Annotated in this window: 45 protein-coding genes (2 of these 45 cut by a window edge); 14 read left to right on the top strand and 31 right to left on the bottom strand. The window is 70.2% G+C overall.

All coding sequences use genetic code 11. From position 1 onward, the window contains the following. The 4 genes from ACIBEI_RS37330 to ACIBEI_RS37315 all read left to right on the top strand — a co-directional run. Positions 1-452: the 3' portion of a citrate synthase gene (locus tag ACIBEI_RS37330; RefSeq protein ID WP_398894952.1), read on the top strand. The gene continues 808 nt to the left of window position 1, outside the view; only the last 452 of its 1,260 coding nucleotides appear in the window; its start codon lies off the left edge, out of view; it ends in the stop codon at positions 450-452. A 52-nt stretch (positions 453-504) separates the two neighbouring features. Beyond that, positions 505-1,455, top strand: coding sequence for a sucrase ferredoxin (locus tag ACIBEI_RS37325; protein WP_398894950.1), 951 nt, complete (start codon positions 505-507; stop codon positions 1,453-1,455). Between the two features lie 72 nt (positions 1,456-1,527). Beyond that, entirely contained in the window at positions 1,528-3,210 is a 1,683-nt protein-coding gene (locus tag ACIBEI_RS37320; RefSeq protein WP_398894949.1) for an ATP-binding protein, read from the top strand. After that, positions 3,207-3,887, top strand: coding sequence for a response regulator (locus ACIBEI_RS37315; RefSeq protein WP_398894948.1), 681 nt, complete (start codon positions 3,207-3,209; stop codon positions 3,885-3,887). The genes ACIBEI_RS37320 and ACIBEI_RS37315 overlap by 4 nt, the downstream gene beginning before the upstream one ends. Before the next feature lie 115 nt (positions 3,888-4,002). Here the strand turns inward: ACIBEI_RS37315 and ACIBEI_RS37310 are convergent, their stop codons facing one another. Together ACIBEI_RS37310 and ACIBEI_RS37305 are read right to left on the bottom strand one after the other, a co-directional pair. Next, on the bottom strand, positions 4,003-5,055 hold the full coding sequence (locus ACIBEI_RS37310; RefSeq protein WP_398894947.1) for an ABC transporter substrate-binding protein: 1,053 nt from the start codon (positions 5,053-5,055) through the stop codon (positions 4,003-4,005). A 228-nt stretch (positions 5,056-5,283) separates the two neighbouring features. After that, positions 5,284-5,826, bottom strand: coding sequence for a hypothetical protein (locus ACIBEI_RS37305; RefSeq protein WP_398894946.1), 543 nt, complete (start codon positions 5,824-5,826; stop codon positions 5,284-5,286). Positions 5,827-5,986: 160 nt separating this feature from the next. Here ACIBEI_RS37305 and ACIBEI_RS37300 point away from each other — a divergent pair, with 160 nt between their 5' ends. Beyond that, complete coding sequence (locus ACIBEI_RS37300; RefSeq protein WP_398894945.1) at positions 5,987-6,679, top strand: response regulator; 693 nt, start codon at positions 5,987-5,989, stop codon at positions 6,677-6,679. Between the two features lie 104 nt (positions 6,680-6,783). On the opposite strand, the gene ACIBEI_RS37295 is transcribed toward ACIBEI_RS37300, so the two are convergent. From ACIBEI_RS37295 to ACIBEI_RS37270, 6 genes are all read right to left on the bottom strand, one after another. Continuing rightward, entirely contained in the window at positions 6,784-8,376 is a 1,593-nt protein-coding gene (locus ACIBEI_RS37295; protein WP_307520947.1) for a cation acetate symporter, read from the bottom strand. Further along, positions 8,373-8,861, bottom strand: a complete 489-nt coding sequence (locus tag ACIBEI_RS37290) for a DUF485 domain-containing protein (RefSeq protein ID WP_398894944.1) — start codon at positions 8,859-8,861, stop codon at positions 8,373-8,375. Before ACIBEI_RS37290 ends, ACIBEI_RS37295 begins: the two co-directional genes overlap by 4 nt. A 104-nt stretch (positions 8,862-8,965) precedes the next feature. Beyond that, a complete protein-coding gene (locus ACIBEI_RS37285) occupies positions 8,966-9,652 on the bottom strand; it encodes a response regulator (protein WP_398894943.1) in 687 nt (228 codons plus the stop codon). Then, entirely contained in the window at positions 9,649-10,800 is a 1,152-nt protein-coding gene (locus ACIBEI_RS37280) for a sensor histidine kinase (protein ID WP_398894941.1), read from the bottom strand. The genes ACIBEI_RS37285 and ACIBEI_RS37280 overlap by 4 nt, the downstream gene beginning before the upstream one ends. Further along, a complete protein-coding gene (locus ACIBEI_RS37275) occupies positions 10,797-11,321 on the bottom strand; it encodes a DUF1453 domain-containing protein (protein WP_398894940.1) in 525 nt (174 codons plus the stop codon). The genes ACIBEI_RS37280 and ACIBEI_RS37275 overlap by 4 nt, the downstream gene beginning before the upstream one ends. Positions 11,322-11,555: 234 nt before the next feature. Further along, entirely contained in the window at positions 11,556-13,679 is a 2,124-nt protein-coding gene (locus tag ACIBEI_RS37270) for a type IIA DNA topoisomerase subunit B (RefSeq protein WP_398894939.1), read from the bottom strand. A gap of 440 nt (positions 13,680-14,119) precedes the next feature. Here ACIBEI_RS37270 and ACIBEI_RS37265 point away from each other — a divergent pair, with 440 nt between their 5' ends. Beyond that, complete coding sequence (locus tag ACIBEI_RS37265) at positions 14,120-14,350, top strand: hypothetical protein (RefSeq protein ID WP_055513118.1); 231 nt, start codon at positions 14,120-14,122, stop codon at positions 14,348-14,350. Positions 14,351-14,487: 137 nt separating this feature from the next. Here ACIBEI_RS37265 and ACIBEI_RS37260 read toward each other — a convergent pair whose 3' ends face one another. From ACIBEI_RS37260 to ACIBEI_RS37230, 7 genes are all read right to left on the bottom strand, one after another. Beyond that, the gene (locus ACIBEI_RS37260; protein WP_398894937.1) at positions 14,488-15,303 is read right to left on the bottom strand and encodes a S1 family serine peptidase; all 816 of its coding nucleotides are present in this window, start codon (positions 15,301-15,303) and stop codon (positions 14,488-14,490) included. A gap of 132 nt (positions 15,304-15,435) precedes the next feature. Continuing rightward, positions 15,436-16,974, bottom strand: a complete 1,539-nt coding sequence (locus ACIBEI_RS37255) for an RNA polymerase sigma factor (protein ID WP_398894936.1) — start codon at positions 16,972-16,974, stop codon at positions 15,436-15,438. Positions 16,975-17,380: 406 nt separating this feature from the next. After that, complete coding sequence (locus ACIBEI_RS37250; protein ID WP_398894934.1) at positions 17,381-18,268, bottom strand: FadR/GntR family transcriptional regulator; 888 nt, start codon at positions 18,266-18,268, stop codon at positions 17,381-17,383. 162 nt (positions 18,269-18,430) lie between these two features. Next, the gene (locus ACIBEI_RS37245) at positions 18,431-20,194 is read right to left on the bottom strand and encodes an ATP-binding cassette domain-containing protein (protein ID WP_398894933.1); all 1,764 of its coding nucleotides are present in this window, start codon (positions 20,192-20,194) and stop codon (positions 18,431-18,433) included. 247 nt (positions 20,195-20,441) lie between these two features. After that, a complete protein-coding gene (locus ACIBEI_RS37240; RefSeq protein WP_269648662.1) occupies positions 20,442-21,200 on the bottom strand; it encodes an NUDIX hydrolase in 759 nt (252 codons plus the stop codon). Between the two features lie 130 nt (positions 21,201-21,330). Then, positions 21,331-23,406, bottom strand: coding sequence for a glycogen debranching N-terminal domain-containing protein (locus ACIBEI_RS37235; protein WP_398894931.1), 2,076 nt, complete (start codon positions 23,404-23,406; stop codon positions 21,331-21,333). A 378-nt stretch (positions 23,407-23,784) separates the two neighbouring features. Then, positions 23,785-25,161: a DUF4192 family protein gene (locus ACIBEI_RS37230; RefSeq protein WP_398894929.1), complete on the bottom strand. Its 1,377-nt coding sequence runs from the start codon at positions 25,159-25,161 to the stop codon at positions 23,785-23,787. Between the two features lie 78 nt (positions 25,162-25,239). On the opposite strand from ACIBEI_RS37230, the gene ACIBEI_RS37225 reads away from it, so the two are divergent. The 3 genes from ACIBEI_RS37225 (at position 25,240) to ACIBEI_RS37215 (ending at position 28,885) form a co-directional block, all read left to right on the top strand. Next, positions 25,240-25,827, top strand: coding sequence for a hypothetical protein (locus tag ACIBEI_RS37225; protein ID WP_398894928.1), 588 nt, complete (start codon positions 25,240-25,242; stop codon positions 25,825-25,827). Between the two features lie 45 nt (positions 25,828-25,872). Then, positions 25,873-28,035, top strand: coding sequence for a RecQ family ATP-dependent DNA helicase (locus ACIBEI_RS37220; RefSeq protein WP_398894926.1), 2,163 nt, complete (start codon positions 25,873-25,875; stop codon positions 28,033-28,035). 223 nt (positions 28,036-28,258) lie between these two features. Next, positions 28,259-28,885, top strand: coding sequence for a hypothetical protein (locus ACIBEI_RS37215; RefSeq protein ID WP_055617258.1), 627 nt, complete (start codon positions 28,259-28,261; stop codon positions 28,883-28,885). A gap of 571 nt (positions 28,886-29,456) precedes the next feature. Here the strand turns inward: ACIBEI_RS37215 and ACIBEI_RS37210 are convergent. The 3 genes from ACIBEI_RS37210 to ACIBEI_RS37200 form a co-directional block, all read right to left on the bottom strand. Continuing rightward, complete coding sequence (locus ACIBEI_RS37210) at positions 29,457-30,086, bottom strand: hypothetical protein (protein ID WP_398894925.1); 630 nt, start codon at positions 30,084-30,086, stop codon at positions 29,457-29,459. Between the two features lie 68 nt (positions 30,087-30,154). Beyond that, positions 30,155-30,856 (bottom strand): ribonuclease HII, encoded by a 702-nt coding sequence (locus ACIBEI_RS37205; RefSeq protein WP_398894924.1) that lies wholly within the window; start codon positions 30,854-30,856, stop codon positions 30,155-30,157. A gap of 93 nt (positions 30,857-30,949) precedes the next feature. Then, a complete protein-coding gene (locus ACIBEI_RS37200) occupies positions 30,950-31,573 on the bottom strand; it encodes a TetR/AcrR family transcriptional regulator (protein ID WP_398894923.1) in 624 nt (207 codons plus the stop codon). A 201-nt stretch (positions 31,574-31,774) separates the two neighbouring features. On the opposite strand from ACIBEI_RS37200, the gene ACIBEI_RS37195 reads away from it, so the two are divergent. Continuing rightward, on the top strand, positions 31,775-33,322 hold the full coding sequence (locus ACIBEI_RS37195; RefSeq protein WP_398894921.1) for an MFS transporter: 1,548 nt from the start codon (positions 31,775-31,777) through the stop codon (positions 33,320-33,322). Between the two features lie 115 nt (positions 33,323-33,437). Here ACIBEI_RS37195 and ACIBEI_RS37190 read toward each other — a convergent pair whose 3' ends face one another. From ACIBEI_RS37190 to ACIBEI_RS37175, 4 genes are all read right to left on the bottom strand, one after another. Beyond that, positions 33,438-34,979, bottom strand: a complete 1,542-nt coding sequence (locus ACIBEI_RS37190) for a DUF4153 domain-containing protein (RefSeq protein WP_398894919.1) — start codon at positions 34,977-34,979, stop codon at positions 33,438-33,440. A 598-nt stretch (positions 34,980-35,577) separates the two neighbouring features. After that, on the bottom strand, positions 35,578-36,489 hold the full coding sequence (locus tag ACIBEI_RS37185) for an ADP-ribosylglycohydrolase family protein (RefSeq protein WP_398894918.1): 912 nt from the start codon (positions 36,487-36,489) through the stop codon (positions 35,578-35,580). A gap of 12 nt (positions 36,490-36,501) precedes the next feature. Further along, positions 36,502-37,161, bottom strand: coding sequence for a histidine phosphatase family protein (locus ACIBEI_RS37180; RefSeq protein ID WP_398894917.1), 660 nt, complete (start codon positions 37,159-37,161; stop codon positions 36,502-36,504). Positions 37,162-37,243: 82 nt separating this feature from the next. Further along, positions 37,244-37,849, bottom strand: coding sequence for a YdbC family protein (locus ACIBEI_RS37175; protein ID WP_055617265.1), 606 nt, complete (start codon positions 37,847-37,849; stop codon positions 37,244-37,246). Positions 37,850-38,003: 154 nt separating this feature from the next. Here ACIBEI_RS37175 and ACIBEI_RS37170 point away from each other — a divergent pair, with 154 nt between their 5' ends. After that, positions 38,004-38,537, top strand: a complete 534-nt coding sequence (locus ACIBEI_RS37170; protein ID WP_398894915.1) for a TerD family protein — start codon at positions 38,004-38,006, stop codon at positions 38,535-38,537. A gap of 73 nt (positions 38,538-38,610) precedes the next feature. On the opposite strand, the gene ACIBEI_RS37165 is transcribed toward ACIBEI_RS37170, so the two are convergent. Further along, the gene (locus ACIBEI_RS37165; protein ID WP_398894914.1) at positions 38,611-41,505 is read right to left on the bottom strand and encodes a vitamin B12-dependent ribonucleotide reductase; all 2,895 of its coding nucleotides are present in this window, start codon (positions 41,503-41,505) and stop codon (positions 38,611-38,613) included. A gap of 148 nt (positions 41,506-41,653) precedes the next feature. After that, positions 41,654-42,205, bottom strand: coding sequence for a transcriptional regulator NrdR (nrdR, locus tag ACIBEI_RS37160; RefSeq protein WP_189841084.1), 552 nt, complete (start codon positions 42,203-42,205; stop codon positions 41,654-41,656). Between the two features lie 520 nt (positions 42,206-42,725). Between nrdR and lexA the strand changes: the two genes are divergently transcribed. After that, positions 42,726-43,505, top strand: a complete 780-nt coding sequence (gene lexA / locus ACIBEI_RS37155) for a transcriptional repressor LexA (RefSeq protein ID WP_055617269.1) — start codon at positions 42,726-42,728, stop codon at positions 43,503-43,505. Positions 43,506-43,619: 114 nt separating this feature from the next. Here lexA and ACIBEI_RS37150 read toward each other — a convergent pair whose 3' ends face one another. From ACIBEI_RS37150 to ACIBEI_RS37130, 5 genes are all read right to left on the bottom strand, one after another. Then, entirely contained in the window at positions 43,620-45,638 is a 2,019-nt protein-coding gene (locus ACIBEI_RS37150; RefSeq protein WP_398894912.1) for an ATP-dependent DNA helicase, read from the bottom strand. Positions 45,639-45,702: 64 nt separating this feature from the next. Beyond that, positions 45,703-47,661 (bottom strand): IucA/IucC family protein, encoded by a 1,959-nt coding sequence (locus ACIBEI_RS37145; RefSeq protein WP_398894911.1) that lies wholly within the window; start codon positions 47,659-47,661, stop codon positions 45,703-45,705. Positions 47,662-47,718: 57 nt separating this feature from the next. Further along, complete coding sequence (locus tag ACIBEI_RS37140; RefSeq protein WP_398894910.1) at positions 47,719-48,591, bottom strand: GNAT family N-acetyltransferase; 873 nt, start codon at positions 48,589-48,591, stop codon at positions 47,719-47,721. A gap of 39 nt (positions 48,592-48,630) precedes the next feature. Continuing rightward, on the bottom strand, positions 48,631-50,781 hold the full coding sequence (locus tag ACIBEI_RS37135; RefSeq protein WP_398894908.1) for an IucA/IucC family protein: 2,151 nt from the start codon (positions 50,779-50,781) through the stop codon (positions 48,631-48,633). A gap of 242 nt (positions 50,782-51,023) precedes the next feature. Continuing rightward, a complete protein-coding gene (locus tag ACIBEI_RS37130; protein ID WP_398894906.1) occupies positions 51,024-52,532 on the bottom strand; it encodes a diaminobutyrate--2-oxoglutarate transaminase family protein in 1,509 nt (502 codons plus the stop codon). A 332-nt stretch (positions 52,533-52,864) separates the two neighbouring features. Between ACIBEI_RS37130 and ACIBEI_RS37125 the strand changes: the two genes are divergently transcribed. Both ACIBEI_RS37125 and ACIBEI_RS37120 read left to right on the top strand, forming a co-directional pair. Beyond that, entirely contained in the window at positions 52,865-54,094 is a 1,230-nt protein-coding gene (locus ACIBEI_RS37125) for a trypsin-like serine peptidase (RefSeq protein WP_398894905.1), read from the top strand. 277 nt (positions 54,095-54,371) lie between these two features. Further along, positions 54,372-55,571, top strand: a complete 1,200-nt coding sequence (locus tag ACIBEI_RS37120; RefSeq protein WP_398894904.1) for a trypsin-like serine peptidase — start codon at positions 54,372-54,374, stop codon at positions 55,569-55,571. 150 nt (positions 55,572-55,721) lie between these two features. On the opposite strand, the gene hflX is transcribed toward ACIBEI_RS37120, so the two are convergent. Together hflX and ACIBEI_RS37110 are read right to left on the bottom strand one after the other, a co-directional pair. Beyond that, entirely contained in the window at positions 55,722-57,215 is a 1,494-nt protein-coding gene (gene hflX, locus ACIBEI_RS37115; protein WP_398894903.1) for a GTPase HflX, read from the bottom strand. A 185-nt stretch (positions 57,216-57,400) separates the two neighbouring features. Beyond that, positions 57,401-57,671 carry the 3' portion of a M1 family metallopeptidase gene (locus tag ACIBEI_RS37110; RefSeq protein WP_398894902.1) on the bottom strand. It continues 1,247 nt past the right edge of the window, so 271 of the gene's 1,518 nt are visible here — the last part of the coding sequence; its start codon lies off the right edge, out of view; it ends in the stop codon at positions 57,401-57,403.

Raw genomic sequence — 57,671 nt, 5'->3', positions numbered from 1 at the left:
ACGGAGCGGCCAGCGGCCTGGCGCACCGGATGCTGCTCGACGTGCTGGACCGGGGCACGGCGGCACCGGTGGTCTCGGACGAACTGCGCGCCGGGCGCCGCGTCCCGGGGCTGGGTCACCGCGTCTACCCCGGCGAGGACCCACGCGCGCGCGTGCTGTTCGGCCTCCTGGAGGAAGTTCCCCGCGCCGCCCCCGCCCTGGCCGCGGCCCGCGACATCGTGGACACCACGGCCCGCCACGTGCCCCTGCACGCCAACGTCGACCTGGCCCTCGCCGTCCTCACGGCCACGTCCGGCATGCACGCCTCGGCGGGCGAGACGATCTTCGCCGTGGCCCGTACGGCCGGCTGGATCGCCCATGTTCTGGAGGAGTACGACGAGGCCCCGCTGCGCATGCGCCCGAGCGGACACTACGTAGGCCCACGGCCCCCTCAGCCACTTCCGGAGCAGTGACACCACCCGCCCCGGAAGTCACTCCCGGTCAAGTCAGGTTAGGCTCACCTCTGTGAGTACGTGCGCGAAGGTCTCACGGGACCTGGAGGAGCCCCTCGCGGGGACCGCCGCCACCGCGAGGACGTGGCTGCTGGTCGAACAGCCCGGCCCCTGGGGCGCCAAAGCGCTGACATCGAGCCACCTGGACCCGGCACTCGGCCGAGCGCTGGAGCAGGCCACGGAGGGCACCGGCGTACGCGTCGCGCTGATCCGTCGCCCGGGCCGCCACGCCGACTGCCACACGGTCGCCGAGCGGCAGGTGTACGTAGCCCACACCACCCCGGGAAACGTATGGCTGCACAAAGCCACCACGTCTGCCCCGGAGCGACTACTCGAACTTGACTTCACCGCGCTGGGCGAGGGCCTGCCCGGGACCTTCGACACGACTCTCGACGGCGCCCCGCACACCGGCGACCCGCTCGCGCTCGTGTGCACGAACGGCAAGCGCGACCGCTGCTGCGCCCTTCTGGGCCGCCCCCTCGCCGCCGAACTCGCCGCCTCGGGAGTGGACGGCATATGGGAGGTCACACACCTGGGGGGCCACCGTTTCTCCCCCACCCTCCTCGTACTGCCGTTCGGATACGCGTACGGGCGAGCCGAGGCCCATGCCGTCAAGGAGATCCTCCAGGGCGTACGGGAGGGCCGTGTCGTCACCGAAGGGTGCCGCGGGAGCTCTGCCTGGGAGCGTCCCGGCCAGGCCGCGGAACTGGCCGTACGCACGGCGGCCCACGAGGACGCCGCGGGCGCGCTGAGCGTCGTCCGTACGGAGGGTTCGGCACCGCGCTGGGAGGTGACGGTCGCCCACACCGACGGACGCCACTGGCTGGTCACGGTCGCCCAGGGCGCGGCCCTGCCGCCACGCCCCGAGAGCTGCGGCTCGGCTCTCGGCTCTCCGGCCCGCATGGACGTGATGGCGGTGCGTGAGCTGTCCCCTACGGCTGTCGCGCACCCCGCGGCCCACTGACCGCCCGCTCCCGAACGAGATCCACACCACACCCCTACGGCACCGCGCGCCCCTCCCCGTACCGTCGTAGGCATGAGCCCCACTCCCCCTCGACGACTCCGCCTGGGCATGCCGAAGCGGATGTTCTCGCAGGTGCTGCTGATGCAGGTGGCGATCGCCGCCGGAGTCGCCGTCCTCGCGACCGGGCTGTTCCTCGCTCCGCTGAGCGAACAGCTGGACGACCAGGCGATGCGCCGCGCTCTCGCGATCGCGCAGACCACGGCGGCGCAGCCGAGCCTCGCCGAGGAGCTGAAGTCCACGCCGGCCTCGGCCGACGGGCCCGTGCAGGCCGAGGCGGAGCGGATCCGCAAGGCCAGCGGTGCCGAGTACGTCGTCGTGATGAACGTCGACGGCACCCGCTGGTCGCACACGAACCCCGCCGAGATCGGCGGGCACGTCTCGACCGATCCCAGGTCCGCCCTGTCCGGCCGGGAGGTCATGGAGATCGACAGCGGCACCCTGGGCCGCTCGGCGCGCGGCAAGGTGCCGTTGCGCGACACCGACGGCCGCATCGTCGGCGCGGTCTCGGTCGGCATCGAGTACGACAGCGTGCGCGCCCGCCTCATCCACGCGATCCCCGGGCTCTTCGCGTACGCCGGAGGAGCCCTGGCCGTCGGCGCGCTGGCCGCCTATCTGATCTCACGGCGGGTGCAACGACAGACCCGTGACCTGGCCTTCTCGGACATCGCCGGACTCCTGGCGGAGCGCGAGGCGATGCTGCACGGCATCAGGGAGGGCGTCGTCGCGCTGGATCGCGAGGGCAGGATCCGCCTCCTCAACGACGAGGCCCGGCGCCTGCTCGGGCTCGGCGACGAGGCCGTCGGACGACCTCTCGACGCAGCGCTCGGAGAGGGCCGTACGACCGATGTGCTGGCCGGGACCGTCACCGGAACCGATCTGCTCACCGTCCGCGGCCAGCGTGTCCTGGTCGCCAACCGCATGCCCACCGACGACGGCGGTGCCGTGGCCACCCTGCGCGACCGCACCGAACTGGAGCAGCTGGGCCGCGAACTCGACTCCACCCGCGGCCTGATCGACGCCCTGCGCGCCCAGGACCACGAGCACGCCAACCGCATGCACACGCTGCTCGGACTGCTGGAACTGGAGATGTACGACGACGCCGTGGAGTTCGTCGGCGAGGTGGTCGGTGACCACAGGGCGACCGCTGAACAGGTCACGGAGAAGATCCATGATCCGTTGCTCGCCGCCCTCCTGGTGGGCAAGGCCACTGTCGCGGCGGAGCGCGGAGTGGCCCTGTGGATCTCGGACACGACGCTGTTCCCCGACCGGTTGATCGACCCGAGGGGACTGGTCACGATCGTCGGGAACCTCGTCGACAACGCACTCGACGCCGCCGCGGGCACCCTCCACGCGCGCGTGGAGGTCGAATTGCGCGCGGAAGGGCGAACGGCCGTCCTGAGGGTGCGGGACACGGGTCCTGGAATTCCTGCCGAACAGCGGGAGTTGATCTTCACGGACGGGTGGTCCACGAAGAAGCCCCCGGCGCACCGAAAGCGCGGGATCGGCCTCTCCCTGGTGCGCAGGCTCGCCGAGCGGCAAGGTGGCAGCGCCCGGGTCTCGGAGGCGGACGGCGGAGGCGCCGAGTTCACCATCGTGCTGCCGGAGGCACTGGCGGAGCCCGGACTCGCACCTGAGCCTGCGCCCGGCCTCATGCTGGAGAGCGCCGCCACGACCGTCAACGAGGAGTCCCGATGATCGAGGTACTGGTCGTGGACGACGACATCCGGGTCGCCCGGGTCAACGCCGCCTACGTGGAGAAGGTCGCGGGCTTCCATGTCGCGGGCGAGGCGCACTCCGCGGCGGAGGCGCTGCGGCAGCTGGAGGCTCTGCCCCGGCTGGACCTCGTACTTCTCGACCACTATCTGCCGGACGAGACGGGTCTCGCGGTCGTCCAGGAGATGCGCAGACGCGGCCACCAGGCCGACGTGATCATGGTGACCGCGGCCCGTGACGTCTCCACGGTCCAGGCGGCGATGCGACAGGGCGCGCTCCAGTACCTGGTGAAACCGTTCGCCTTCGCCGGACTGCGCGCCAAGCTGGAGGCGTACGCGGACCTGCGCCGCACCCTCGACGGTGGCGGCGAGGCCGAACAGGCCGAGGTCGACCGGATCTTCGGCGCCCTGTCCGCCGGCTCGGAGCCCGGCTTGCCCAAAGGGCACTCCCCCACCACCGCGGAGGCCGTACGCCGGGCTCTGATGACCGCGGAAGGCCCTCTGTCGGCCCAGGAGATCGCCGACCGGACCGGACTGAGCCGCCAGACCGCCCAGCGCTATCTGAAGCTCCTGGAGCGCACGGGACGGGCCACGCTGACCCTGAAATACGGAGACGCGGGCCGCCCGGAGCACCGTTACGTCTGGGCGACCCGCGCCTGAGGACACGGCCGCGGTACGGGGGAAGCGACCGTACCCGCCTGCGTACGGCTGTCAGGGGAGTTCAGCCGTGCACAGGAGTTCGGCCCGCGGTCGGGGAGACCGCGGCGCTGGAGGTTCAGTCCACGACCTTGTCCACGAATTCCGTGGTGTACGTCTTGCTCAGATCCACGTCGGCGTTCTTGATGTCGGGATTGAACGCCTTGAGGACCTTCTCGACGGTCTTGGGACCGTCCTCGGGCATCACACCGTCCTGGGTGAACATCGGCATGGTGCTCTGGATCGCGCTGGCGTAGAGCGTCCCGTTGCCCTTCGAGTAGTCGTCCGGCATCTCGTCGGCGATCTCGCTGGCACTGTGCCCGGCCATCCACTTGAGGGTCTTCACGAAGGCGTTGGCCAGCTTCTGGACCGTCTCCTTGTTGTCGTTCACCCAATCCGTCTGCATGTAGAGGCTGGACGACGGATACGCGCCGCCGAGCGCCTCGTCGGAACCCTCCGGGGTGCGCATGTCGAGGAGCACCTTGCCGCTGTTCTCCGCCAGGATCGTGGCGACGGTCGGATCCGTCGTCATGCCGCCGTCGATGGAACCCTTCTCCAGCGCGGAGATGAAGCTCTCTCCCGCGCCGACCGCGACGGTCTTGAACTCGCTGACGGGCACACCGTTCTTGACGGCGAGATACTTGGTGAGGAAGTCGGTCGAGGAGCCGATGCCGGTGACGCCGAGCCTCTTGCCCTTGAAGTCCTCGGGCGAACTGATCTCGGTCGCCGCCTTGTCGGAGACGACCTGGACCTCACCGGGCGCGTGCGAGAACTGCACCACCGACTGGACTTCCTCGCCCTTGACCTGCAGATCGAGGGTGTGGTCGTAGAAGCCGACGGCCCCTTGTACCTCCCCGGAGACGAGCGCGGTCTCGGCCTCCACACCGGCGTGCTCGCCCAGCAGCTCCACGTCGAGGCCCTCGTCATCGAAGTAGCCGAGCCGCTGGGTGAGCATCGCGGGCAGGTAGATGACCTTGTCCAGGCCGCCCACCATGATCTTGACTTTCTCCCCCTTGCCGCCCGCCTCGTCGGCGGCCGCCGATCCGGCCACGTCATTGGCGCAGGCGGTGAGCGAGGAGAGGACAAGCAGGCCGGCGGCTGCCAGCGACCCATGTCTGAGGGTCTTGGGCATGTTCGTTCACGTCCTTGTGAAGAAGGCGGTGCGGGAAATCAGGTGCCTCGGAGCGTCCGGTGACGGGGAACCGGCCACTCCGCCGAGAGACCGTTGCCGAAGGAAGACCGGTGTCCCGTAGAGGGCTGTCTGCGAAATGCGCCCCCAGGGGAGGCGATCGACAAAGCAGGGTCCTAGGAGGGGCATTTGGGCCTGCGCCTGCCCCGAGAAGGGAGTTCGGCTCTCGGTCTACAACGGCGTCCACGGGGAGGTACGGCGATCGGCGAACGTGGGCAGCCCCTCCTGGAGCCTCACCCGGCGGCCGCCCGCGCCCCGGGACCGCGCGCCGACTGCCAGGGGCAGCAGGCGGGGGACGGCGACAACGGCCCTGCTTCCGCGTGCGGCCCGCGCATAGGAGACCGTACGGGCCGTCTTGGCGCCCTCGGTCTCCCCGGTGGCGGGGCCTGCCGTCAACGCGACGCCTTCGTCCGCGTGGGCGATGGACTCCTTGCGCGCGCGGGCACCGAGGACGACCGAGTCGCGCGTGCCCTCCCACAGTTCGAGCGGTTCGTCCGGCACCACGGGTTCGCACTCCATAAGTTCTTCGAGACCGCTGACGAGGGTCGATGTGGTTGACCCGCCTCGGCCCGTGAGGGCCACGACGGCCGTGAACTCGCAGCGTCCCACGGTCGGACCGACTCCGCCGCCAGCCGTGTGCAGTTCCCCCGGCGGGGTTGTGAAGACCTTGCGCACGCCTCGCGGTGCGATGGCGGGGCCGGTGTCTGCGCTCATGCCCCGCGACCGTAGTGGTGGCCCGCGCCACGGCATCAGTCTTGTGTGCGCAAGGCGTTCTTCTGATTACAGAAGGGTGTTGTGCTCTTTCTGCTCACTCCACAACACTGGAGCCGACAGCACGGGCTCACCGCTCGCCCGGCTCGGGGAGAGAGGCCCGATGATTGACGTCCTGGTCGTGGACGACGACTTCCGTGTCGCCGAAATCAACGCCAAGTTCGTGGGGAAGGTTCCCGGCTTCCGGGTGGCCGCCCGTGCGCACAGCGCCGCCCAGGCCCTGGACGCGGCGGACCGGGAGCCCGTCGACCTGATCCTGCTCGACCACTATCTACCCGACCGAACGGGTCTCGAACTGGTCCAGCAGATGCGGGAACTGGGCATGGGCGCGGATGTCATCATGATCACCGCAGCCGGCGACGTGGAGACCGTGCGGGCCGCGATGCGTCTGGGAGCCCTGCACTACCTGGTCAAGCCGTTCACGTTCGCAGCGCTGCGAACGCGGCTCGAGTCGTACGCCGCGATGCGCCGCACCGTCGACAGGGTCAGCGACCAGGGCATGGCAGGGCAGGAACAGGTCGACCGTATGTTCGGCGCCCTGCGCACGACGCCCGTCCCGTCCGCGCCGGGTCTGCCCACCGGTCACTCGGAGCCGACCACGGATCTGATCTGCACCGTCCTCCACCAGGCCGACCACCCCCTCTCGGCCCACGAGGTCGCCGCCGAAACAGGCCTCAGCCGCTCCACCGCCCAGCGCTACCTCCGCCACCTGGAACAGGCGGGCCGCCTCCGGCTCTCACTCAAGTACGGGGACACGGGGCGCCCGGAACACCGCTATGCATGGGTCGCGCCTTGAGCCGGTGAGCCCTGGGAGCCGGGCCGCCGCCGTGGACCTCGCGGACCTCACGGGCCTCACGGGAGGCTGTCCCGCCGGACCGGACCGCCTCTCCCGCCTGCCGGTCAGACCGCTCCCGCCCCCGTAAGCGCCCGTACCTCGGTTTCGGCGTGCTTGGCCTCGTCCGGCGGCTCCGCCGAGGTGACCGTGCCGAGCCAGCCCGCCAGGAAGCCGAGCGGGATCGACACCAGGCCGGGGTTCTCCAGCGGGAAGTACTGGAGGTCGACTCCCGGGAACAGTGACGCGGGGCTGCCCGTCACCACCGGAGACAGCACGACGAGCACCAGGGCGGGCACCAGACCCCCGTACACGGACCACACCGCGCCGCGCGTCGTGAAGTTCCGCCAGAACAGCGAGTACAGCAGCACCGGCAGGTTCGCCGACGCGGCGACGGCGAAGGCCAGCCCCACCAGGAAGGCCACATTGAGGTCACGCGCGAGCAGGCCCAGCGCGATGGCGACGACACCGATACCGACCGCGGCGGTCCGCGCCACGGCCACCTCGCTGCGCGGCTTCGCCCGCCGCCGTCGCAGCGACGCGTACAGGTCGTGGGCCACGGACGCCGAGGAGGCGAGCGTGATTCCGGCGACCACCGCGAGGATCGTGGCGAAGGCGATCGCGGCGACGATCGCGAACAGAACCGTTCCTCCGGTGGAACCGGCCCCGCCGCCCAGATCGAGCGCCAGCAACGGGACCGCCGTGTTCCCGGCCGCGTTCGACCCGCGTACGGCGTCGGGACCGACGATCGCCGCCGCCCCGAACCCCAGCACGATCGTCATCAGGTAGAACCCGCCGATCAGACCGATCGCCCAGACCACCGATCGCCGCGCGGCACGCGCGGTCGGCACGGTGTAGAAGCGCGACAGGATGTGCGGCAGCCCCGCCGTGCCCAGCACGAGCGCGAGTCCCAGGCTGATGAAGTCCAGGCGCGCGGTCCAGTCCCCGCCGTACCTCAGCCCCGGCGCGAGGAACGACTTCCCGTGCCCACTCCGATCCGCCGCCGTACGCAGCAACTGGTCGAAGTCCCCGTGGAACCGCACCAGGACGAGCACGGTCAGCGCGATCGCCCCGCCCATCAGCAGGACCGCCTTGACGATCTGGATCCACGTGGTGGCCCGCATCCCTCCCATCGACACATAGATGACCATCAGTGCCCCGACGCCGATGACCGTCCAGGCCTGCGCCGCCTCGCTCGTGCCGCCCAGCAGCAGCGCGACCAGGCTGCCCGCGCCCACCATCTGCGCCACCAGGTACAGAACGGACACGGTCACCGAGGAGGTGCCCGCCGCGATCCTCACCGGTCGCTCGCTCATACGGGCCGCGACGACGTCCGCGAGCGTGAACCGCCCGCAGTTGCGCACCAGTTCGGCGACGAGGAACAGCACGACGAGCCAGGCGACGAGAAAGCCGACCGAGTACAGAAGCCCGTCATAGCCGAAGAGCGCGATCAGCCCCGAGATACCGAGGAAGGAGGCGGCGGACATGTAGTCGCCCGCGATGGCAAAACCATTCTCCATGGGCGAGAACAGCCGCCCGCCCGCGTAGAACTCCTCCGCCGAACCATGCCGGTGACGGCTCACCCAGGTCGTGATCCCCAGGGTGACCGCGACGAACACGCTGAACAGCAGCAGCGCCAGCGTCTGATGGTTCCCGGTCACCGGTCACCACCCGCGACGCTTCGCGTCAGCTCCTGTGTGTCCCAGCGCAGATCGAGCGCGGCCCGGTCTCTGCGCAGCCGGGCGTGCCGTGCGTACGCCCAGGTGAACAGGAACGTCGTGAGGAACTGCCCCAGCCCCGCGAGCATCGCCACGTTCACCGCTCCGGCGACGGGCTGCGCCATGAGATCCGGAGCCGTCGTCGCCGTCACCACGTAGCCCACGTACCAGGTGAAGAAGACGGCGACGGCCGGGACCACGAACCTCCGGTACCGGCTGCGCACCTCCTGGAAGGCCGCGCTGCGCTGCACCTCCAGATAGACGTCGGCCGCACGGGCGATCCGGTCCTCCTGCTCCCCGCGCGCGGGAGGCACGGCGGGAGCGGGCGCACCCGTACTGTCCAACTCGCCCCAGCCTGAGGCGAGCGCGTCGTACCAGGGGTCGTCGAACCGGACCTTTCCGGAGTCGGGACCGTCGTGCTTCTCCACCGAACTCTCCTTGTCCGCTGCCCGTTTCGGCCGCGTGCCCAAGGATGGACAGATCGGGAAGATCCCAGACTCTTCTCTCCGCGCTCTTCACCCCATCAGGTGACTCACCCCCCTGGTGGCCGCACAAGTCCCTTCCCGAAGGCGTAACGGACCGCCTGCGCACGGTCCTTGAGCCCCGTCTTGGCGAACAGGTTGTTGATGTGGGTCTTCACGGTGGCCGTCGAGACATGGAGCTTGCGGGCGATCTCCTGGTTGGTCAGACCGTCGGCGATCAGCACGAGCACCTCCGTCTCCCGCGCGGTGAGCCCGTCCGGTGTCTCGGCGCCCTCCGCGGGAACGGCCGACTCCGGCTCGGACAGCCGCTCCAGCAGGCGCCGTTGAATGCTCGGCGAAAGTCCGGCGTCCCCGGACAGCACGCTCCGCACGGCCCGGACGATCTCGTCACCACCCGCGTCCTTGGTGAGATAGCCCCTGGCCCCGGCCCTGAGCGCGGGAAACAGCGAGGCGTCGTCCGCGTACGTGGTGAGCACGACGACCTGCGTCCTGGGGTGTTCGGCCCGGATGCGTCTGGTCGCCTCCACCCCGTCGCAGCGGGGCATGCGCAGGTCCATCAGCACGACGTCCGGGTCGAGCTCGGCCACCAGGCGCACGGCCTCGTGCCCGTCGGCGGCGGCCCCGACGACCTCGATCCCCGACAGCAGCCCGAGCAGCATGACGATGCCCTCGCGCACCACGGTCTGATCGTCCGCCACGACGACACGGGCCGGTGCCATGCCCCCTTCCTCCGTCATACAGGCACCTTCAGCGTCACCATGAATCCCTCCTCGTACGGCCCGGCCTCCAGCGAGCCACCCAGCAGCTCGGCCCGCTCCCGCATTCCGAGCAGACCGTATCCGGCACCCGAGTGCGTGAATTCACCCGGCGGTGCTCCCGAATCCCTTACGTTCAACATCACTTCGCGCTCGCCGTAGTCCAGGCGTATGAGGACCTTGGCGCCTGGCGCGTGCTTCCGGACGTTCGTCAGTGCTTCCTGGGCGACCCTGCGCACCGCCTGCGACGCCTCGGCCGGCAACAGCCGCCGTTCACCCGTGACGGTGACATCGGCGCCGGCGGTGTCGGCGACCAGCTCGCTCAGGAACTCCTCCAGCGGGGACAGCTCTCCGCGCAGGGCGGAGAGTGCCTGCCGGGTCTCGGCGAGGCCTTCGCGGGCCATTCCCCGTGCCGCCACGACCCGATCGAGGATCTGGTCCCGCTCCGCTCCCCTCTCGATCAACAACCGTGCCGCCTCCAGGTGCACGAGTTGCGCCGAGAGGCTGTGCGCCAGCACGTCGTGGATCTCCCGTGCGATCCGGGCCCGCTCCGCGAGCGCCGCCGACTCCGCCTCGGCCGACCGTGCGGCCCGCTCCTGGACGAGAAGCCGCTGGGCGCTGCCCCGGGCCTCCGCGTCCAGCCGCAGCACGTATCCGGCCAGAGCAAGCCCCGCGGTCGTGGCCAGGGTCGTCAGCCAGGCGTCGTTGTTCACTGCCGCGTACGTACCCAGAGCCACGGCGCTCGCGGGCAGTGCCGCGGCGAGTGGCAGTCGTTCCATGGCGCTGACGGCGCAGACGCACCACACGACGAGGGCGGGAACACGCAACCCCGCGCCCTCCGCCACCGTCGCGATGGAGAAGAGCAGCACGAGCAACCCCAAGGAGGGCAGCAGTCGATGCTCGAGCGTGACCCTCCAGAAGCCCCAGACCCCGAGTCCACCGACAAGGACTCCCAGAACAGCCGCTGCGACACCCCAGCCGTGCAGGTCGCTGTCCATGAAGGTCGTCGCCAGGAGGATGCCGACGGCGAAGGTGCGCCCGGCCCCGGCGAGAGCACGCCGCGCCCCGTGCACTCCCATTCGGGAGAGCGCCTCGCGGGAGGGCCAGAGCATCCAGACGTTCTCCGTCATACACGCTCCTTCCGCGAGGGCTGGGGCACGCCGTCACCGTACGCCGCGCTGTGCCCGCTCGCCGGGGGCAGTGTCTGTGCCCGCCGGACCATGATCCCGGAGCGCACCAGCAGCGTCACCGCGAGCGCGAGAAGCAGGGCGGAGCTGTCCTGACGCAGGCCGAGGGCGGCGCCGAGGCCGAACAAGCCCGCCCGCAGGGCTATCCCGATGATCCAGACGAAGCCGCTGGCCTTGCTGCTCCTGCTCCACACCGTGCCGTCCGGTGCTCTCCAGATCCGGGTGGTCCAAGCCCAGCCGGCGCCGGTGGCCAGGCCTATGAGGAGTTCGGCGCCGAGCAGGAGGACCGACAGCGTCCGGTGGTCGGGGTCGAGCAGCCCCGGTTCGCGCAGGGCCAGGAAGACCAGGACCGCGGGCACGACCCACCAGCTCCTGTCCGTCGCTGTCCGACGGGTGCGGAACTGGCGGGCGATCACCAGGACGACAACGGCGAGGATCACCAAGGCATCGACAAGCCCGGACATCGCGGCCTCCGTGTGCGGGGAAGGGCGGGTGCCGGCAGCGGGCGCTGCCGACGCCTTCGACGCTACGGAAACGGGCAGGTCGGCAGATCGGAGCCAGGGTGGATCATGGGTGGACCCTTCAGGCGCCCCGTCTCCACCTGCGGGTGGAGACACCCTCACAGATGTCTCCCGGCGCGCCTCCCGGCCCGAAGCCCGTCGGAACCTCTCGCGGTCCCGACGGACTCACTCGACCGTCTACGCGTCGATGCGCGAGCGGTCCAGCGTCGCCGCGGAGCTGGAGATGAACTCCTTGCGCGGGGCGACGTCGTTGCCCATCAGCAGGTCGAACACCTGCTCAGAGGCCTCCAGGTCGGAGATGTTGATCCTGCGCAGCGTTCGGAAGCGCGGGTCCATGGTCGTCTCGGCCAGCTGGTCGGCGTCCATCTCGCCGAGGCCCTTGTAGCGCTGGATCGAGTCCTTGTACCGCACGTTCTTGCGCTGGAGCTCCAGCACGGTCTCTCGCAGCTCGCGGTCCGAGTACGTGTAGATGTACTTGTCCTGGCCCTTCTTGGGCTGGCTGAGCTCGATGCGGTGCAACGGCGGCACCGCCGCGAAGACCCGACCCGCCTCGACCATCGGCCGCATGTAGCGCTGGAAGAGCGTCAGCAGCAGGATGCGGATGTGTGCGCCGTCGACATCGGCGTCGACGAGGAGAATGATCTTCCCGTAGCGCGCCGCGTCGATGTCGAAGGTCCGGCCCGACCCGGCTCCTATGACCTGGATGATCGCGCCGCACTCGGCGTTCTTCAGCATGTCCGTGACGGACGCCTTCTGGACGTTCAGGATCTTTCCGCGGATCGGCAGCAACGCCTGGAACTCGGAGTTCCGGGCGAGCTTGGCGGTGCCGAGCGCGGAGTCTCCCTCGACGATGAACAGCTCGCTGCGGTCCACGTCGTCGCTGCGGCAGTCGGCGAGCTTGGCCGGCAGCGAGGAGGACTCCAGGGCCGTCTTCCTGCGCTGCGCGTCCTTGTGCTGCCGGGCCGCGATGCGCGTACGGGCGGCGGAGACGGCCTTCTCCATGACGACCCGGGCCTGCGCGGCGGCATCCCGCTTCGTGGAGGTCAGGAAGTCCTTGAGCTCCTTGGAGACCACGTTCGTCACGATCCGGCGAGCCGCCGACGTGCCGAGGACCTCCTTGGTCTGGCCCTCGAACTGCGGTTCCGCGAGGCGGACGGTGACGACGGCCGTGAGGCCTTCCAGGGCGTCGTCCTTGACGATGTCGTCCTCGGCGACGCGCAGCAGCTTCTTGGTGCGCAGCACCTCGTTCATCGTCTTCGCGACGGCCTGCTCGAAGCCCGCGACATGGGTGCCGCCCTTGGGCGTGGCGATGATGTTCACGAACGACTTCAGGGTCGTGTCGTAGCCCGTGCCCCAGCGCATCGCCACGTCGACGCCCAGTTCCCGGGTGACCTCGGTGGGCGTCATCTGCCCGTGGTCGTCCAGGACCGGGACCGTCTCCTTGAAGGTGCCCTGCCCGGAGAATCGGAGGACGTCGCAGACGGGCTTGTCGGTTGCCAGGTACTCGCAGAACTCGCTGATGCCCCCGTCGAAGCGGAAGGACTCCTCACCCTTGCTGCCGCCCTCGCCGAGCCCGAACTCGTCGCGGACGACGATGGTCAGGCCGGGCACCAGGAAAGCGGTCTGCCGGGCGCGCTGGTGCAGGTGCTCCAGGGAGAGCTTCGCGTCCTTGAGGAAGATCTGCCGGTCGGCCCAGTAGCGCACGCGCGTGCCGGTGCGGGTCTTGGGGATCCTCTTGAGCTTGCGCAGCCCGGCCGACGCGTCGAAGGCAGCGTCTGCCCCGTCCCCCTTGAACGCTCCGGGGGTACCGCGGCGGAAGCTCACCTCGTGGGTGTGGCCTCCGCGGTCCACCTGGACGTCCAGGCGGGCCGAGAGCGCGTTCACCACGGAGGCGCCCACGCCGTGCAGGCCGCCGGAGGCCGCGTACGAGCCGCCGCCGAACTTTCCTCCGGCGTGCAGCTTGGTCATCACGACCTCGACGCCGGACATACCGGTCTTGGGCTCGACGTCGACCGGGATGCCCCGGCCGTTGTCGCGCACCTCGACCGAGCCGTCGTCGTGAAGGGTCACGTCGATGTGGTCGCAGTAGCCTCCGAGGGCCTCGTCCACGGAGTTGTCGATGATCTCCCACAGGCAGTGCATCAGACCGCGGCTGTCGGTCGACCCGATGTACATGCCCGGGCGCTTCCGCACGGCCTCGAGTCCCTCGAGGACGAGCAGGTGCCGCGCGGTGTAGTTGGAACCGTCCCGGTCTGCTCCGGTCAGCAGCGCTGTGGACGGCACGGACGTCTCGGCGGTCACGCGGTTCGCTCCTCGCTGAATTTCAGGTGTGGCCCTTTTGGGTAAGGGCCCGGCTTCGGTCGCCGCTCCGAGGGTACCGAGGCCTGGTAGAGCCGTTGTAACGCCACCCTCGTCCGAAACTCAGACTAGACCAGCGTCGCATGCTTGTTCGATCCCTCGTTGGAGTGAAGTACATATCACGTTCCCTTCCAGGCATGAACCATTTAGGCTCCGGGCACGTCCTCAAGAACAACCGGCAAGCCAGCCGGGAGGACTGAACCTGACAGAGCGCGAACCCGTAAGACACGAAGACACGCAATACGGCTCATTCGCCGCCAACCGGCAGCAGACAGCCGACTCGGAAAGATTTTTTTCGAGGAAGAGCCACGAGCGGGAACGTTTTCGGCCTGGTTGGATGTTGACCCTGGTACGACAGCTCGTCGAGCTAGAGAAGAGGCGACGTGACTACTGTTCTGACCCCCGCGAGCCCGCTGACGGCCGCTGACCGCTGCGACCGTTGCGGCGCCCAGGCATATCTGCGCGTCGTCCTCCTCAGCGGTGGTGAGCTGCTCTTCTGTGCCCACCATGGGCGCAAGTTCGAGCCGGAACTCAAGAAGATCGCCGCTGAGATACAGGACGAGACGGAGCGGTTGACTGCCGCCCCGGCAAGCGCCAACGACGAAGAGCACTGACACTTCGCGCAGACGACGAGCCATCTCCGGCACAGGCCGGTGACCGGGCGGCCGCTCCTACCCAGGGGCGGCCGCCCGTGCTCGTGCTCCCTGAGCCCGTGAGACGGCTCACGCCCCCCAGGGCCGCAGAAGGGCCTTCAGCGGCCCGCTCCGAGGGTCCTGACGACCTCCGAGACCCGCGTGTAGACACCGGGGCTGCCGGCCCGCCCGCAGCCGCTCCCCCACGACACGAGGCCGATCAGGCGCCCCTGGGCGACCAGCGGCCCGCCGCTGTCCCCCTGACAGGCATCCCGGCCCCCCTCCCTCTCCCCCGCACACAGCATGGAAGCGGCCACGTACGTTCCGTCCGCGCTCCCCGGATACGCCTCCGCGCAGAGCGCGTCGGGCAGTACCTGTACACGCGCGGCCCGCAGAGCGGTCGCGTAGTCGCCGCTCCCCGTGGTGTCGCCCCAGCCGTAGACCACGGCCCCGGGGCCGGGCTTGTACGCGGCGTCCCCGGTGCCCGCCATGGGGATGACCGCGCTCGCGGCGAGGGGCTCCGCGAGAGTGAGTACGGCGAAGTCTCCGGCGTTCGTGTAGCTGTCGTAGCGCGGGTTGATCCAGGTGTCGCGCACAGCGATCTCCCTGCCCTCGGCGGACAGCAGATCCCCGCGGCCCGCGATCACCTTCAGATCGCGAACCTGCCGTGGGGGTGCGCCCAGCACCTCCTTGCTCAGACAGTGGGCCGCGGTCAGCACCGTCGAGCGGCTGATCACCACACCCCCGCAGAACTGTCCGGCACGCGTACCCCCGAACCGGTCACGGCTGGACACGGCGACCGTCCAGGGGCTCTCGGAGATCTCGACCGGGTAGCCGCCGATGATGACATCGGCCGTCGCGGGGGCCGGACAGGCCAACGGTATGACGGCCGCTGTGGCCGCGACGGCCAGCGCTCGGGCAAAGGGACGAGGCATGCGCGCTCCTCACTCTGGGGTTGTCATGAGACACCCAGCGTGATCCAGATGGCGGCACTCCGCACTCCGCGCAGACCGAGGGCCCGGCTCCCTCAGCGGGAAACCGGGCCCTCGGTGACGTACGGCCGAGACCTAGTCGAGGTAGTCGCGCAGTACCTGCGAGCGCGACGGGTGACGCAGCTTCGACATCGTCTTGGACTCGATCTGGCGGATGCGCTCGCGCGTCACGCCGTACACCTTGCCGATCTCGTCGAGGGTCTTCGGCTGACCGTCGGTGAGACCGAAGCGCATCGAGACGACGCCCGCCTCACGCTCGGACAGGGTGTCCAGGACCGAGTGCAGCTGCTCCTGGAGGAGCGTGAAGCTGACCGCGTCAGCCGGGACGACCGCCTCGGAGTCCTCGATGAGGTCACCGAACTCGCTGTCGCCGTCCTCACCCAGGGGGGTGTGGAGGGAGATCGGCTCACGGCCGTACTTCTGGACCTCGATGACCTTCTCCGGGGTCATGTCGAGTTCCTTGGCCAGCTCCTCCGGGGTGGGCTCACGGCCCAGGTCCTGGAGCATCTGACGCTGCACGCGCGCGAGCTTGTTGATGACCTCGACCATGTGCACCGGGATACGGATGGTGCGGGCCTGGTCGGCCATGGCGCGGGTGATCGCCTGACGGATCCACCACGTGGCGTACGTCGAGAACTTGTAGCCCTTGGTGTAGTCGAACTTCTCCACCGCGCGGATCAGACCGAGGTTGCCCTCCTGGATGAGGTCCAGGAAGAGCATGCCGCGACCGGTGTAACGCTTGGCCAGGGAGACCACCAGACGGAGGTTGGCCTCCAGGAGGTGGTTCTTGGCGCGGCGGCCGTCCTCGGCGATGATCTCCAGCTCGCGCTTGAGCTTCGGGGCGAGCTTGTCGGCGTTGGCCAGCTTGTCCTCGGCGAACAGACCGGCCTCGATGCGCTTGGCGAGCTCGACCTCCTGCTCGGCGTTGAGCAGCGGGACCTTGCCGATCTGCTTGAGGTAGTCCTTGACGGGGTCGGCCGTGGCACCGGCCGCGGCGACCTGCTGCGCGGGCGCGTCGTCCTCGTCCTCGTCGGACAGGACGAAGCCCTGGGCGCCGTCCTCGGCGGGCTCGTCGCCGGTCTTGGCCGCGCCCGGGGTCTCCTCGGCCGCCTCGTCGTCGACGACCTCGGCGTCGTCCTTCTTGGCAGTGGTCTTCTTCGCCGTCGCCTTCTTCGCGACGGTCTTCTTCGCTACGGCCTTCTTGGCCGTCGCCTTCTTGGCAGCGACCTTCTTCTCGGCTGCGTCCTCGGCGGGAGCGTCTGCGGCAGGCATCGCCGGAGCGGCGGTGGCGGTGGCCTTCTTGGCCGTCGCCGTCTTCGCCGCGACGGTCTTGGTGGCGGTGCGCTTGGCCGGACTCTTCGCTGCGACGCTCTTTCGGGTGCGCTTGGGCTCCGCGGCACTGACCATCAGCGTCACACCCTCTTCCTCGAGGATCTGGTTGAGGCTGCGCAGTACGTTCTTCCACTGAGTGGCCGGAATCTGGTCAGCTTCGAAGGCCCGACGCACGTCATCGCCGGCGATCTGCCCCTCAGCCTTTCCCCGCTCGATGAGCGCCATGACAGAGACGGACTCGGCGATCTCCGGCGGGAGCGTACGGGATGTGCTGGCCGACACGAACAACCTCTCGGAACGTTGGAAAACGGCTTCCGGCCCCGTCCGGTACGGACAGGAGCCGACGACCGCCGACTTGGGGATGGGCCGACGGCGCGGGCGAGGGCCGGGAAGAGTCACAGCGCCCAGAACGGCGTCTGTATTCCCTACTCGGCTGTCACCTCTTAGGTCATCGCGCTGCCCCGTGGAGCGTTACGCCCAATCTGCGTGGCCCGAGTCACACCCCGTAAGTGCGCAAAAGCTCCCAGATGCGGTCAGAGGTGGTCAGCCGATGACCTCAGTACCCCATCACACCACCGGACCCCGCCGGATTCCAGAAGCATCCAGGGGGTCCGGCGGCAGATGGTTCGTCGGCCAAGCGACGCCACACGGGGCACCCGCCACCGACCGCGCCGTCCTCTGTGCGCGGTCAGTGCTCGCGCGGCGCGGGCACGACGCGCTCCACCTCGGGGTGGACCGTGAGCAGTTGGCGCATGGCCGTCTCGGCGCCCGATCCGTCGCCCGCGGCGAGGGCGTCGACGATGCGGGCGTGGTGCCCGAGGGACGCCTCGGTCGGTCGGTCGCAGCCCGTGACCGGGTTGCCGGACACCTGGAGCGCGGCGGAAACGATCCCGGAGAGGTGCTCCAGCATGCGGTTGCCGGCGACCTGGATGAGCAGGGAGTGGAACTCCGCGTCGGCGCGCGAGAAGGTCAGCGCGTCACCCTGCGCCATGGAGTGGCCCATGATCTCGACCATGTCGGCGAGCCGCTGCTGAACCTCCTCCCGGCCGTGTCCGGCGGCGAGGCGGGCGGCGAGCGGCTCGATCGTCCAGCGCAGCTCGCTCAGCTCGCGGCGCTGGTCGTCCCGCTGCGGCCCGAAAGCCCGCCACTCGATGATGTCCGGGTCAAGGAGGTTCCAGTCACTGACCGGGCGCACGCGCGTGCCGACATTGGGGCGGGCGCTGACGAGGCCCTTCGCCTCAAGGACGCGGAGCGACTCACGGACGACGGTACGGGAGACCTCGAATCGCTGGCCGATCTCCTCGGGCACCAGCGGGCGGTCCGCGCCCAGGTCGCCGGAGACGATCATCTGCCCCAGCTGCTGGACCAGTTGGCCATGCAGGCCGCGGCCGCGGCTGCCGGCGGCACGCCGGCCCATGCGGCCCAGCTCCGGGTCCGTGCTGTCCCACACGGAGGCGCTGACGCGGTCTGCACCGGGGACCTCCCCGTAGGGGTAGCGGTCGAGTTCGCCCGGGCCGGCGAGGCCGGAGTCTGCGGAACGGGCGGCGGTCATCATGGTGTGCGCAAGGGTACTCACGGATCCTTTGTCGGCTCCGTCTCCAACTCCCTTGAGGTCTTTGGTGAAAAGCACACGAAAGGGTGATCGCTCACCCCGTCGCAATTGACGCCTTATCGGAAAGAAATGGGCGTTCTGCGTGGAGTTGCGCACACGAAGGGAACGCATGTGCACGGGCCGCCGTCATCGGACCCTGCTCCGTAGAGTGGTGAGCAGGTATGCGCAGAGCAGGGCGCTGATCGACAACATCAGTGCGCCGCCGACGGGTTGGGCGATCACTCGCGCCACAGCACCCACATAGCGCTCGCCTCCGAATGGCCACTGCACCAGCACGAGCTCGCGCAGCCGGGTCGAGAAGCCGGCGGCGGTCCGTACAGACGGTCCCTCCAGGACCTTCTGTACGAGCGGCACGACGAGGACCGGTACGGCCAGTACCGCCGCGAGTCCGGCGGTCGTCGACCGGAAGATCCCCGCCGCCAGCACGCCCGCCCAGGCACAGCCCACCACGAGACCGATCCAACTCACGCTCAGCGAAAGCCAGTCCTCGGGAACTCCGGTGAGCTCCCTTCCGTAGACGAGGTAGAGCAGTTCGGCGTCCACGCCCACCGCGAGGAGGGCCAGCAGCAGCCCCGTCGCGGCGGCGACGAGGAGTTTGGCGGCGAGCAGTCCCAGGCGTCGGGGGACGTTCCCGCGATCGGCGGCCAGGGCGGGATGACGGAACTCGTCGCCGAAGGCGATGGCACCGAGCAGCCCCGCGCCGAGCGCCGCGGGCGGAAGAGGAAATTCCCTCGGCCAGGCGGCGAGGAGACGCGCCTGCGGGGTGTGGCCCGCTCTGGCCAGGAGCACGGAGATCAGTGCGGAGGCGACGAGCACGGCGACCGCCGTGAGGTACCCGGTGGCGACCCCGGCCGCGCGACGCAGTTCGTAGCGCAGCGGCCGCAAGGGGCTGGAGCCCGGCCTGGCGGTGATGGGCGGCGGGAGGGGAGACAGTTCGTTCGCGCGTTCCGCCTCCGCGGTGCGCGCGGGCTGCTCGGCCTCCCTGGACTCACCCGCCGGGTGCCGCGCCGGGACGGGCCCCATGTCACCGACTTCGTCCGCGAGTTGGTGTACGAGGATGCTGTGGCGGTAGGCGGTTTCGCCGATGTCGGCGCACGTGCTGCCGTACACGGAGAGGCGGTTGCCGTCCTCCCGTACGACTTCCACGGAGCGTCGGGTGGTGCGGGCCTCCTTGGTGAGCAGGGCGCCGAGCCGGGCGGCGTGCGGGCTGCGGACGGCTACGCGGGGCCGGAGACGGGTGCGGGCGAAGTCGGCGACGTCCTGGTCGGCGACGAGCCTGCCCTCCTCCAGCGTGACGACACGGTCGGCGGTCCGCGCGGCCTCCTTCGGGTCGCCCGTGGCGAACAGCACGGTGCCGCCCCCGGCGGCGTGGGCTCGCAGAATGCCGTGCAGCCAGCGACCCTCGCGGACGGAGAGCCCGTCGGCGGCGTCGTCGAGCACGAGCGTGTGCGGGTCGGACAGCAGTGCGCAGGCCAGACCGAGGCGACGGTCCATGCCGCGCGAGAGCGTGCTCAGACGTTGGTCGCGCAGGCTGACCAGGCCCACCACTTCGAGGACGTCGTCGGCGCGCCGGGCCGGCACGCCTGTCGCGGCGCACAGCATGCGGAGTTGACCGCGGACCGTGCGCGCCGGGTGGCCGGGGACCTCTCCGAGGAGCACGCCGACCTCGCGCGACGGATGGGCGATGCGATGAAGCGGGCGGCCTCTGAAGTAGGTGATTCCGCGGCCCTGTTGGAGTTCGAGCATGAGCCTGAGCGCCGTCGTCTTGCCCGCGCCGGGGGCTCCGAGCAGCGCTGTGACGCGGCCCGAGGGCACCTCGAAGGAGACGTCGTCGACGGCGGGGGGAAGCTCCTTGCGGGCGCTGCTGGTCAGTCCGATGGCCTGGATCACCCGAAGCAAGATAGCGCGATATGTACGGTTTTTCGGTCATCTTGGGTGCGCTGAAGGCATGCCCCGTGCCCGTCCCACCACTCGGCCTGACGGCGAATCCCGGGGTGGCTGCCTCAGGTCTCCGCACAGGTCTCGGGGCGGGCCCCGTCTCGGCCCGGATGCCGAGGCCGCACCCGTCCCGCCACGATTGCGGTCGAGGCCGCACCGTCCCGCCACGGTTCCGTCCGGCACCGCGCCAGGAGTGGCCTCAGACCTCGGGGCGGAGCATCGGCGGGTTGAGCAGCGTGGCGCCGCCCGCGCGGAACAGCTGGGCCGGGCGGCCACCCTGGCGGGTCGTCGTACCGCCCGTGGGGACGAGGAAACCCGGCGTGCCGGTCACCTTGCGGTGGAAGTTCCGGGGGTCGAGCGCCACGCCCCACACCGCCTCGTACACCCGGCGCAGTTCACCGACCGTGAACTCCGTCGGGCAGAAGGCAGTCGCCAGCGACGAGTACTCGATCTTCGAGCGGGCGCGCTCCACACCGTCCGCCAGGATCTGCGCATGGTCGAAGGCCAGCGGCGCGGCCTGTTCGCCGTCACGGCCGTAGCCGCCCCGCTGAAGCAGTTCCTCGACGGGGGCCCAGCGCGCGCTGTTCGCGTCTCCGCCGGCCCTGGGCGCGGGCAGATCGGGAGCGAGGGCGAGATGGGCGACGCTGACGACCCTCATCCGCGGGTCGCGCTTCGGGTCGCCGTAGGTCGCAAGCTGCTCCAGGTGCGCGCCGTTGGCCTGCGCGGGGGCGGCCGGGTCATGGGCGCACAGCCCGGTCTCCTCGCCCAGCTCCCGCGCCGCCGCCTGCGCCAGGTCCTCGTCCGGCCGTACGAAGCCGCCGGGCAGCGCCCACCGCCCCTGAAAGGGAGGCTCACCCCTCCGTACCGCCAGCGCGCACAGGGCATGGCGACGCACGGTCAGCACGACCAGGTCAACGGTGACGGCAAACGGCGGAAAGGCTGACGGGTCGTAGGGCATGCCCGAGATCATAGTCGTCTGCCTGACGATAAACACTCCCTTCGTCGGTCGCTTCAGTGGCTGATCCACTGCTCTCCGGTACGGGCGCCGGGGGAGGCCACCGATCCGTCCCTCGTCGGCTTCCGCCCGCTCACACTCCCAGTTGGAGACCGTCGGCAGCCTCCTCGACCATGGCGAGGCCGAGCCTGCTGACGCGTACGGAGAAGGGGGCGCCCGCGACCCGCAGGCCGGTCAGCCCGATCTCGCCCAGGGGTGCGCCACGGACCGGCCGCAGCGTCACCGTGCCGGCAGGGGCGTCCGGACGAATCCCCGCGAGGGTGGTGAGCAGAAGGATCCCCGCGGCCGCGGCCGTGGCCGCGGGTCTGCAGGCCGCCGGATGCGGCAGCGGCGCACCGCCTTCCGTGCGCTGCTCCCCCGCGTACATCTCCGGCAGCCGGTGCCCGAAAGCCTCTGCCGCCGACAGCACGCCCCGCAGCAGTGAACTCGCCTCCTTCTCGTAGCCCGCGGCGGCCAGTCCCGCGACGGCGACAGCCGTCTCGTGGACCCGCACAGCCCCGCCTCGATGTCCGAACGGGTTGAATCCCTTCTCCTTCGCCCCGAGGCTGCGCAGTCCCCAGCCCGAGTCCATGGCGGGCCCGCCGAACAGCCGCGCCAGTTGTTCCGTCTGCACCTTGTCGAGCAGCCCCTGGGCCGGGGCACCCATACCAAGTAGCCCGGTGTCGAGGAGGTGCACACCGGCCGCGCCGAGGTGCGGCACGATCCGCCCGTCCGGCAGGCGGGCCGCAGCCGGTCGGCCGCCTCCCCTGTCCTCGATCCAGAAGTCCTCCTGGAATGCGGCCCTCATCCCGCGAGCCCACCCCCGCAGCTCGGGGCCGCCTCCCCTGCCGTACGCGTCGAGGAGATCGGCGCCCAGCAGCGCGGCGCGGTGGGCGTGTGCCTGGGTCTCGCAGCGCCACGGTCCGCCGGGGTGCGGGTCGGGCAGATACGTACCTTCGCCGACCGCCGTCCGCAGCCACTGCAGGCAGCGCTCGGCCACCGGGAGCAGTTCCGCGGTCTCCTGTTCGGGGAGCCCCCAGCGCCTGGCTTCCGCGAGAACTACGGGGAACAGCAGGGTCGCCTCTTCGCCCGTGCAGCTCGGTGGCAGATGCGTACCGGCGTTCCGTCGCGGCCCGGGGAGCAGTCCGGATCGCGGCCCCGCGCCCACCAGTTGGGTGCGCGCGAGGGTGCGCAGGGTGCCCGCGGCGAGCCGGGTGCCCAGCGGCAGGGTCATGCGCGCCGCCGCCAGCGCCTCGGCCGGTGCCATGCCGCACCGCCAGGGCGCGCCGGCCGCGAGGTGGTTGTCGGACGGATGCGCCGGATCACGCAGCAGCAGGGCCTGAAGGTCCTCGATGCTCGTGCGCAGGAGCGCCTCGGCCCTTGGGTCGTCGCTCACGGCCCGCGCCTGGGCAAGCGGGCTCGTGGCAGCGCGCGCGACGGCCCGGATGGGACCCGCACCGGTCGGCCGTACCCTCAGCTCCACGCTTCTGGTGTCGCCCGGGGGCAGTTCGAGCTCCCATCGGAGCAGCCCCGCGGAGGCCAGCGCGTCCGAGGGCGGCGGGTTGGCTGTGACCACGGAGTGCCCGGTGGCGCAGGACCACCGCATGCCCGAGTCGTGCACGCTGGCAGGCAGGTCGGGACCGGCGCGCCCGGAAGCGACCGCGCCCAGTTCCGCCAGGTCCGTGCCGAGCGACACCTCGACGGGCAGGCGCAGATGGCGGTGGGCCGCGCTGCGCAGGGTGATCCGCTCCGTGCCGTCCGCGTATCGCGTCCGTTCGACGATGACATCCGGGTCGGGGCCGCCGTCGGCGGACAGGCTCAGGGTCGCCACGAAACGGGCCTGGTCGGCTGCGATCATCCGGGCCTGGATCGCGAGTGGCTCCCGCCCCGCGACGCGCAGCCGGCAACGGGAGAGCATGCGTCGGCCCGCGCGGTAGAAGCCCTCCAGCCCCTGACCGGTCAGCTGGCCGTGCTCCGTGGAGATCGCGAGCCCGGGCAGTGCGACGCAGATCAGCGCGTTGTGCGCGGGAGGCAGATTCGCCGTCGCGTGCGGCAGGGACGGGGGTGCCTTCGGAGTTGCGGCACCGCCGGGGGTTATGGGGAGCTGTGCGGGCCTGCGGCGCAGAGGGTGATTGTCGTGCTGTGTGGAGGACTGGGTGGGCAGGGGCATGGGGCGGCTTCTTCTGTGCTCCGTGCGCTGAGTGCGCACTCAGCTGCGTGTGGGGGGCTCCGGAAGGGCGGGTTCGATGCGATGGCACGGCCCGGCCGCGGGCTGCGCCACTCAGGTGAACGGAACGGGCCTGTCCCGGGTCACGCCCCGGTTCACGGAAGCCGACCGATTGGCCGTGAGGCGTGTCCTCAGAAGCCCCGCCCTTCCCAGGCACAACCGCTGCAGGGACCCGAGCACGCACCTGGCACCACCTCGTCCCGAGGCCGGCAGGCCCTCGCATCGCCCCGAGCCCTGCCAACCCCCACGCCACGACCCGAAGCAACCAGGCCGACCATCCGAACCGAGTCGGCCAACTCGGTCGATGCCACTCTCCCGCCCTCATGTGTCGCCTTGCTTCGTCCCATGCCGGCCGGCTCCTCGGCGAGACCGGGTGCCGCCGCCCGTACCGTCACCGGCCCGGATGGGTGCTTCCGGCGCCGGGGAGCCGTCGGCGGTGGACCGGGGACGGCGCGTGCCCGCGGTTCCGGAGGGCCGGGAACCCGGTCGGCTCGCCGCGCTCCCCGTGGACCGCGGCTTGCGTCGGCGACGGGAAGCCACCCGGGTCGACGTCGTGGCGGGACCGGACGGTCCGTCGATGTCGACCGCGGACGCCGGGGCCCCCGCAGACGCGATCACCTCCGCGTCGGCACGATCCACACGCTCCTTGCGGAGGCAGCGGCGAATCGACTCCGGGTCCAGGCCCTCGTTGCACGCCTGGTGGAGAAGGCGGGCGAACAGGTATCCCGGATCCGCTCCGAGGGCCATCGCGAGGGCTTCGCGGGCCTCCAGTTCGTCACCGGAGGACCAGGCGACCCATCCCACGAGTGTGAGCGGTGCCGCGGCATGCTCGCCGTACGGGCCGACACAGCGGCGGGCCAGAGCCCGCCAGAGGCGCAGGGCCGGGCCGGCCTCGTCGCCCTCCATCCACTCCGCCGCCCGGTCGCGCGTCATGCGGTCCTGGAGGCCGAGGATCAAGGTGGCTGCCTCGTCGTGACGCAGGAGTTCGTCGTCCCGGAGATCCGCCGACAGGGCACCGGACATACCTGCCGCACCGGACACAGCGGGTACGCCGGAAACACCCGGTCCACCGGCCGCGGACGTGGACTCGGCGAACCGGCGCATGACCCGATGAGCCAGGTCCAAGGTCTCGGCCGCCACGACTGAGCGGCTCTCGTCGTCCAGGATTCGCGGAATCAGCGCCATGCTCACCGCGTTGAGCGCTGACTCCTGCTCCAGCGCGGCCGCGGTCTCCCACGGAATGAGCCGCGCCCTGAACTCCCGCAGGGACCCCCGAATCTGGAGACCGGCATAGGTGGCCGCGGCGGCCAGCACTGACGTGCCGGGCAGCCCCATGGGTGTCCCGTCGGACGGGCAGCACTGCGCACTGGGGCAGCAGTACGACCAGAAGCGGCCGTCCGAGATGCACAGGGCCTCGATCACGGGCACGTCCAGGGCACCACAGGCTGTGCGCAGCAACTGCGCGAGTGGGCGCAGCCGTTCCATGACTTCCCGGGCCGACTCTCCTTCCTTGGGGTCCTGGCAGAGGAAGGCGACGATGCTCTCGGGCAGCGCGCCCCTGCGTTCGCTGCCCTTCACAAGTCCCTCGGTCAGCTGCCGGGCGACGGACGCCCAGTCGTCCGGGTTGCCCGGGATGCCGAGCCGGGCCCGTCCGCCGAACCTGCCACGCCCGTCCCTGTCGTGCAGGGCTGCGAGCACGATGCTGTCCTCGGGCCGGTATCCGAGCAAGTACGGCAGCGCGTCTGCCAGTTCGGCGGGAGTGCGGAGCGTGACCTGATGCTCGGCAAATGGAACGCCGGACGCGCCGTGCGCGGGGCCGACCCGGCTCTCATGTCCATGGCCCTCACCCTGTGCGCCCCGACCCGGCCCCGAGCCATGTCCTCCGCTCCTCGAACCGTGTCCCCCGCTCCCCGAGCCGCCCCCACCACGACGTGGACCATCTCCACCGTGCTCCGAGCCCTGTCCGCCATGCCCCGAACCGTGCCCGCCACGCCCTGGCCCACGTCCTCCACACGCCTCGCCCTGCCCGCCACGCGCCTCGCGATCACCCCCACCGACTTGGCCACGCTCACTACCCACGCCCCCACTCCTTCCAAGCCCTCCAAGTCCTCCGAGCCCGTCGGACCCACCGAGCCCACCGAGCCCGTCGAGCCCACCGAGCCCGTCGAGCCCGTCGAGCCCGTGGAGCCCTCCAGACCCGTCACGCCCGCCATGCTCGCCGCACCCGCTCATGTCACCGTCGCCGAGATTCCCGGCCGCTTCGCTGTGATTCGTCATGCCGTGACCATCCCGCGGATCCGCGCATTCCGCTTTGGCCTGTGGATAACCACGACCATGATCACGTCAGAACTGTCCACAGGCTGACCGCCTCATTCGCGTGATGTCCGACCCATCGGGTTGCATGGGGCCATGAGCAACGCAGAGCTGCGCACCGCGGCCGACACTGTCCTCGCCCGCCTCGTCGGCGCCCCGGCGGGTGACGCCCGGCTGCGCGAGGACCAGTGGCGCGCCATCGAGGCACTGGTCGCCGACAAGCGCAGAGCCCTGGTGGTGCAGCGCACCGGCTGGGGCAAGTCCGCCGTGTACTTCGTGGCGACGGCGCTGCTGAGGGAGCAGGGTGCGGGCCCCACCGTCATCGTCTCCCCGCTCCTCGCCCTCATGCGCAACCAGGTCGAGGCGGCCGCGCGCGCCGGCATCAGGGCGCGGACCATCAACTCGTCCAACACCGAGGAATGGGACACGATCCAGGACGAGGTGGCCGCGGGCGAGGTGGACGTCCTCCTGGTGAGCCCAGAGCGGCTCAACAATCCGGACTTCCGCGACCAGGTGCTGCCCAAGCTCGCCGCCGCGACCGGCCTCCTAGTGGTCGACGAAGCACACTGCATCTCCGACTGGGGCCACGACTTCCGGCCGGACTACCGGCGGCTGCGCACGATGCTCGCGGATCTCCCGCCGGGCGTCCCGGTCCTCGCCACCACCGCCACGGCCAACGCGCGCGTGACGGCCGATGTCGCCGAGCAGCTGGGCACCGGCGGCAGCACGGACGCTCTCGTCCTGCGCGGCCCACTGGACCGGGAGAGCCTGAGTCTCGGAGTGCTGCAGCTGCCCGACGCCGCACACCGGATGGCCTGGCTGGCCGAGCATCTGGGCGAGCTGCCCGGCTCCGGAATCATCTACACGCTCACGGTGGCCGCGGCCGAGGAGGTCACCGCGTTCCTGCGGCAGTGCGGGCACACAGTGACCTCGTACACCGGGAAGACGGAGAACGCGGACCGTCAGCAGGCCGAGGAGGATCTGCTCGCCAACCGCGTCAAGGCGCTCGTGGCCACGTCGGCGCTGGGCATGGGCTTCGACAAGCCCGACCTCGGGTTCGTGGTGCACCTGGGGTCGCCGTCCTCCCCCATCGCGTACTACCAGCAGGTCGGCCGTGCGGGGCGCGGGGTGGAGCATGCCGAGGTGCTGCTGCTGCCGGGCAAGGAGGACCAGGCGATCTGGCAGTACTTCGCGTCGATCGCCTTTCCTCCGGAGGAGCAGGTCCGGCGCACCCTGGACGTCCTCGCCCAGGCGGGCCGGCCGCTGTCGCTGCCCGCGCTCGAACCCTTGGTGGAGCTGCGCAGGTCACGTCTGGAGACGATGCTCAAGGTCCTGGACGTGGACGGCGCGGTGCACCGCGTGAAGGGCGGCTGGATCTCCACGGGCGACCCGTGGACGTACGACACAGAGCGCTACGCCTGGGTCGCCAAGCAGCGTGCGGCGGAGCAACAGGCGATGCGTGACTACGTGTCGACGACCGGCTGCCGAATGGAGTTCCTGCGGCGCCAGCTGGACGACGAGGGAGCCACTCCGTGCGGTCGCTGCGACATGTGTGCGGGGCCCCGGTTCACCGACGCCGTGTCCTCGTCGTCCCTGGACTCCGCGCGGGGTGAGCTGGACCGGGCGGGTGTCGAGGTCGAGCCCCGGAAGATGTGGCCGACGGGCCTGCCGGCCGTCGGCGTGGACCTGAAGGGGCGCATTCCGGCCGGTGAACAGGCCACGTCCGGGCGGGCGTTGGGGCGGCTCTCGGACATCGGCTGGGGCAACCGGCTGCGGCCGATGCTCTCGCCCCAGGCCCCTGACGAGCCCGTTCCGGACGATGTGGCTAAGGCCGTGGTCGGTGTGCTGGCCGACTGGGCGAAGGGTCCCGGCGGCTGGGCCTCGGGGAGCCCCGACGCGCAGCCGCGCCCGGTCGGTGTCGTCACCATGGCCTCGCACGGCCGACCGCGCCTGATCCAGTCGCTGGGCGCGCGGATCGCCGAGGTCGGCCGCCTGCCCCTGTTGGGTTCCATCGAGTACGCCTCCGGACACGAGGCGGCGCAGGTCTCCAGGAGCAACAGCGCGCAGCGGTTGAAGGCCCTCGACGGGGCGCTCGTGGTGCCGCCCGGTCTGGCCACCACGCTGACCCAGGCCCAGGGCCCCGTCCTGCTCGTGGACGACTCGACCGAGACCGGCTGGACGCTGGCTGTGGCGGCGCGTCTGCTCCGGCGGTCCGGTGCACAGGGGGTGTTGCCGCTGGTCCTCGCCGTGCAAGGGTGATCGAGGCGTGACATGTGAGGTAACGGGCAGGGATATATGAGGCGGATCACCGGATAACGGTCGGTGGCCCCAATTGCTCGTTGCCGCAACCAAGTTCGCCAGGAAGAATTGGCCTCGCGCCCCGCGTGGTCCTTCCTGGGCCGCCCGTTCGGGCTGTGCCGCGGCGCGCTCCCCCAAGTCCGACCCCCGCCCGCTGTATGGGCGCGTAGCCGAAGGGAGGACCGTGACCTTCGGATTCGCTCCGTCCTCGGCGGCATCGATGTCGACGTCCGCCACTTCCGCCAACTCACTCGCCCGGATGCTCGAACCCGCCGAATGGGCCGCCGCGGGGATTCCGCTGCTGCGCAATCCCCGGGAAGTCGTCAGCGGGCTGCACTCCCGGCATCTGCCCCGGCCGGACACCGCGATCGTCGCTGTCCTCGATCCGGACGAACGGCTCAGGGCCAGCGCGTCCTTCGTCCGGCGGCCGGCCCCGGCGGACGGCTGGATGTTCCGCAACGCGCTGCTCGCGCAGCTGCGCCGGGTCATCCCGCACGACCTGCGGCGCCGCACACCGGTGCGTACGGCCGTCCTGCTCTACTGCCGTGAGGGCGACGGACGGTGGACGGAGGAGGACGGGGCGTGGATGTGGGGGCTGCGAGACGCCTGCACACTGCACGGGCTGCGGTGCGGGGCGTACATCACGCTGACGCGTGAGGGCTGGCAGGTGCTCGGCGAAGGGCGGGGCGGCCGTCGGCCGAGCGCGGACTCGAAACCGGAGTCCCTGGACGCCCTGGCCGCGGTCGAGACCATTCAGCCACGCACCGGTGGCTCGGCCTCGGAGGTGCTGCGCCGCGCGGCGGCCCGCTGAGGCGGAGCCCGTGACCGCCGCACGCGGCACCGGTTCCGCCGTTCGTCCGGCCGACCGCCCCTCGGCAGCGGCCCCGCCAGCAGCCGCGCACGCACAGAGGACCACCGACCTCGCCAAGGCGAGACGGGCGCGACGCCGGTCGGCCGAGGGCTGCGAGGCGAGGGGATGGGTAGACCGGAACACCCGAACCCGCTCAGGGGCACGCGTACAAACCCTCAGGGGCACGCGTACAAACCCTCGGAGTGTGCAACGCCTCAGCGCGCGTCAGCCGGACACCGCCCGTGCAAGAGCGCGCCACGTGACAACACCGAGGCACGCATACGCGCCCTCGAACCCGCACCGGCCGTCAGGCATTCCTGACGGCAAGGCTGAACGGCCACACGCCGATCACTCGGATCACGCCGATCACGCCGATCACGCCGATCACGCGAACCATGACAACCGCACAGGCGCACCCACCAGCACGTCCCCCGTACCGGCACACGTCGGACCGTCCACCGTGCTCATGCCACCGCAGCCTGGGCCGCAGTGGCACTCCACCCCCCAAGTACCCCCAGAAGAACGGGGGTCCTCAGACCCCCGCGCCCAGCACCGAGTTGATCTGCTGCGGATCCCCGCAGACGATCAGCAGGGTGCCGGCTCGGCGGAGAGCCAGCGGCAGGGCGGTGGCGGCAGTGGCGTCGGGTCCGCCGTTGACGGCGACGACGACCACGGGCCGGGACGCGGCACGACCGAGAGCGGACGCGTCGGCGTAGAAGACGTCGTCTCCCGCGTCGTGCTGGGCCCAGTAGGCGGCCTCGCCGAACGAGAGCTCGTGCGCGGCCCACGGGTGCGGTTCACCGGTGGTGATCACCAGAACCTCACCGGGGACACGGCCCGAGTCAAGGAGCAGGTCGACCGCTTCCTCGGCCGCGTCCAGCGCACCCTCGGCCGAGGCCGGGATCAGCTGGATCTGCGGAGTCGAGGGGGCGGTGGGGGCCGCCGGGGCGGATGGCCCCGGCTTGGCCACGGCCTTGTCGTGCGGCACGCGTTGCACCGGCGGCACAGGCCGGACAGGACCCGGACGGCCAGGACGCGGCGGAGCCGCGGGACGGGGTCCGGGTACGGGACGGGGGGTCGGCGCGGTACGGCCGGCGGCCGGTGTGGCGCGGGGACCCTGGGCACTCTCGTGAATCTGAGGCTCCTCGGGAATGAGAGGCATGAGCTGATTTTTATCAAACGCCGGTGCGAGTCGCGTCGGCGGGTGGCACATGAGTGCGAGCGGAACCGTCAGAAATCGAAGCCGAGCTGCCCTTCGATCTCCGGAACGCTTCCATCCGCCCAACTGCGGACCTTCTTGAGGTGCCGCCACTGGGGCAGCGCATCAAGATACGCCCACGTCATCCGGTGGTACGGGGTGGGGCCCCGCATCTCCAGCGCGGCCTTGTGCACCGGTGACGGATACCCGGCGTTGGCCGCAAAACCGAAGTCTGCATGGTCGATACCCAGTTCGGCCATCATTTTGTCGCGCTGCACCTTGGCGATCACCGAGGCAGCCGCGACGGCGACGCAGGACTGGTCGCCCTTGATCACCGTACGGACCCGCCAGGGGTCCCCGAGGTAGTCGTGCTTCCCGTCGAGGATGACCGCGTCGGGACGCACCGGCAGGGCTTCGAGGGCACGGCAGGCGGCCAGTCGCAGCGCGGCCGTCATCCCCATGTCGTCGATCTCCTCCGGAGAGGCGTGCCCGAGGGCGTACGACGTCACCCACTGCGCCAGTATCTCGGCGAGCGCTGTGCGCCTCTTGACGGTCAGGAGCTTGGAGTCGGTGAGGCCTTCGGGCGGGCGGCGCAGGCCCGTGACCGCCGCGCAGACGGTGACCGGGCCGGCCCAGGCGCCGCGCCCCACCTCGTCGACACCGGCAATGACCTTCGCTCCGGTCGTGGCGCGCAGGGAGCGCTCGACAGTGTGGGTTGGGGGTTCGTACGGCATGGCTCCCTCAGCCTACGCCGCTCGGAACCCCACGCGACACCCAGGTTTCCCCAGGCAACCTCGGCGCTCCGGCCGCACCGTCGCGGAGACCGCTCAGGCACCCGTCGGCCGCAGCAGCGGAACCATGAGCTGGTCGATCATCTCCTCGATGTCCCGCTCGTTCCATTCACTCGCGCACACCTTGGACCGGTACATCATCATCGCCGGAATGGCGTCGAAGACATACGAGTTCGCCGCGTCGGAGCGCACCTCTCCCCGCTGGATTCCACGGTCGACGATCTCGCCGAGCAGCCGGATGGTCGGCTCCACGACACCTCCGAAGATCACCTCCTGGAAGCGCTGAGCCTGCGCCGCGTCACATTCGTGAATCACCGAGCGCAGTGCGAATCCAGGGCGCGAGAACATCGCCTCGCGCGCCCGACCGCACAGCTCCAGCAGGTCGTCTCGCACACTCCCCATGTCGGGCACGTCCTCAAGTGACGGCAGCCCCGCCCGGAGTGCGTCCGCGACCAGATCCTCCTTCGACGGCCAGCGGCGGTAGACCGCGGCCTTGCCGGTCTGGGCGCCGGCGGCGACGCCCTCCATCGTGAGTCCGTTCCAGCCGACCGTGCTGAGCTGATCCAGCGCGGCGTCGAGGATCGCACGTTCGAGTACGGCACCGCGGCGGCGCGGGGAGGCCGCCCGAGCGGAGGCGGCCGTCCAACTCGAAGTAACCATGAGCGTGTCTCCGTCTGAGCGGGCAAGCGGCACGCACGCGCGTGCATACGTGCCGTGCGGACCGGAGGGTCCGCAAGCGGTCAAGTGACGCAAAACGGCAGCGACTTCAGTGAACGCTTGCGTTCACTGTCGGGGACTCACTACCGTTTGACGCGGCAGTGAACGCGAGCGTTCACTAACGTACTTGTGGGGGACTTGATTGTGACAACCTCTCCATCGATTCAGAAACCAAAGCCAGGAGCGGCCCGTCGGGAGGGGCATCCCGGCATCGCGCTCACCGTCATCGCGGCCTGCCAACTCATGGTGGTACTCGACGCGACGATTGTGAACATAGCCCTCCCGCACATTCAGAACGCGCTCGAGTTCTCCACCACCGACCTCACCTGGGTCGTCAGCGCGTACACGCTCACCTTCGGTGGACTGCTGCTGCTCGGCGGCCGGGCCGGTGACATCCTCGGCCGTCGCCGGGTCTTCATGACCGGCATCCTGCTCTTCACGCTCGCCTCGCTGCTCGGCGGATTCGCCCAGGAACCCTGGCAGTTGCTGGCCGCACGCGCCCTCCAGGGTGTCGGTGGCGCGATCGCGTCACCGACCTCGCTGGCGCTGATCACCACGACGTTCCCCGAAGGGCCCGAGCGCAACAGGGCGTTCGGAGTCTTCGCCGCGGTCTCGGCCGGCGGCGGCGCGATCGGCCTGCTGGCCGGCGGCATGCTCACCGAGTGGCTCGACTGGCGCTGGGTGCTCTTCGTCAACGTACCCATCGGTGTGCTGATCGCCGTGTTGACGCCGCTCTACATCAGTGAGTCCGAGCGCCATCCGGGACGCTTCGACATCGCGGGCGCGCTGACCTCGACGGCCGGTATGGCATCGCTCGTCTACGGGTTCATCCGGGCCGCGGAAGAGGGCTGGCGGGACAGCCTCACCATCGGTTCCTTCGGCGCGGCGGTGGTCCTGCTGGTCGCCTTCGCCCTGGTCGAGGCCCGGGCGAAGGAACCGATCACACCGCTGCGGATGTTCGCCGACCGCAACCGCTCGGGTACGTACGTGATCATGCTGAGCCTGGCCGCGGCGATGTTCGGCATGTTCTTCTTCATCGTTCTGTTCGTGCAGAACGTGTTGAACTACACGCCGATCGAGGCGGGCCTGGCCTTCCTCCCCGTGACGGTCGCGATCGTGATCGGCGCGGGTCTGTCGCAGCGGTTCCTGCCCGTGCTCGGCCCGAAGCCCTTCATGATGGTCGGCTCGGCCCTCGTCGCGCTCGGGCTCGGCTGGCTGACCTTCATGGACCCCGGGAGTACGTACGTCGGCGGGGTGCTCGGTCCGATGCTGCTGTTCGCCTTCGGCATGGGTCTGAACTTCGTGACGCTGACCCTGACCGCGGTCTCCGGGGTCGCCGTGCACGAGGCGGGCGCGGCGTCCGGCCTGCTCAACGCCACGCAGCAGGTGGGCGGTTCGCTCGGCCTCTCCATCCTGACCACGGTCTTCGGCACGGCCAGCCGTGACGAGGCCGAGAAGCAGGTCGCGGACTTCATGGCCACCGCCTCGGCCGAACAGAAGGCGGAGTTCGCCAAGACCCAGCAGCTGCCCGCTCCCTGGAGCCACGAAGTGCTGTCCCAGGGGATCTCCACGGCCTTCATCCCGGCCGTCGCGATGGCGGTGCTCGCCCTCGCCGTCGCCGCGTTGGTGATCCGGGTCCGCAAGAGCGACCTCGACGCCCTCGCGGGCACGGCAGGACCCGGCGCGGCCTGAACGACACGACAGGGCCGGGCCGCCGTACTGGGGACGGCGGCCCGGCGCTGTCGTTCGTACGCGTCCGTCGACGAGGACTCCTCGCGGGCGTGTACGCGGTCGTGCGCGCCCCGCCTCAGCGGTACGCCAGCTCGGTGCCCAGTTGGTTGCACACGTTCCAGTCGGCGTCGGGGGACAGCGGCCGTCCGTCGAGGATGTCCCGGGCGCGAGCCTCGCCCAGGCTCGTCGCATACCAGGACTCGTCCGCCCCCGCCAGGTCCCGCGCGATGGGCTGAAGGGCACAGGAACGCAGCGGCTCATCAAGTTTGTCCAGAGCCGGTACGGCGTCGGCCGACAGCCCGCGCGCGTAGTCGAGGTCGAACGAGCCCTTCGCCTCATACCGCTGGACGTTGCGCTCGGCGATCAGAGCGTCCGGCGACACCAGCCCGAAGGCGAGCACCCCCGCGGCGGCGCTCGCCAGGACCGCACGCGGCAGCCAGCGGGCGCCCCACACGCCGGCCGCCATGATGAGCACGATGACGAGACCGAGCCAGAGCTCCACAGTCACCACGGAGATCCTCAGCCGCGTCAGCCCGTACGCCTCCACGTACATGTCCATACGCCGCACCGCCGACGCCACGACGACGAGCGCGAGGACGCAGAGGGTTCCGAGGACGGCACGCACCAGCGTCCAGTCGCCGGAGCTGTCACGAGGGGCCCAGCGCAGGGCGAAGACGATGACGAGCAGCGTGAGGAGCGTGACCAGCAGCAGCTGCCAGAAACCCTGACGCGCGTACTCGGCGTACGTCTGGCCCGTCTTCTCCAGTACGGCGTCGTAGCCGCCGAACAGGACGGCGAGCTGGACCGCGTTGAAGACCGCGAAGAGCGCGGCGAGCACGATCAGGGGCAGCGCCCACTCGACGCGCCCGCGAGGGCGTCCCACCGGGACCTCGACGCGGTCCCACTGAACAGGTGCGGCGGCCGTGTGCGCCACCATGAGCGCCCCGACCACTCCGATCACGAACAGGACGAAGTGCCACGGCCCTCCGGAGACCGACGCGTCCGGCACGAGACCGCCGAGAAGGTCCGCGAAGGCGGCGTCCGCCCCGGCGAAGAGCGCGCCGAAGACCACCAGCAGGACCCCGGCAACGGCGAGTGCGCGCAGCACCGGGCCCACGTTGCCGCGGGCGCCGCCGGACCGCTCCCGCAGGCCGCTCCAGCCCCAGCGGGGACCGGTGACCAGCGAGGTGTAGAGACCGATCGGGCCGAACAACACTCCTGTCCAGGTGCGACCGCCGTGCAGGGCGAGCGAGCCCGCCGCCACGGCGGCCAGGACGGCCAGGAACGACGGCCAGTCGGCGTCGCGAAGCGCCGGCACACTCAGCAGGGCAAGCCCTCCGACACCCCACACCAGCGTCCAGCGGTGCGGTCGCCGGCCCGCTGCCTGAGCCGCGTAGTACGCGCCGAGTGCGGCCGGTATCGCCACCAGCAGGAGGTTGAGTGCCAGGCCGTCGCCGAGCAGGAGCATGCTGAGGACGCCCGTGGCGAGGGCGGCCCAGAGCGTGGCATCGCGGATGGGGGCCGGGGGCTCGGCCTGGACGCCGGCGAACCAGGACTCGACGACGGGGCCGTCCCACTCTTCGTCCTCGTCGAGGTCCCGCGTGTCCACGTCCCGCATGGCGGCATCGCGATTCTCGGAAGCGGTCGCACCTGAACCCGTCCCGCCTGAATCGGGACCACTTGAACCGGGCCCACCTGGACCGGCCCTGCCCGAACCGGACCCGCCTGAACCGGACCCTCCGGAGTCACCCCGCACGGAGCCGCCCTTCGAGAGCGCGTCACCGGTACGGGCCGCGGGCACCTCGGCCGCGGGCGCCTCCGGCCCCTCAGGCACCTCGGGCTCATCGGCATCGGCATCGGCATCGGCGCCGGGCTTCACCACTGAATCCTTCGAGGCCGACCCTCTCGGCTCGGCCTCGGACGGCGTGTCGGACACGGGACCCCCTCCCGACCGGTCCGGGCAGCGCAGCTCGTGGCCGCCGCGGAAGCCCAGGGACCGGTGTCTCGTCGGCGCACGCCCGTGATCATCAACGGGCGGCGTGGCGGAAAGGTTAACCGTGGGACACGCGGCGCAGCCGGTCACCAGGCCTCTGTGGCAGGGCTGTGACAGTGGCGACGCTTGGGGCGGGAGGAAACGGGCAGGGACGGCGCCCTCGCCGACAGCCGATCGTGAGCCCTACGCCGCAGACCCGTCCAGCCGCCCTAACCCACAGCGCTCAGCCCGCGACCCTCACCGACAGCCACTCCGGAAGCGCCTCGGTCCGCTCGACCCATTCCGTGGGCGGCGTTCCGGCCTTCCCCGCGGCCACGACACCTCCGACGATGGCGCAGGTCGTGTCCATGTCGCCGCCGACCTGGGCGGTCGCCCAGAAGCCCTCTTCGTAGTCACCGAGGGCCCGCGCCGCCGACCACAGGGCGAACGGCACGGTGTCATGCGCGGTCGTACGCCGCCCGCAGCCGAGGACCGCGGCGACGGTCGTCGTATCGCCGTAGTCGAGCATGTCCCGGGCGCGCCGCAGACCGGCTTCCACCGCGCTGCGCGGCACCAGGGCGATGACGCCGTCGAGCAGCGCCCCGGGGGGCGGCGGGCCGCCCGGCGCGGCGGCCAGCGCGGCTGCCGCGGCCACGGCCATGGCGCCGACCACGGCTTCGCGGTGCTGGTGCGTGGGGTAGGCCGAGATCTCGGCCTGGTGCGTGGCCTGCTCCGGATCGTCCGCGTACCAGGCGCCCAGGGGAGCGATCCGCATCGCCGCGCCGTTCCCCCACGAGCCCTGTCCCTTGAAGAGGGCCGAGGCCAGCTCGCGCCAGTCGCCACCCTCCCGGACCTGCCGCAGCAGCCGGTTTACCGCAGGGCCGTAGCCGCGGTCGAAGTCGTGGTGCTCGGCGAAGGAGCGGGCCAGCGCGTCCTGGTCGATACGGCGGTGGACGGCCAGAGTGGCCACTACGGAGGAGGCCATTTCCGTGTCGTCGGTCCACTGCCAGGGGCCCGGCGGCAGCCCGCGGCGCTTGAGCAGCGGATAGTTCGCGGGCACGAAGAACTGCGAGCCCAGCGCGTCCCCGACCGCGAGTCCGCGCAGGCTGGCCAGGGCGCGGTCCAGGCGCCCGTCGGGAGAGGAGTCAGCGGTCATCGCCCTGCCACTCTATCCGGTGACTCCGTACGGTTCCGGATCACGCCAGCGTTCGAAAGGACGGTCAAGGGTGTACTTGCCGTCCTCCCCGAGAACGAGCATGCGCACCTCCGCGTTCCCCGGGTTCGACAGCGACTCGAATTCCGCGACCGTCCAGTGGAACCAGCGCATGCAGAACAGCCGCATGGCGAGGCCATGGGTCACGAGGAGCACGTTCGGCGGGTGATCCGGGGCCTCGAAGCTCCGGAAGAGGCTCTCCAGGAAGCCGCCGACCCGGTCGTACACATCGGCACCGGACTCGCCCTGCGCGAAGCGGTAGAAGAAGTGCCCGTACGCGTCGCGATACGCCTTCTGCAGCCGTACGTCGTCCCGGTCCTGCCAGTTTCCCCAGTCCTGTTCGCGCAGCCGCGGCTCCTCGCGCACGCGTACCTGCCCGGGGTCGAGACGGAAGGCCCGGAAGGTCTCGTGCGTGCGGCGGTACGGGGAGACGTAAACGCTTACGCGCTCGTCACCGAGGACCTCTCGGATCCGCGTACCCGTCTCCTCCGCCTGCCGCCACCCCTTCTCGGTGAGCGCCAGGGCATGGTCGGGTTCACGTTCGTACACCGAGTCATCGGCATTGCCCACCGACTCGCCGTGCCGGACAAGGACGATGCGCCGTGGACGTGCCATACCGAAACCCTAGATCGAGTTACGCCCGATCGAGCACTCGTACGGGCTCCATACGGCACAGGTCACATAAATCGCGCGCGTCTCAGACCGTCCAGGACGGTTCCAATTGGACGATGTCGCCCGTGAGCGCCGCGACGTCGGCCTCCAGCTGAGCCCGCAGGGCGAGCCGCTCCACCCGCTCGGCCCGGTATTTGCCGTGCTCGGCGGCCGACTGCCACATGGACAGGACCAGGAACTCGTGGCCGGGCGCCTCACCGAACAGGCCCCTCACCATTCCGGGCGAGCCGGCCATCGCCGGGTTCCACACCTTCTCCTGCATCAGCGCGAAGTGCTCGGCGCGCTCCTCGTGGACGCGACAGTGCGCCACCCGGACCAGATCGGTCTCCGTGAAGCGCGGCTCGAAGCCGGTCTTCACGTCGAAACGGTGATCGAAGAGTTTGCTCTGCGCGTCCTTGAAGGTGCCCGACTGGGCAGCGGCCAGCCGGTCATGGGAGCGCGCCATGAAGGAGTCGTAGAAGGCACGGCTCTCCCAGAAGGCGAAGATGTGGGCCACTCCGGGCCTTCCCCGGCTCCAGCCCCCGCCCTGCCCCCGGAAACCCGGCTCCCCCAGAAGTCCCGCCCATTTCCGCTGCCCCCGTTCAAAACCGCGGCGGTCCACCACGGTGCAGCGAATCCACTTGACCAGCACCGCGCCATCGTACGGCCCAGGAACGTGGCGTCGGTCACGCTCGGGCGGACTGTGGCCGCCCGAGCGCCCCCATGTGCGTGGCACGATGGGCAACACGCCTCACCTGCCAGGCAGTTGAGGCGCCCGACACAGGGTGACCACGAGGGGAGAACCGGTGAACGGCCTCAACAAGGGCATCAACAAGGTCGAGATCTCGGTGAAATGGGATCCCAGTCCCGCAGGCGAACCGGCCACCGATCTCGACATCGTCGCCGCCACCTACCTCGCGACCGACACACACAAGGACCCTGACTACGTAGTGCACTTCGACAGCCGCTCGCCGGACGGCACGATCTATCTCAACCGGGACAGCAAGGACGGCAAGGGCTTCGGCTGGGACGAGGTGATGACCCTGGAGCTCACCCGCCTCGACAAGCGGTACGCGCGCGTGGTCGTCGGCGTCGCCATCCAGCAGCGCTCCGGACGGTCGACCTTCGTCGGCGTGCACAACCCGGGCCTGCGGATCCGCGAGGGCTACAACGTCCTGGCCGAGGGTGATTTCGGCAGCGTTCTGGGGTCGACGGCCACCACGGTCGCGGACTTCGTACGCGACGACTCCGGGGAGTGGACCTTCCGATCGGACATCCGCGGCTTCGACGCCGACCCGGCGACCTTCGCCAGGATCATGGGCAGCGCCCAGGAGTCCTGACCCCCACGACACACTCATGCACGCCGAAGGGGCGGTACGGCCGGTGGCCGTACCGCCCCTCACGGTTTGTGGATCAGCTGCAGCCGCTGGTCGAGCCGCAGCCCTCGCAGATGTAGCAGGAGCCGGCCCGCTGCATCTTCGTACCGCAGGAGAAGCACAGGGGGGCGTCCGCCTGGATGCCCAGCTGCATCTCCACCAGTTCGGCGCTGGTGTGGGCCTGCTGCGGGGCGGGCTTGGCCGCCTCGACCGCGGCCTTCGGCGTGGCGACGGCCTTCAGCTCCTGCGCGCGGGGCGCGGACTGGGCGAGACCCTCGACGTCCAGCTCGTCGTCGGTCGGCTCGTACGAGCCCGTCTCCAGGTGGCGCTGACGCTCGTCGGCGGAGTGGATCCCGAGCGCGGAGCGCGTCTCGAAGGGCAGGAAGTCGAGCGCCAGGCGGCGGAAGATGTAGTCGACGATCGACTGCGCCATCCGCACGTCCGGGTCGTCCGTCATACCGGCCGGCTCGAAGCGCATGTTGGTGAACTTCGAGACGTACGTCTCCAGGGGCACGCCGTACTGCAGGCCTACGGAGACGGCGATCGAGAAGGCGTCCATCATGCCCGCGAGGGTGGAGCCCTGCTTGGACATCTTCAGGAAGACCTCGCCGAGACCGTCGTCCGGGTAGGAGTTGGCGGTCATGTAGCCCTCGGCGCCGCCCACCGTGAAGGAGGTGGTGATGCCGGGACGTCCCTTGGGGAGGCGCTTGCGGACCGGGCGGTACTCGACGACCTTCTCGACCGCGGTACGGATGGTCTCCTCGGCCTTGGCGGTGACCTCGGCCTTCTCCTTCTCCTTGGTCTTCGCGGAGAGGGGCTGGCCGACCTTGCAGTTGTCGCGGTAGATCGCGAGCGCCTTGACGCCCATCTTCCACGCCTCGAAGTAGACCTCTTCGACGTCCTCGACGGTCGCCGACTCCGGCAGGTTGACCGTCTTGGAGAGCGCGCCGGAGATCCACGGCTGGATCGCGGCCATCATGCGGACGTGGCCCATCGCGGAGATGGAGCGCTCGCCCATGGCGCAGTCGAAGACCTCGTAGTGCTCGTGCTTGAGGCCCGGGGCGTCGACGACATTGCCGTGGTCGGCGATGTGGGCGACGATCGCCTCGATCTGCTCCTCCTGGTAACCCAGGCGGCGCAGGGCCTGCGGGACGGTGCCGTTGACGATCTGCATCGAGCCGCCGCCGACCAGCTTCTTGAACTTGACCAGCGCGAGGTCGGGCTCAAGACCGGTGGTGTCGCAGGACATCGCGAGACCGATGGTGCCGGTCGGGGCGATGACCGAGGCCTGCGCGTTGCGGAATCCGTTCTTCTCACCGAGGCGCAGCACGTCCTGCCAGGCCTCCGTGGCCGCGGCCCAGACCGGCGAGTCCAGGTCGTCCACACGGACGGCCACGGCGTTGGCGTCGGAGTGCTGCTTCATGACCCGCTGGTGCGGCTGCGCGTTGCGGGCGTAGCCGTCGTACGGGCCGACGACCGCGGCGAGTTCGGCGGAGCGCTTGTACGAGGTGCCGGTCATCAGCGAGGTGATGGCGCCCGCGAGGGAGCGGCCGCCGTCGGAGTCGTACGCGTGGCCGGTCGCCATCAGGAGGGCGCCGAGGTTGGCGTAGCCGATGCCCAGCTGGCGGAAGGCGCGGGTGTTCTCGCCGATCTTCTGCGTCGGGAAGTCCGCGAAGCAGATGGAGATGTCCATCGCGGTGATGACCAGCTCGACGACCTGCGAGAAGCGCTCGACCTCGAAGGACTGGTGGCCGAGGCCGTCGTCCTTCAGGAACTTCATCAGGTTCAGCGAGGCGAGGTTGCAGGACGTGTTGTCCAGGTGCATGTACTCGCTGCACGGGTTCGAGCCGTTGATCCGGCCGGACTCCGGGCACGTGTGCCAGGCGTTGATGGTGTCGTCGTACTGGATGCCGGGGTCGGCACAGGCCCAGGCCGCCTCGGCCATCTTGCGGAAGAGCTCCTTGGCGTCGACCTCCTCGATGACCTCGCCGGTCATGCGGGCACGCAGGCCGAACTTGTCGCCGTTCTCCACGGCCTTCATGAACTCGTCGTTCACGCGGACCGAATTGTTGGCGTTCTGGTACTGGACGGACGTGATGTCGTCGCCGCCCAGGTCCATGTCGAAGCCCGCGTCGCGCAGGGCGCGGATCTTCTCCTCTTCCTTCACCTTGGTCTCGATGAAGCCCTCGATGTCGGGGTGGTCGACGTCGAGGATGACCATCTTGGCCGCGCGGCGGGTGGCGCCGCCCGACTTGATCGTTCCTGCGGAGGCGTCGGCACCGCGCATGAAGGAGACGGGACCCGAGGCGTTGCCGCCCGAGGAGAGCAGTTCCTTGGAGGAACGAATCCGGGAGAGGTTCAGGCCGGCGCCCGAGCCGCCCTTGAAGATCATGCCCTCTTCCTTGTACCAGTCGAGGATCGACTCCATGGAGTCGTCGACGGCCAGGATGAAGCAGGCGGAGACCTGCTGGGGCTGGGGCGTACCGACGTTGAACCACACCGGGCTGTTGAAGCTGAAGATCTGGTGCAGGAGGGCGTAGGCCAGCTCGTGCTCGAAGATCTCGGCGTCGGCGGGCGAGGCGAAGTACTTGTTGTCCTCGCCGGCCTTCCGGTACGTCTTCACGATGCGGTCGATGAGCTGCTTGAGGCTCACCTCGCGCTGCGGGGTGCCCACAGCGCCGCGGAAGTACTTACTGGTGACGATGTTGACCGCGTTCACCGCCCACTCGGCGGGGAACTCGACGCCACGCTGCTCGAAATTGACCGAGCCGTCGCGCCAGTTGGTCATGACGACGTCACGGCTCGCCCACTCGACCTCGTCGTACGGGTGCACACCCGGAGTCGTGTGGATCCGCTCGATGCGCAGTCCCTTGTTCGCCTTCGTCCCCTTGGCTCGGGAACTCCGTGCCGGACCGCTCGCCGTCTCTGTCATGCCGCCTCCCTGTATCGGGCTAAAACGCCCAGAAGTGCCTCGTTCTTCCCGTGGCACGGTGTGTGTCTGAATGCCACGAGCTCCGCGTACGCGTCCGCTCGCAACAGGTCTGTGGTCGCCGCCGTCCGGGCCGGGCAGGCCCCTCTCGTCAGTCGGCGGCGCTGGCGGGCACGGGGACTTCGACAGTCCCTCCGGACCCGCGGTCGATTCCCTGGCATCCCTCGCCCGCGTCTTCGTCGGCCGCGGCGGGGTGCTGCGTCTCTTCCCTGAGTTCAGTGATGGCGGCCTCGAAGTCCTCCAGCGAGTCGAACGCCCGGTACACGGACGCGAAGCGCAGATAGGCGACGAGGTCGAGCTCCTGCAAGGGGCCGAGTATGGCCAGTCCCACGTCGTGGGTGGTCAGTTCGGCGCTTCCGGTGGCCCGCACCGCCTCCTCGACCCGCTGGCCGAGCTGAGCGAGCGCGTCCTCCGTGACAGGCCTTCCCTGGCACGCCTTGCGCACGCCGTTGATGACCTTGGTACGACTGAAGGGCTCGGTGACTCCGGACCGCTTGACCACCATGAGCGAGCACGTCTCCACGGTCGTGAAACGACGGGAGCAGTCGGGACACTGGCGGCGCCTGCGGATCGACGTACCGTCGTCCGTCGTACGGCTGTCGACGACACGGCTGTCGGGGTGCCTGCAGAAGGGGCAGTGCATCGGACTCCAACCCTCCTTCACAAGCACGACTCAATAGCCTCGTCAGGGCCCTTGAGCCCCTCGAAGCAGCCCCCAGCATAGGCGATGACCATGGGTCCGGAAGACCGGGGGACCACAACTTCTGGGCTGCTGTTGCAATCCAACCACTAGATGTGGGGATTGGCTCGTAAATTCACACCCGGCGCGCGTGTCGCACCGTATTGGCATGTGCCGCACGGCCATACCCGTGAGAGGCGTACGGAGATACGGTGGGCGCCGCAGGGGCAGGGGGCCGGTTCCCGGCCGAGGGAACACCTGGTGGCAGACTGACCCTCGCCCCGCTCAGGCCCACAAGGCCATCGCCCCGGCGGTGAAGAGTACAGCAATGAGCGCTTTTGTCCGCCCGGTGCAGCGTTAGCCATACACCCAGACACGTGATCGCGTCAGGCCATCCACACTTTTTCACTCGAACGTGTGTTTGGCGCAACCTTTCGAAAGCAACTACCGTTGTCCAGCAGGGAGACGAACGAGAGGGGCCGACGTGACCACCACCGCAGACAGTGCCACCATCACTGCCCAGGACCGCTCCCAGGGCCGATTTGAGCCGGTGCATGCCATGAATGAAGTGAACCAGGAGGGGCCCAAGCCCACACGCTCCCTGCCGGGCCGACCTCCAGGTATCCGGGCGGACAGCTCGGGACTCACCGACCGGCAGCGCCGGGTGATCGAGGTCATCAGGGACTCTGTGCAGCGGCGCGGATACCCGCCGTCGATGCGGGAGATCGGACAGGCCGTCGGCCTCTCCAGCACCTCCTCGGTCGCACACCAGCTGATGGCACTGGAGCGCAAGGGCTTCCTGCGCCGCGACCCGCACCGACCGCGGGCCTACGAGGTGCGGGGATCCGACCAGTCCACCGCGCAGCCCACCGACACGGCGGGCAAGCCGGCCGCGTCGTACGTCCCGCTGGTCGGCCGGATCGCCGCCGGTGGCCCGATCCTCGCCGAGGAGTCGGTCGAGGACGTGTTCCCGCTGCCCCGGCAGCTGGTGGGTGACGGCGAGCTGTTCGTCCTGAAGGTCGTCGGAGACTCGATGATCGAGGCCGCGATCTGTGACGGAGACTGGGTGACGGTCCGCCGTCAGCCGGTCGCGGAGAACGGCGACATCGTGGCGGCCATGCTGGACGGCGAGGCCACGGTCAAGCGCTTCAAGCGCGAGGACGGCCACGTGTGGCTGCTCCCGCACAACTCCGCGTACCAGCCGATCCCCGGCGACGAGGCGACCATCCTCGGCAAGGTCGTGGCGGTACTGCGGCGGATCTGACTCCGCCCCTGACCGGGCCCCGGGACCCCTGCGCCGGTTCCGGGGCCCTGTGCTGTCCCCACGTGCGCACGTCAGTGGGCTGCTCCGGCCGAGACCGGGGCAGCCCACTGACGTCTACGCCTCTGCCTTCGCCTCTTCGGTCGTCTGTTCCGCTGCTACGTTCTGTTCCGCCTCCTTCGCCACCTCGTCGATGGCGGCCAAGGACCTGCGCACCTGGTTACGGTCCGTCGTGAACCAGAAGTCGGGCAGTGACGCCTTCAGATAGCTGCCGTAGCGTGCCGTGGCGAGCCGCTGGTCCAGCACTGCGACCACACCGCGGTCCCCCGTCGCCCGTACGAGACGGCCGGCGCCCTGGGCCATCAGCAGGGCCGCGTGGGTGGCCGCGACGGCCATGAAGCCGTTGCCCCCGGCGTCCTCGACCGCCTTCTGGCGGGCGCTCATCAGCGGGTCGTCGGGGCGGGGGAAGGGGATCTTGTCCATGACGACCAGCTGGCAGCTGGCGCCCGGGACGTCCACGCCCTGCCAGAGCGAGAGCGTGCCGAAGAGACAGGTCTTCGGGTCCGCCGCGAAGTTCTTGATCAGCTCGCCGAGTGTCTCCTCGCCCTGGAGCAGGATGGGGAACTCCGGGATGCGGGAGCGCAGTTCCTCGGCGGCGAGTTGGGCTGCCCGCATCGAGGAGAACAGGCCGAGCGTGCGGCCGCCGGCTGCCTGGATCAGCTCGGTGAGCTCGTCGAGCATGTCCCCGCGGTCACTGTCGCGCGCGGGCCGCGCGAGGTGCTTCGCGACGTACAGGATGCCCTGCTTGCCGTAGTCGAACGGTGAACCGACGTCGATGCCCTTCCAGGGCGGGATGTCCTCGCCCTGGACGCCTTCCGGGGCCAGGCCCAGTGAGGCACCCACGCCGTTGAAGTCGCCGCCGAGCTTGAGCGTGGCCGAGGCCAGGACGACGGAGCGGTCCGTGAACAGCTTCTCGCGCAGGAGGCCCGACACGGACATCGGGGCGACCCGCAGGGAGGCACCGAAGCGGTCGTGCCGCTCGTACCAGACGACGTCCCACTCAGAGCCGTTCGTGATCCGCTCCGCCACGTCGTGGACCGACTCCACGGAGGCGAGGGCCTGTTTGCGGACCGCGTCCTCGTCGCTGACGGACTTGTCGCGAGTCGCGCCGATCGCCGAGATGACCGTACGCGCGGCGTCCCGCAGGGCCATCAGCGCGTACCCGAGATCCTCGGGGACCTCCTCCAGGCGGCCGGGCAGAGCGAGCTCCATCAGGCGCTCGAAGCCCTCGGCGGCTGTCTGGAGCTGGTCGGCCGCCTTCTCGTTGACGAGCTTCGCGACGCGGCGCACGGCGCGGTTGACCTGGCCCGGGGTGAGCTCGCCGGTCGCGACTCCGGTGACGCGGGAGACCAGCTCGTGCGCCTCGTCCACGATCAGCACCTCGTGCTGCGGGAGGACCGGGGCGCCTTCGATGGCGTCGATCGCGAGGAGGGCGTGGTTGGTCACGACGACCTCCGCGAGCTTGGCGCGCTCGCGGGCCATCTCGGCGAAACACTCCGCTCCGTAGGCACACTTCGAGGCGCCCAGGCACTCCCTGGAGGACACCGAGATCTGCGACCAGGCCCGGTCCGAGACACCGGGGGTGAGATCGTCGCGGTCGCCCGTCTCGGTCTCGTCCGCCCAGTCCCGCATCCGCAGCAGGTCCTGGCCCAGCTTGCTGGTGGGAGCTGCCGCCTCGAACTGGTCGAAGAGGCCCTCCTCCTCGTCCTGCGGGACGCCTTCGTGAAGGCGGTGCAGGCACATGTAGTTCGACCGGCCCTTGAGCATCGCGAACTCGGGGCGGCGGCGCAGCAGCGGATGCAGCGCGTCCACCGTGCGCGGCAGGTCCCGCTCCACGAGCTGGCGCTGGAGCGCCAGGGTGGCCGTCGCCACGACCACCCGCTCCCCGTGCGCGAGCGCGGGCACCAGGTATCCGAGCGACTTTCCGGTACCCGTGCCGGCCTGGACCAGCAGATGGGAGCCGTCGTCGATGGCCTGCTCGACGGCTTCGGCCATGGTCACCTGGCCAGGGCGCTCCGTACCGCCGACGGCTGTGACGGCGGCATGCAGGAGTTCGGGGAGTGAGGGCTCTGTCATAGCCCGACCACCCTACGGGGCGGCACTGACAACCGGGCGATCAAGGCCGAGGCGAGGGACGCGATCATGGCTGGTGCAGAGGGTTCGGAACGGTGCCGTGCACGGCGGCGTGCGGGCGCTGGGGGCGGTCACGGTAGCCGTCCAGGTGCAGTCGGTTGCGGTTGAGGCACAGCCGCTCGATACGCGGAGTGAGCAGGTCGAACGTTTCGTAGCGCTCCTTGAGCTCGGGAAAGAGCCTGTGGTGACGGAGGATCTCCGCCCGGACGAGCGACCAGAACTCGGCCTCCGGAACACCCACTTGTGCCTCGCAGAGCGGTGCCAGATAGCGGAAGACGCCGACGAAGAGCCCTGAGTGGATGAACTGCGTGAGGAAGGCGGCCGGTTCCGTGAGCAGAACGGCCCTTACGTCGTCCGGCATGGACGCGTGCTCAGGAAGCCGCTCGGCGCTGACGTTCACGTCGTCCACGAAGTCCTTCACCGCGAGTCGGACGGGTACATCGTGGTCGTCGAAGACAACGATCGCGTTCTCGCCATGTGGGCTGAACACAGTGCCGTAGCGGTAGAGGAAGTGCAGCAAGGGCGGCAGCAGCGCGGCGAAAAGACGGCGCAACCAAATCCGCGGGGCCAGCCCGGAGCGCTCGACGAGCTCTGCCGTGAAGGCGCGGCCGTCGGGGTCGGTGTGCAGCAGAGCGGCCAAGGTGCGGGCACGTTCGCCGGGCGCCAGATGGCGGCAGAGCGGCTCACGCCAGATCGCGCCGAGCAACTCCTTGTACTGGTACGGGACTTCCGGAAGGGTGTCGTACACGGGGTGCCCGACCGTGACGGACGCGACCTCGCCGAGAAGGATGACCCCGCAGGTGTCGCGCAGGAAGGGGTCCGCGTCTCGCAGGCCGTGCATCCAGGCGGTGACGGCCGGTGCCGCGAGTGTGCGTTCCGTCGGAAGGCCGCGCCACACCAGGGTGTTGAGGACGGACAGCGGCAGTTTGACGGTGTGCCGGTCCGGGCGTGAGGTGTTGAGGAAGGTACGGACCGACTGCTGGGGCAGGCGTAAATCGGCGTCCGGGGGCAGCGGCACGATGGCTCCGGCGGCGACGGAGGGTGCGAAGAGCGGCAGCACGACGTCGTTCCACTGCCAGGGGTGCACCGGCAGGTAGAGGTACGACCCCGGCGTGAGCCCACGCGCGCGTAGTGCGGCGTCGTAGGACCCCCTGGTGGCTGGGTCCAGTTCGCGCGCGTAGAGCTCGTCCGCGGTCTCCAGGCCCGCGACGCCTTTATATGTGGCCAGCGATGTGTGCACCGCGATCCACGGCAGGGCCGTCCCTCTGCGGCCCTCGGGTGCCCAGTGGGCGGCGTCCGTGGCGGAGAATCCGAGGCGGCCTTTGTTGAGGACGATCCAGGGGTGGCCCGTCTGATGGCCTTCCAGCTCGGCGTATCCGAGGTCCGCGAGCCGGGCGGCGGGCAGAGCTGTGTGGTCGAGGCGCGCGTCGGCCGCGAGTGTGGTGGTCAGTTCCCTGATGACATGCCCGAGGGTGGCGCCGTCGAGCCCGAGGGTGGCGCGGGCGCGGGTGAGGAAGTCGAGGGGGTCGGTGTAGGGGCGTGCGGATTCCGGTCCCGCGGTCTCGCCGGTCGCTCCCGTTGCCTCGGTCAAGGTGAGTGAAGAGGGATCGACCTGCCAGCTGTCGTACGCGCCGCGGCGGGCGCGGAAGGCGATGGTGCCGCCGGCATCGAGGCGGAGGGTGTACGAACACTCTTCATCGGCGGCTGCGACGGGCGGCGAATCGTCTCCTCTGGGGTCCGGGGCTCCGGCCGGTGCCGTGGTCTCGGTGGGACAGGGGGCTGCTTCGGCCGCACTGGGGCGGCTTCCGTCCGCCTCGGGTACCAGGATCTCCTCGTGCGCGAACTCCCCGATCATCTTGGCGAGCAGGCGGCGCCCCGCTCTTTCCCATCGCTCCGGGCTCAGTTCGGGCGGGTCGTAGAGCAACGACGGCTCTCCGGGAGTCGGGGCGGCGGACGGGTTCGGCACGGGGACTCCTCGACTGGGAACCTGATCGGGGCGAGCGGTGTACTAAAAGTGACGGCGCTACAACAGATCGCGCAGGGCCCGGTCCCTGACCATGAGGGCTGCCTTCTTGTCGGGCAGATCGACCTCGGCGGAGAACCGGAAGCCGGCACTGAGAAAGGCGGACACGGAGGGGATGTTGCGGAGGTCGGGTTCAGCGATGACGCGTGCGCATGAGGGACGACGGTCGAGGACAAGATCGGAGACGGCTCTGAGCAGAGTCGTGCCGAGTCCACGCCCGCGATTGGCGACACCACCGATGAGGAGGTGGATACCGGTGTCGTGGAGGCGGGCGGGGTAGTGACGGGCCAGGGGGTCGAGGTCCGCCCGGTAGATCTCCCAGTAGCTCATCGGCGTGCCGTCCAGCACGCCGAGGCAGGGGACGCTGCGTCCGTCGCCGCCGAGCTGGGCCCGCAGGTGGTCCTCGGTCGCCGTCCCGGGTCCGGAGAGCTCCCAGAAGGCGGCCACGGCGGGGTCGTTCATCCAGCGGCTGATGAGCGGGAGGTCTCGGTCGAGGTCCACGGGGACGAGGTGGAAGACGCCTGCGGCGGTGGCGGTCGGTCCCCAGTCGCCGACGCGGTCGAGGAGGTCGTCACCGGCCGGGGCGACCGGGGTGGGCCACGCTGTGCCCGGCGCCGGGCCGACCGTGCTCCGGCCCCCGCCGTTCCGCTCTGCCCGTTCCGCGGCTCCCACAGCCGCTTCGGCGTTCGCTCCTCCGGCCGCCCGGCCCTTCGCTCCCCCGGCCTTCTCGGCCTTCTCGGCGAAGAGCGCGAGGAGTTCGTCGGGCAGGCGCAGATCGAGGGTGTCCTCGGTGTCCGCGCCGGGACCCGTGTCGCTGCCGGCGGTGGTGTAGGGGGCGGTACCGGCGTCGGTGCTCGCATCGGTGGGAGGCACGGCGACGCTCCTCTCAGGAGACGGGGTGGGTCATGTTCCTCAGGAATGAAGGGGGTTGGCGATGGTGACGTAGACGGACTGGGTGTCGACCGGACCGACGAGTTCATCGAGGCCGTGCAGCCGGGTCAGCAGGTTGGCCTTGCAGCGCAGAACGGGTGAGTCGAGCAGCTGGGCGGGCAGGGCGGTGCGCAGCGCGGCGGGCCCCGAGGCGACATCGGCGAGGAACCGGCGGAAGGCAGCGAGCAGCAGCCGTTCGTCGGCGAGCCGCTGGGAGCCGAAGGCTCCGATGAGGCCGAGCACGTTGTTGATGCCGAGGTAGTAGGCGAAGCGTTCGTCGGTGACCTCGTCGGAGACGAAGGTGTCGCTGAGATCGCCGATGCCGGGAAGGCGCTTGTCCAGTTCCGCGCGCCGGGACTCGCGGAAGTAGTAGCCCTGGTTGTCGCGGTAGCGGCCGCCCGTAGGCCACCCTTCCTGGTCCAGCAGGAGCAGGGTGTTCTGCTGGTGGGCCTCCAGCGCGATGCCCGCCTCGCTGTCCAGCCAGAGGACGGGGCGGACGACCTGCTCCAGGTAGCGCAGGAACCACTCGGCGGCGACGGCACCGCGCGGCCGACCCGTGCGTCCGGCGAGCCGGGTGACGATCTCGGTGAGCCTGGCCCGTGTCGTGGTCCTGCTCTGCTCGGGGTGCTGCTGTCCGGTGGGCGGGGCTTGGGGCCTGGGCGAGACGAGTCCGGCGACGCAGGAGACGTCGTCCGTCGGCGTGAACGGGTTGTGGCGGATCATCACGTCGAGGCCGGGCACGGGGTTGCCGTCCGGGTCGTTCACCGCGAGCCAGGCCGGGTCCCGGACGATGTCGAAACCCGGGTGGGCCGCCTGCCACTGTTCCGCGAGGCCGCTCCGCAGCAGGCGGTGGACCTCGACACCGCGGTGGAGTTCCTTGCGGAGGTTCTCCCGCCGGGAGTTGGTGATGCGCAGGCCCAGCGACAGCTTCAGCATCGCGGGGGCGCCGGAGCGGTAGAGGGTGCGTACGGAGGAGGTGGGGTGCCACGGAGAGCCATGGGGACCGAGGTCCAGGAGCAGTCCGGCGTCCAGAAGTTTCGCCGTATCCGGGCGGTGGCGGATCTCGCGGACCTGCCAGGGGTGCATCGGCAGCGCGGAGTATCCGTCGGGCAACCGTAGTCCGGCACCGGCGAGCCGGGGCGTGAGCTGCTCTGCGGGCACCAGGCGGCCTCGCTCGGTCCAGGCCGAGTCGGTGGCGAGCGCAGAGGGGGCGACGGCCATCCAGTGCAGGGGGAAGGAGCCGCGCAACTCGGGTGAGTAGAGGCGGGTTTCGGCCGCGGAGAGTCCCTCCCGGCTCTTCGGAGTGGGATGCAGCGGGTGGCCGAGCAGCAGTGCCTGCTCGGCAGAGAGGAAGAGGTCGGGGCCGTCGGCGGGATTCTCCCTGCGGTCCGTGATGAAGACGACGGTCCGCCGTACGGAGTCGGCGACTCGGCCGACCAGGTCACCGCCGTCGGCCGAGTCGTGGGCGTGGGCGGGAGCGTGCGTGGCGTCGGAGGCGTGGGGCTCGGCAGGAGCGTGCGTGGCGTCGGAGGCGTGGGGCTCGGCAGGAGCGTGCGTGGCGTCGGAGGCGTGGGGCTCGGCAGGAGTGTGCGTGGCGACGGAGGCGTGGGGCTCGGCAGGGCCGTCCGTCGCTTCCGAGTCGATTGGCGCGGTGGGAGTGTCCGGGGCGGTGAGGGCGGTGGGCTGGGTGGGAGCCCCGGTCGTCGGGGTCTCGCGTCCCAGGAGGGCCGCGAGGGTGACCGCGTCTGTGGGAGGTGCCTGATCCGGGGCGTCGGAGAGGTAGGGAGGGCCGAGGCGGTGCCATCCCGTGGGGGACCAGTAGTGGACGGGAACGACGAGCGCTGTGCCGCTCGCGGGAAGGGGGATGCGGAGGGTGCCGTCGTCGGGGGCGGCGAGGTCGTGCTCGCGTACCCAGCAGCGCAGCAGGTTCTCGATGGCGGCGGCCTGGGCCGCGGTGTGGGGGTCGGGGTGTTCCAGCAGGTCGGTGGTGGCGCCGCGCAGCCGTTCGGACTCCTGGGATCCGGTCTTCTGCCTGGGGACCGATTCGGCCCCCGACCCGAGCGGGGCCTGTGTGCCGCGCCCTCCTCGCTCGTGGGTGTAGGGGTGGCCGTCGGGTGCGGGGATGGCGTTCAAGAGGCTTCCTCGGGGGTGGTTCAGGTTCGTGCGACGACGAACCGGGGGTGTTCCGGCGTGCGTTGGACCCGTGCGATTCCTGGTTGATGCGGGTGCGAGTGCGGGTGTCGTCCGGTTTCAGGGGTGCGGGATTGGATTCGGGGGTGCGGGGTGGAGGAGGCAGTTCCGGTCGTGCCTCGCGGGTGGCACCGGAGGACGACGTCTCCGGGGCCCCACTGCCGAGCCATCCAGTGGGCCGGCTGCTATCCGGATCGCTCGCCCCGTTGGGTGTGCTCGGTGCCTTGGGCGTGCCCGACCTTCCGGGCGCCCCCGGTCGCCGTACGCCGGGGGCTCTCGGACGCCGAGCCGGTGTGTGCCTTGGCGACCTCCGCCACCGCGTCCGCCAGCCGGTTGAGGACCGCGCTTGCCTGTTCGTCGCTGATCGTGAGCGGTGGCAGCAGGCGCACCACGCTGGAGTTCCGTCCGCCGAGTTCCACGATCAGCCCGCGGCGCAGGCACTCACGCTGGACGGCGGCCGCCAGTTCAGGGGCCGCGGGAGGCGGTCCGCCGGGGGACGGCGGCGGCTTCTCGGGGTCCACGAGTTCGACGCCGATCATCAGCCCGCGGCCGCGCACGTCTCCGACGCAGCCGAAGTCGTCGGCAAGGCTCTGGAGTTGAGCGATCATGCGGGTGCCCAGAGCCGCCGCTCGCTCGGCGAGGCCGTTCTCACGGACGTACGCAAGGGTCGCGGCGCCAGCGGCCATGGCGAGCTGGTTGCCGCGGAACGTGCCCGCGTGGGCGCCCGGTTCCCACACGTCGAGGCCCTCGCGGTAGACGACGACCGCCAGTGGCAGGCTGCCGCCGATGGCCTTGGAGAGGACCATCACGTCGGGTGTGATGCCGCTGTGCTCCACCGCCCAGAAGGCACCGGTACGCCCGACCCCCGTCTGGATCTCGTCGGCGATCAGCGGGATGGAACGCTCCGAGGTGATCTCCCGCATCCGCCGCATCCAGTCGTCGCGGGCAGGAATCACTCCGCCCTCGCCCTGCACCGGTTCCAGGATCATCCCGGCGGGGCTCGGCACCCCGGACTTGGTGTCGTCGAGGATGGACTCGGTCCAGCGCGCGGCAAGTTCGGCACCCGGCTCGCCGCCGACGCCGAACGGACAGCGGTAGTCCTGCGGAAACGGCAGGCGCGCGACCCGTACGTCGGGCGCGCCCCCGGATGCCGCGAGCGCCCCCGCGGTCATGCCGTGGTACGCGCCGGCGAAGGCGAGAATCCCGCTGCGACCGGTCGCGGCGCGCACCAGCTTCAGGGCGGCCTCAACGGCGTCCGTACCGGCGGGCCCGCAGAACTGCACGCGCGCGTGGTCGGCGAGACCGGGCGGCAGCGTGCGGAACAGTTCGGTGGTGAAGGCGTCCTTGACGGGTGTGGCCAGGTCGAGGACCTGCAACGGCGCCCCGGAGTCGAGGACCTTCCTGATGGCTTCCAGGACGACCGGGTGGTTGTGACCGAGGGCCAGTGTCCCGGCGCCCGAGAGGCAGTCGAGGTAGCGGTTCCCGTCGGCTCCCTCGATCGTCAGGCCTCGCGCGCGGACGGGGACGATCGGAAGGGCTCGTGCGTAGGTGCGCGCCGCGGATTCGCGCGCTGCCTGGCGCCGCAGGATCCCCTCATGCGCCGCGCGCGCCCCGCCGTTCTCCTGTGTCGCGCGCGCCCCCGCGGCCTCGGGCATCGCGGGCGCCGTCTCGGGCGCAGACTCGGTCACAGCCACGTCTGTCGGTCCTCCCGCTGTCCAGAAGAGGCGAGTTGCTCGGCCGCCCGGTGGGAGGCGACGGGGAATGAACGCAGCCGGAACGTCCCCCGTACGTACCAACGACGAGGACCGCGAGGGGCAACGGTGGGGCGAAGATCCCTGCCGTGACGGAACCGTTGCGGTTCCGTCGGAAGTCCCCCACAGCAACGGCATAGTCTGTGGTGCCGTTCAGCGAATCCCCGCTGATCAGCACCCACGGTCCACGTCGGACACATCCGGGTCACCGGGTCCGTACGAAGTCCCATGTGGCAGCACAGAGTTGTTCGTTCACCTCCAGGGGGAGTCACACCATGCGACCCATACGCCCGCTCTTCGCCGCCCGTCGAGGGAGGAGCTCGCGCCGCAGAACCTCCCCCATGCTGGCCGCGGTCGGACTGGCCACCGCGCTGGCGCTGACCGCCACCGCCTGCGGTTCGGAAGAGGACACCAACGCGGGCACGGAGGCGTCGGCGTCCGCAGCGGGCGACGGCAAGATCAAGATCCCGGACAACATCAAGGACAGGCTCAAAGAGCACGGGATCGACATCGACCAGTGGAAGGGCGGCGCCTGGAAGAACTGGGACAAGGACGACTGGCTGCGCGAGGCCGGGGACTACATCAACCCGATCATCAAGGATCTGTGGGACCCGGACCGCATGCGCGAGGCCGAGGACCCGGACCAGGGCAAGGGCGTCGACGAGAACGACCTCTCGGGTGACCAGGGCGTGACCGACCCGGAGCCGGCGCCCGTGGAGGCGAAGGCCGTCCCGGCGGCGTACCACGAGAACGCCCCCGAGGCGGGCAAGGTGTTCTTCGACTCCCCCGAGGGCACGATGGTCTGCTCGGCGACCGTGGTCGAGGACCCGGCCAACCCCGGCAAGTCCAACCTCGTGTGGACCGCGGGCCACTGTGTGCACGCGGGCAAGAAGGGCGGCTGGTACCGCAACATCGCCTTCGTACCCTCGTACAACAACGACGCCATGTCGGCGGCGGAGCTCGCGACGGCCACCAAGGAAGAGGTCGCTCCGTACGGTCTCTGGTGGGCCGACTGGGCCCAGACCTCGGACCAGTGGATCGAGCAGGGTGGCGCGACGGGCGGCGACGGTGCCTCGTACGACTTCGCGGTCATCCATGTGACGCCGGAGAAGGGCAGCGGGGGCAAGTCCCTTGAGGAGACCGTCGGTTCGGCGCTCCCGGTGGACTTCAACGCTCCGGCCGTGTCGGAGGTCGGGGACATCACCGCGACCGGCTACCCGGCGGCGAAGCCGTTCGACGGGGAGACCATGTTCCAGTGCGCGGACAAGCCTGGCCGGCTCTCGATCGCGCAGTCCGAGCCGACGATGTACCGCATCGGCTGCACCATGACCGGCGGTTCGTCGGGCGGCGGCTGGGTCGCGGCGGGTTCGGACGGCAAGCCGGCGCTGGTGTCCAACACCTCGATCGGCCCGGTGACCGCGGGCTGGCTCGCGGGACCGCACCTGGGCACGGAGGCCAAGGGGATCTACGACGCGGTGAGCAAGAAGTTCGCGGCGCAGCAGTAGCGACGCGGCAGTAGCAGCGCAGCGGTAGCGGCGCGGCAGTAGCAGCGCAGTCGCAGCCGTACAGCGGTAGCGGCACAGGAACGGACGGCGGCAGGGTGGGCCTCACGGAAACCTTCACCGCTCGGCCGCCGTTCGTCCCTGACTCCCCGGGCATAGTGGGGTGTCGCGGTGACATGGGCTCCGCGGAGAGCCTTCTTCGCGCTCTTCGCGCTCTTCGCGCTCTTCGCGCCTGACCCGCAGACGAAAGCTGCACGTTCAATCGGGGGTAAACAACATCATGCGTTCCACACGTCCGTCCTTCTCGGGGATGCGCGGGCGACGCCGCGTCCTCGCCGCCGCCGGGCTTGCAGCGGCTCTGACGCTCACCGCCACCGCCTGCGAGTCGGGCGACGACAACGCCGCCGACAAGCCGGCCGCCACCGGCTCCGGGTCCTCGGGCGGCGACAAGATCGAGATTCCGGCCGACATCGCCGACAGGCTCAAGGAGCATGGCATCGATGTCGACGACTGGAAGGACGGCGAATGGAAGAACTGGGACAAGGACAAGTGGCTCACTGAGGCGGAGGACTTCGTCAACCCGGTGATCGAGGGCCTCTGGAAGCCCGAGCGGATGAAGTCCGCCAAGGACCCGGACAAGACGATCTCCGCGAAGGACGCCTCGGCCGACCAGGGCGTGAGCGACCCGGCGCCGGCACCGGTCACCGCGACGCGGGAAGAGACCCCGTACCACGACAACGCCGCCCCGGTCGGGAAGGTCTTCTTCGACTCCCCCGAGGGCTCGATGGTCTGCTCCGGCACGGTCGTCAAGGACCCGCGCAACCCGGGGAAGTCCAACCTCGTGTGGACCGCCGGCCACTGTGTCCACGCGGGCGGTGGCGGCGGCTGGTACCGCAACATCGCCTTCGTGCCCGCCTACAACGACCTCGGCAAGTCCGAGGCCGAGCTGGCCAACGCGACACAGCAGGAGATCTCACCGTACGGCCAGTACTGGGCTGACTGGGCGTCCACATCGAACGAGTGGATCCAGGGCGGCTCGGAGTCGGGCGGCGAGGGTGCCGCGTACGACTACGCCGTACTGCACGTGAAGCCGGAGTCGGGCTCCAAGTCCCTTGAGGAGACCGTCGGTACGGCGCTGGACGTGGACTTCTCCACCCCCGCCGCGGCGGACGCGGGCACGATGGGCGCCTGGGGTTACCCGGCGGCGCCTCCGTACAGCGGTCTGATCATGCACAAGTGCGTCGACCGGCCGGGCAGGCTCTCGCTCAGCCCGAGCCTGCCGACGATGTACCGCATCGGCTGCACCATGACCGGCGGTTCGTCGGGGGGCGGCTGGTTCCGGGTCGTCGACGGCAAGACCGTGCTCGTCTCGAACACCTCGATCGGCCCGACCGACAACACCTGGCTCGCGGGACCGCAGCTGGGCCAGGGAGCCAAGACGCTCTTCGACAGCATGAGCAAGGAGTACGGCGACAAGTAGGCGCCCGTACGCACGCCGGGCCGCAGCTGTGGGTGCGGCTGGCCCTGTCGCCCCGCGCCACGCCCACAGCATTCGCGCCACGCATACGGCGAAGGCTCGCCCCCTGCCAGAGGGGGCGAGCCTTCGCCGTTTTCGATGAGAGCAGACAGATCAGACAGCCGGCACCGGAACGTACGCCGCCAGTTCCGCGGCAAGTTCCTCGTGCACCCGCACCTTCAGCAGGGTGCCCTCCGGGGTGTGCTCCTCGGAGATCACCTCGCCCTCGGAGTGGGCGCGCGCGACCAGCCGGCCGAGCGTGTACGGGACGAGCACCTCGATCTCGACCGAGGGGTGCGGCAGTTCGATGTCGATGAGCGCGAGCAGCTCGGCGATCCCCTGGCCCGTACGGGCCGAGACGGCGATGGACCGCTTCTCGTTCCGCATGAGCCGCTGGAGCACCAACGGGTCGGCCGCGTCCGCCTTGTTGATCACCACGATCTCGGGCACCTTGGTGGCGCCCACGTCGCGGACGACCTCGCGCACGGCGGCCAGCTGCTCCTCCGGCGCCGGGTGCGAACCGTCCACCACGTGCAGGATCAGGTCGGCGTCCCCGACCTCCTCCATGGTGGAGCGGAACGCCTCGACGAGGTGATGCGGCAGGTGCCGGACGAATCCGACGGTGTCCGCGAGTGTGTAGATCCGCCCGCTGGGCGTCTCGGCACGGCGGACGGTCGGGTCGAGGGTGGCGAACAGCTCGTTCTGCACCAGCACGCCCGCGCCCGTGAGGCGGTTGAGCAGCGAGGACTTGCCGGCGTTGGTGTAGCCGGCGATCGCCACCGAGGGCACCTTGTTGCGACGGCGCTCCTGGCGCTTGATCTCGCGGCCGGTCTTCATGTCCGCGATCTCCCGGCGCATCTTCGCCATCTTCTCGCGGATACGGCGCCGGTCGGTCTCGATCTTGGTCTCACCGGGACCACGGGTGGCGAGGCCGCCGCCCTTGCCGCCGCCCATCTGACGGGACAGCGACTGACCCCAGCCTCGCAGCCTCGGCAGCATGTACTGCATCTGCGCGAGCGCGACCTGCGCCTTGCCCTCTCGGGACTTGGCATGCTGGGCGAAGATGTCGAGGATCAGGGCCGTACGGTCGATGACCTTGACCTTGACGACGTCTTCGAGGTGGATCAGCTGGCCCGGCGAGAGCTCTCCGTCACAGATGACGGTGTCCGCGCCGGTCTCCAGCACGATGTCCCGCAGCTCGTGGGCCTTGCCGGAGCCGATGTAGGTGGCCGCGTCGGGCTTGTCGCGGCGCTGGATGACGCCGTCGAGCACGAGCGCGCCCGCCGTCTCGGCGAGGGCTGCCAGCTCCGCGAGGGAGTTCTCAGAATCGGTCGCGGTCCCGGAGGTCCACACACCGACGAGCACCACGCGCTCCAGGCGGAGCTGTCGGTACTCGACCTCGGTGACGTCCTCGAGCTCGGTGGAGAGGCCCGCGACGCGGCGCAGTGCCGCACGCTCGGAGCGGTCGAACTGGTCGCCGTCCCGGTCTCCGTCGACCTCGTGGCTCCAGGCGACGTCCTCTTCCATCAGGGCATCGGCCCGAAGACCGTCGGGGTAGTTCTGCGCGAAGCTCTGCGTGTCCTGGGAAGGGGAAGAAGAGGAGGTCATTGGGTCCTTACGTCGATGGGGATACCTGTGGCACGACGGACTTCCGTCCGACATCCACGACAACGTCCGGGGCCGCCGGGAGATTCCCGTCCGGATTCCGGAGGGCCGTGCCGCCGACCCGGAGTGGCGTCGACGTGAAGATGTTCGCACGGCACGGCCCGTCTCGTCACCGAGTTTTCTCGGGGCTATCGCTTGGGCTTGGCGGGCTTCTCGACGGGCTTGTCGCTGCGCCAGTCGGGGTGGCCCGGCATGGGCGGGGTCTTCTCCCCGTAGAGCCATGCCTCGAAGAAGCCGCTCAGATCACGGGCCGCGATGCCCGAGGCGAGGCGTGTGAAGTCCGCGGTGTCCGCGACCCCGTCGTGGTGGACGCTCACCCAGGTCCGCTCCAACTGCTCGAAGGAACGGCGGCCGATCTCCTCGCGGAGCGCGTACAGGACCAGGGCGCTGCCGTCGTAG

Source organism: Streptomyces sp. NPDC050988, from assembly GCF_044456225.1.
GTDB lineage: Bacteria > Actinomycetota > Actinomycetes > Streptomycetales > Streptomycetaceae > Streptomyces.
This window is presented reverse-complemented; position numbering and strand designations above follow the sequence as displayed.

What these genes read in the sequence shown, in the direction of transcription:
- ACIBEI_RS37320 (WP_398894949.1), top strand. Translation starts at nt 1,528, where the DNA reads ATGAGCCCCACTCCCCCTCGACGACTCCGCCTGGGCATGCCGAAGCGG.
- ACIBEI_RS37315 (WP_398894948.1), top strand. Translation starts at nt 3,207, where the DNA reads ATGATCGAGGTACTGGTCGTGGACGACGACATCCGGGTCGCCCGGGTC.
- ACIBEI_RS37310 (WP_398894947.1), bottom strand. Translation starts at nt 5,055, where the DNA reads ATGCCCAAGACCCTCAGACATGGGTCGCTGGCAGCCGCCGGCCTGCTT.
- ACIBEI_RS37305 (WP_398894946.1), bottom strand. Translation starts at nt 5,826, where the DNA reads ATGAGCGCAGACACCGGCCCCGCCATCGCACCGCGAGGCGTGCGCAAG.
- ACIBEI_RS37300 (WP_398894945.1), top strand. Translation starts at nt 5,987, where the DNA reads ATGATTGACGTCCTGGTCGTGGACGACGACTTCCGTGTCGCCGAAATC.
- ACIBEI_RS37285 (WP_398894943.1), bottom strand. Translation starts at nt 9,652, where the DNA reads ATGACGGAGGAAGGGGGCATGGCACCGGCCCGTGTCGTCGTGGCGGAC.
- ACIBEI_RS37280 (WP_398894941.1), bottom strand. Translation starts at nt 10,800, where the DNA reads ATGACGGAGAACGTCTGGATGCTCTGGCCCTCCCGCGAGGCGCTCTCC.
- ACIBEI_RS37275 (WP_398894940.1), bottom strand. Translation starts at nt 11,321, where the DNA reads ATGTCCGGGCTTGTCGATGCCTTGGTGATCCTCGCCGTTGTCGTCCTG.
- ACIBEI_RS37260 (WP_398894937.1), bottom strand. Translation starts at nt 15,303, where the DNA reads ATGCCTCGTCCCTTTGCCCGAGCGCTGGCCGTCGCGGCCACAGCGGCC.
- ACIBEI_RS37240 (WP_269648662.1), bottom strand. Translation starts at nt 21,200, where the DNA reads ATGCCCTACGACCCGTCAGCCTTTCCGCCGTTTGCCGTCACCGTTGAC.
- ACIBEI_RS37235 (WP_398894931.1), bottom strand. Translation starts at nt 23,406, where the DNA reads ATGCCCCTGCCCACCCAGTCCTCCACACAGCACGACAATCACCCTCTG.
- ACIBEI_RS37225 (WP_398894928.1), top strand. Translation starts at nt 25,240, where the DNA reads ATGCTCGGCAAATGGAACGCCGGACGCGCCGTGCGCGGGGCCGACCCG.
- ACIBEI_RS37220 (WP_398894926.1), top strand. Translation starts at nt 25,873, where the DNA reads ATGAGCAACGCAGAGCTGCGCACCGCGGCCGACACTGTCCTCGCCCGC.
- ACIBEI_RS37210 (WP_398894925.1), bottom strand. Translation starts at nt 30,086, where the DNA reads ATGCCTCTCATTCCCGAGGAGCCTCAGATTCACGAGAGTGCCCAGGGT.
- ACIBEI_RS37205 (WP_398894924.1), bottom strand. Translation starts at nt 30,856, where the DNA reads ATGCCGTACGAACCCCCAACCCACACTGTCGAGCGCTCCCTGCGCGCC.
- ACIBEI_RS37200 (WP_398894923.1), bottom strand. Translation starts at nt 31,573, where the DNA reads ATGGTTACTTCGAGTTGGACGGCCGCCTCCGCTCGGGCGGCCTCCCCG.
- ACIBEI_RS37190 (WP_398894919.1), bottom strand. Translation starts at nt 34,979, where the DNA reads ATGCGGGACGTGGACACGCGGGACCTCGACGAGGACGAAGAGTGGGAC.
- ACIBEI_RS37185 (WP_398894918.1), bottom strand. Translation starts at nt 36,489, where the DNA reads ATGACCGCTGACTCCTCTCCCGACGGGCGCCTGGACCGCGCCCTGGCC.
- ACIBEI_RS37180 (WP_398894917.1), bottom strand. Translation starts at nt 37,161, where the DNA reads ATGGCACGTCCACGGCGCATCGTCCTTGTCCGGCACGGCGAGTCGGTG.
- ACIBEI_RS37165 (WP_398894914.1), bottom strand. Translation starts at nt 41,505, where the DNA reads ATGACAGAGACGGCGAGCGGTCCGGCACGGAGTTCCCGAGCCAAGGGG.
- nrdR (WP_189841084.1), bottom strand. Translation starts at nt 42,205, where the DNA reads ATGCACTGCCCCTTCTGCAGGCACCCCGACAGCCGTGTCGTCGACAGC.
- ACIBEI_RS37150 (WP_398894912.1), bottom strand. Translation starts at nt 45,638, where the DNA reads ATGACAGAGCCCTCACTCCCCGAACTCCTGCATGCCGCCGTCACAGCC.
- ACIBEI_RS37125 (WP_398894905.1), top strand. Translation starts at nt 52,865, where the DNA reads ATGCGACCCATACGCCCGCTCTTCGCCGCCCGTCGAGGGAGGAGCTCG.
- ACIBEI_RS37120 (WP_398894904.1), top strand. Translation starts at nt 54,372, where the DNA reads ATGCGTTCCACACGTCCGTCCTTCTCGGGGATGCGCGGGCGACGCCGC.
- hflX (WP_398894903.1), bottom strand. Translation starts at nt 57,215, where the DNA reads ATGACCTCCTCTTCTTCCCCTTCCCAGGACACGCAGAGCTTCGCGCAG.